The sequence below is a fragment of the Pseudomonas sp. PSB18 genome (genome assembly GCF_014596565.1).
Classification (GTDB): Bacteria; Pseudomonadota; Gammaproteobacteria; order Pseudomonadales; family Pseudomonadaceae; genus Aquipseudomonas.
Genome location: NZ_NOIN01000008.1, coordinates 170,269 through 226,650, shown reverse-complemented (window position 1 = coordinate 226,650; position 56,382 = coordinate 170,269). Strand labels below are relative to the sequence as shown.

Sequence of the window (56,382 nt, the reverse complement as noted above, 5' to 3'; positions counted from 1 at the left end):
GATCATAGATGTAGCCCAGCAGACGGGCATCGGCGAGGTTGAAACGCTCGTCGGGCAACTGTGCCGGCATCTTCAGGCGATTGTTTTCCACCCGGGCGGCGGAAATCAGCGTGGTCACGTCCGAGGCCAGGCGTTGCTGGATGGATTCCTGCAACGCCAGGCTGAACGCGCCTTGCATGGCGGGCAGCAGCGCCAGCATGAACAACACCGCCAGGATCGTGGCGGCCAGCATCAACCGCAGCCGCAGGGAACGAATCACTGGCAGCGCTCGTTGAACAGGTACCCCAGGCCACGCACGGTGTCGATCGGCTTGAAGCCGGAGGGGGCTTCGAGTTTACGGCGCAGGCGCCCGACCAGGACTTCGATGACATTGGGGTCGCGCTCGTCGTCATCGGGATACAACTGCTCCATCAGGCGGTCCTTGGGCACCACCTGTTGGTGATGGCGCATCAGGTACTCGAGGATGCGGTATTCATAGGCCGTCAGCGCCAGCGGTTCCTCGTCGAGGGAGGCTTGCTTGCGGTTGAGGTCCAACAGCAACGGGCCGGCGACGATGGTCGACTGGGTAAAGCCACTGGAGCGGCGCAACAGGGCATTCAGCCGGGCCTCCAGCTCTTCGAACTGAAACGGCTTGACCACATAGTCATCGGCCCCGGCGGCCAGGCCTTCGACCTTGTCCTGCCAGTTGCCACGGGCAGTGAGGATCAGGATCGGAAAGGTCTTGTCCTGGGCACGCAGCCGGCGGATCAGCTCCAGGCCGCTGATCCCGGGCAGGCCAAGGTCGATCACCGCCAGGTCATGGTTGAATTCCGCAACCTGGTACAGGGCCTCCTCGGCATTGGCGACGGCCTGCACCACATGGCCGCTGTCGGTAAGACGGGTTTGCAGGTGATGGCGCAGCAGCGCTTCGTCTTCGACGACCAGTAACTTCATGGAGCCTCTCTCCAGGCAAATCAGACAATCCGATGCTGTGCAGCGCAACGAAAGCCGCCGGATCGTCTCGGGCCGATCCGGCGGGATACGCTCACCCTCGCCCGCTTAGAATGTGTAGTTGGCGGACAGGTAGGTCTGGGCACTGCTGGTCAGGTCCAGCGAACCCACCTTGTCGCCACCGTGGGGGCTCATCTCGGTGCTGGCGTTGCTGCGCAGGTAACGGTAACCCAGTTCCACCGAGGTGTTCTGCGAAATTTGTTGCAGGACGCCGCCCTGCAGGCCCGCCGTGAAACCGATGTCGCTGTCGCGACTGAAGCCTGGGGAGTCCTGGGTCACCTTGGTCAGGCCCGCCGTCGCACCGCCGAACAGTTTGGTGCTGCCAGTGACGGGGTAGAACAGATCGTAGCTGCCCAACAGGTTTTCCTGGCGCAACTTGATGCCGTTATGGGTCCCCGAAACGTTGTCGTAGGTGGCGTAGTAGCGACCTTGGTCGTTCTGCTTGCCCAGGCGCACGCCGTAGGTGGTGTCCTTGCCGATCACGCCGTCGGCGTTCGGATTGTTCAGCGCCTGGTCCAGGGCACTGGATTTCTTGACCTTGTCGCTGGTCTGGCCGAGGGTCAGGCTGGCGAAGTTGTCATCGGCGTGGGCCAGGGCGCTGGCACCCAGCACAGTGAAAGCCAGCAGCAGTTTCTTCATGTGTGTCATGTTCAGGTTCCTTTGAAACGTGGGTGGTGTGTGAAGTCGTGGTCACGTTAACCAGCGGTCCCTGAACACCCCTTGAACGTTCTCTGAACCTGCGCTGAATGAATCGGCTAGAGTGTTCTGTCTCGAGCGAACCCATTCTTTCAAGGAGATTTCCCCATGCGCAGGTTGCTTGCCGTTGTACTTCTGGCCTTGAGCGGCGCGGGCCACGCCGCCGTCCAGACCCAGGAAATTCCTTACACCAGTGCCGACGGCACGAAGCTGATCGGCTATTACGCCTACGACGATGCGATCAAGGGTCCACGCCCGGGCGTGGTGGTGGTGCATGAATGGTGGGGGCTGAACGACTACGCCAAGCGCCGCGCCCGCGACCTCGCCGGCCTCGGCTACAGCGCCCTGGCCATCGACATGTACGGCGATGGCAAGAACACCGAGCACCCCGCGGACGCCATGGCGTTCATGCAGGCGGCACTCAAGGACAGCAAGGCCGCCAGCGCGCGATTCCAGGCCGGGCTCGACCTGCTGAGGAAACAGCCCCAGACCGATCCGGACAAACTCGCCGCCATCGGCTACTGCTTCGGCGGCAAAGTGGTGCTGGATGCCGCTCGCCAGGGCGTTCCGCTGGCCGGCGTGGTGAGCTTCCACGGCGCCCTGGTGACCAACACCCCGGCCACGCCCGGCAGCGTCAAGGCGAAGATACTGGTCGAGCATGGCGCGCTGGACAGCATGGTCACCGAGGATAACGTCACCGCGTTCAAGAGCGAGATGGACAAGGCCGGCGCCGACTATAAGTTCGTCAGCCTGAAAGGCGCCAAGCACGGCTTCAGCAACCCCGATGCCGATCGCCTGAGCCACGGCGAACATGGCGGGCCGGACATTGGCTACAACAAGACGGCCGATGAGCAGTCGTGGGCGGATATGCAGAAGTTCTTCAAGAAGATCTTTGGTTGACCCCCCCCTGTGGCGAGGGGATTTATCCCCGCTGGGCTGCGAAGCAGCCCTCAATCAGGCAGCTCGGTGTGACTGACTTACCGCATCGCTGCATTTGGGGCTGCTTCGCAGCCCAGCGGGGATAAATCCCCTCGCCACAAAAACCCCTTCTTCCCAGCAGAATTTCAGTCCAACCGCTCACATCACTACCCAGCACCCAGCCAACCCGGCAAAATGCCCGGCATGAACCGACTCCCTGCCTTGCCCGCCTGCTGCTCGCCCCTGGATGAACATTGGCTGTTGCCCGATGCCCTGCCGGAGACAATCCTGCTGAGCACTCGCTTCGATCCGCTGTTGCTGACCGGTGAAGACTTCCCGAACAGTGCCATCGAGCCACCCGCGAGCATTCAGCGTTCGGTACCCAAACGTCAGGCCGAATTCCTTGCGGGGCGAATCTGTGCCCGGGCAGCCCTTTATCAATTGGACGGCCAGCACTGCGTACCGGCGATCGGCGAGGACCGAGCCCCCGTCTGGCCGGCCCATGTCAGCGGGTCGATCACCCATGGCACCGGCCGGGCGGCGGCCATTGTCGCCAGCAAGGACCACTGGCAAGGGTTGGGCATGGATCTGGAGAACCTGCTCGACCCGGAGCGCGCCGAGCGGCTGGCGAGTGAAATCCTGACCCCACCGGAACTGCAACGCATGGCCACCACCCGGCGAGATGAACGGGCCTTGCTGGTGACGTTGACCTTTTCGGTGAAGGAAAGCCTTTTCAAGGCGTTGTACCCGATCGTCGGGCAGCGCTTCTACTTCGAACATGCCGAGGTGCTGGAATGGACCCGCGACGGGCAGGTGCGACTGCGCTTGCTGACCGACCTGTCGGCTGAATGGCGCCATGGCAGTGAATTGCAAGCGCGGTTTGGGGTGAAGGATGGGCAGTTGTTGAGTCTGGTGGGTATCAAGGCCTGAGGCTTTTGTATCGCTTTTGAAAGCCCCATCGCGAGCAGGCTCGCTCCCACAGGAGGAATGCTTTCCCATGTGGGAGCGAGCCTGCTCGCGATGAGGACAATCCAGTCGCTACATCCCTCAAGCCCTGTCCTGATGCCGCGGCCAGCTCAAGCTGAAACATGCCCCACCCAGGCTCTTGCTCTTGGCGATCAACGCCCGGCCGCCATGCCAGTAAATGATCCGCCGTACGATCGACAGCCCCAGCCCATGACCGCCCGAAGCACGGGCACGGCTGTCGTCCAGGCGCAGGAAGGGCTTGAACACCCGCTCCCAGGCCGCCTCCGGCACACCGGGCCCGTCATCCTCGACGTCCACCCGGCAACGCAGTTGTCCCACCTGATAGCTGACGGTCACCCGGGATTTGGCATGGCGCATGGCATTGCCCACCAGGTTCTGCAAGGCGCGATGCAAGAAGCGTGGTTCGGCTTCGACCCAGGCGCCGTCGCAATCGGCGGCAGACAGGCACAAACCGCGTTCGACCGTGACCCCGGCCCGCAAAGGGCCCAGTTCCTCGATCACCTGGCTGACCAGCGCATCCAGATCCACCCGCTGGAAATTCAACGCCGGTGAGCCTTGCTCCAGTCGCGCATAGGTCAGCATCTCGTCCACCAGCCGATCCAGATCTTCGATGTCATGGTCCATGCCTGCCAGGTATTTTTCCCGGGCCTGGGGGGTGGCAGCGCTGCCGAGCATTTCCAGGCCGAAGCGCAGGCGCGCCACCGGGGTACGCAGTTCGTGGGAAACCGCTCGTACCAACTCACGCTGGATCGCCAACAGTTGTTGCAGGTGCTCGGCCATGCCGTTGAACGCGGCGGCCAACCGACCGACCGAGTCGGCACCACGGGCCGGCACGCGGGTTTCCAGGCTGCCCTGGGCGATCTGGGTAGCGGCGGCCTCCAGGCCACTCAGGCGCCGCTCCAACTGACGCACCAACAGGTAGACGATCAAGCCGATCAGGCTCAAGCCCAACGCCGCGATCAGCACCAGCCATTCGGGCGGGTAAGGGTTCATCTGGTACAGCGGACCGATTTCCAGTACCCACGGCGTGCCCACCATGCCGGCGAACACGCGGATCGAATCGCCGCCCTTGCCCAAGGCCATCACCGTATCGCCCTCGGACACACGACGGCGCTGGTCTTCGTCCATGTCCGCCTGCTCGGCGGTCATCAGCCGCAGATCGAAACCGAAACCTTTTTCTTCCATGAGTTGCGCGAGCCGCCGGGGTTGCTCGCCCACCGGGTAGCGCACCAGTTCGTCCGCCAGCAGATAGATAGTCGCCCGGGCCAATTGCTCGCTGATCTGCTGGACTTCCCCCACCAGCATCAGTTGCTCGCCATCGCTGACCAGTCGATAGACCTTCGCCGCATGGGGCCCGGTCTGTTCGACCAGCGCCTGACCACGCAGCACGCGGGTACGCTGTCCCAGGTCCAGGTCGGTCTGGGCAAAGGTCTGCAGCGCCAGAGGGATGCCCAGCAGCCGCTCCCATAGCAGCAACGCCCGATGGCGCTCGGTGTCGTTCATCGGCCGCAGGTTCTCGGCCATCAGGGAAAACGTGCCGTGGGCCAGGCGCTCGCGGTACTGCTCGCTGCGAGTCTGGTTGAGCAGGTGCAGGGCCAGCACCCCAAGCACCGCCACCAGCACCAGCGCCGCACACATGCCGCCATAGATGCGCAGGAAGATCGAGTTCACGGTGCCGGGTCTACACAGGCTTCAGGCACGAACAGGTAGCCTTTGCTGCGGATGGTCTTGATCAGCCGTGGATGGTCCGGGTCATCGCCGATCTTGGGCCGGATGCGCGAGATCCTTACGTCGATAGAGCGATCCTGGCCGTCATACCCGATGCCACGCAGGGCGGTGAAGATTTCCTCCCGGGACAGGATGCGCCCGGCATTGGACACCAACAGCCATAGCAGGTCGAACTCGGCGCTGGTCAACTCGATTCCGTTGCCCTGCAACCAGGCCTCGCGCAGAGCGTCGTCCACCACCAAGGGGCCGAATTGCAGGCGCCGCGATTTTTGCGGGGAGGATGGCTCCGGTTCACTACGCCGCAGCAGCGCTTGGATGCGCGCCAATAACAAACGCGGGCGGACCGGCTTGCAGACATAATCGTCGGCGCCCAGGTCCAGGCCCTGGATCTGGTCGGCGTCGTCGGTGCGGGCCGTGAGCATCAGGATTGGCCCATCGTACTGCGCGCGGACCTTGCGGCAGATGCTCAGGCCATCTTCGCCGGGCAGCATCAGGTCGAGGATCACCAGGTCCGGCTGCTCGACAATGATCCGCTGCGCCGCCACCGCGCCGTTGCCTTCGATGGCGACACGCAGCCCATTGCTTTCCAGGTAGTCACGGGTCAGCTCGGCCAGACGCTGGTCATCCTCGACGATCAATATCTGCCAGGCTTCTTGTTCCACTGGGGGCCTCGTATTGCTGTGAATATGGAAGAAGGATTGACGCACTCATCTGTGGCGAGGGGATTTATCCCCGCTGGGCTGCGAAGCAGCCCCAAATCAGTCGCTTAGCTGTGTCAGGTAGAACACAGGGGGTCGCTTCGCGACCCAACGGGGATAAATCCCCTCGCCACAAGGATACGCGCGCTCGCCCCCCTCGCTCTTTTGTCATGTCAAAAGAGGATAACCCTGTCCGACACACCGGCCGATTGTATAAACGGCGCCCCGGTAGAAAACAAGCGGACAAATGCGTTCGGTCGAGCGAGATTTGTGTGGTAACGTCCGCGCCCGCAAAAATCGACAGGCTGTTTTCGGCGCCTCAAAAACGATGAAAAAAGGCCCGCTCCAGCAGGGTCGCGGCCTACAGCGCAGTTCCATGTTTCGCACACAAATTACGCACAGGTTTATCCACAGGCAGTACGTTGCATTCGGTCCCCAAAACGCATTATCTTGTAGCCCGCTGCAAAAAAAACCCTACATGTAGGGGTTGAAGCCAAAAACCAAACACAAGTCGGACAGAGAATTCAAGCGCTTTTAGTACCTCTTTCCACTTGAAACATCGAGTTTTTCCAAGACCAGACCGCCCCTGCGGATGGCCACTGTTTCAAAGGTCGAAAATGACCGAAACGGTACGGGTGTTGCAGCCCATTGCTGCCACCCCAGGTTTCGAGCCCCGGCTCGCAACCCATGAACTTCGGATGGAAGCAGCCCCACAGGCCTGCTTCCTACTGTCCCGAAGTTGTTATACCCGGCGCCAGTCGGTTGTAGTGCTTCAGGACGGAACGGTGGGCACCGTGATGGTGCCCAAACAAACATAGAGAACGTGGAGACACCCATGCACACCGACACAACTCGCGAGAACCCGCAGGGCACCGCGCCGCTGGCCGCCGATTCGACCCCGGATCTGGCCGCCACCGCGCCTGGTCAACTGCGTGTGATCAAGCGTAACGGCACTGTCGTTCCTTACACCGATGACAAGATCACCGTCGCCATCACCAAAGCGTTCCTCGCAGTTGAAGGTGGCACCGCAGCCGCTTCGTCGCGCATCCACGACACCGTGGCCCGCCTGACCGAACAGGTCACCGCGACCTTCAAGCGCCGCATGCCGTCGGGCGGCACCATCCACATCGAAGAAATCCAGGACCAGGTCGAACTGGCCCTGATGCGTGCCGGCGAACAAAAGGTAGCCCGTGACTACGTGATCTACCGTGACTCCCGTGCCAAGGAACGCGCCACCCGCAACCCGGCCGACGCACCGGTCCAGGCCCACCCGTCGATCCGCATCGCCCGCGCCGATGGCAGCCTGGCACCGCTGGACATGGGCCGCCTGAACACCATCGTCACCGAAGCCTGCGAAGGCCTGGCAGAAGTCGATGGCGAGCTGATCCAGCGCGAGACCCTGAAGAACCTCTATGACGGCGTCGCACTCAAGGACGTCAACACCGCCCTGGTGATGACCGCGCGGACCCTGGTGGAACGCGAGCCGAACTACTCCTTCGTGACCGCCCGCCTGCTGATGGACACCCTGCGCGCCGAAGGCCTGGGCTTCCTGGAAGTTGCCGAGAGCGCGACCCACCACGAAATGGCCGACCTGTACGCCAAGGCCCTGCCGGCCTATGTAGCCAAGGGTATCGAATTCGAATTGCTGAACCCGGTCCTGGCTTCTTTCGACCTGGAGAAACTCGGCAAGGCGATCAACCACGAGCGCGACCAGCAGTTCACCTACCTGGGCCTGCAAACCCTGTACGACCGTTACTTCATCCACAAGGACGGTATCCGCTTCGAACTGCCGCAGATCTTCTTCATGCGCGTGGCCATGGGCCTGGCCATCGAAGAGAAGCAGAAAGAAGACCGTGCCATCGAGTTCTACAACCTGCTGTCGTCCTTCGACTACATGGCGTCGACCCCGACCCTGTTCAACGCCGGTACCCTGCGTCCACAGTTGTCGAGCTGCTACCTGACCACCGTGCCGGACGACCTGTCGGGCATCTACGGCGCAATCCACGACAACGCCATGCTGTCGAAATTCGCCGGCGGCCTGGGCAACGACTGGACGCCGGTTCGTGCGCTGGGCTCGTACATCAAGGGCACCAACGGTAAATCCCAGGGTGTTGTGCCGTTCCTCAAAGTGGTCAACGACACCGCTGTCGCGGTCAACCAGGGCGGCAAGCGCAAAGGCGCGGTCTGTGCCTACCTGGAAACCTGGCACATGGACATTGAAGAGTTCATCGAGCTGCGCAAGAACACCGGTGATGATCGTCGTCGTACCCACGACATGAACACCGCCAACTGGATCCCTGACCTGTTCATGAAGCGTGTCTTCGACGACGGCAAGTGGACCCTGTTCTCGCCATCCGAAGTGCCGGACCTGCATGACCTGACCGGCAAGGCCTTCGAAGAGCGCTACGAGTACTACGAAGCCCTGACCGAGTACAACAAGATCAAGCTGTTCAAGGTCGTCCAGGCCAAGGACCTGTGGCGCAAGATGCTGTCGATGCTGTTCGAAACCGGCCACCCATGGCTGACCTTCAAGGACCCATGCAACCTGCGCAGCCCGCAGCAGCACGTAGGCGTGGTCCACAGCTCGAACCTGTGCACCGAGATCACCCTGAACACCAACAAGGACGAGATCGCCGTCTGCAACCTGGGCTCGATCAACCTGCCGAACCACATCGTCGACGGCAAGCTGGACACCGCCAAGCTGCAACGCACCGTGAACACCGCCGTGCGCATGCTCGATAACGTGATCGACATCAACTACTACTCGGTGCCACAGGCGAAGAACTCCAACTTCAAGCACCGTCCGGTCGGCCTCGGCATCATGGGCTTCCAGGACGCGCTGTACCTGCAGCACATCCCGTACGGTTCCGACGCCGCGGTCGAGTTCGCCGACAAGTCCATGGAAGCGGTCAGCTACTACGCGATCCAGGCTTCCTGCGACCTGGCCGACGAGCGTGGCGCCTATGAGACGTTCCAGGGCTCGCTGTGGTCCAAGGGCATCCTGCCGCTGGACTCGCAACAGATCCTGATCGCGTCCCGTGGCGAGAAGTACATCGACGTCGACCTGACCGAGTCCCTGGACTGGGCACCGGTTCGCGCCCGTGTACAGAAAGGCATCCGTAACTCCAACATCATGGCCATCGCACCGACCGCCACCATCGCCAACATCACTGGCGTGTCGCAGTCGATCGAACCGACCTACCAGAACCTGTACGTGAAATCGAACCTGTCGGGCGAATTCACCGTGATCAACCCGTACCTGGTCCGCGACCTCAAGGCCCGCGGCCTGTGGGACTCGGTCATGATCAACGACCTGAAGTACTACGACGGTTCGGTACAGCAGATCGAGCGCATTCCGCAGGAGCTCAAGGAGCTCTACGCGACCGCGTTCGAAGTGGACACCCGTTGGATCGTCGACGCTGCCAGCCGTCGCCAGAAGTGGATCGACCAGGCTCAGTCGCTGAACCTGTACATCGCCGGCGCCTCGGGCAAGAAGCTGGACGTGACCTACCGCATGGCCTGGTACCGTGGCCTGAAAACCACTTACTACCTCCGTGCCCTGGCCGCCACCAGCACCGAGAAATCGACCATCAACACCGGCAAGCTGAACGCTGTTTCCAGCGGCGGCAACCACGGTGACGACTCGGTCCTGGCTGCCCCAGCCGGCCCGGCGCCAGTGCCAAAGGCCTGCGCGATCGACGAGCCGGATTGCGAAGCTTGCCAATAAGCTGAGCGGGTGGGCGCTGCGAGGCGCCGACCTTTAAAGAAAGCCCCCGATAGACCGCTGGTTTATCGGGGGTTTTCTTTTGTCTGGAGGAAAGTGGCTGGCCGGGCTGACCTCATCGCGAGCAGGCTCGCTCCCACAGGGGAACGCATTCCAATGTGGGAGCGAGCCTGCTCGCGATGAGGCAAGTCCAGGCAGCACAAAACACTCGCCCAAAAAGAAGCCCCTCTGGTGAGGGGCTCCTTGTGCAACCTTCATGCAACCATCGACATCAAGCCATCTGAATGATGGTCTGCATGATGGTGCTCTGGGTGGAAATGGTCTTGGCGTTTGCCTGGTAGTTGCTCTGGGCCTTGATCAGCTCGACCAGTTCGTTGGTCAGGTTGACGTTGGACTCTTCCAAGGCATTGGAAACGATGGAACCCAAGGTACCGGTGGTTGGAGCATCGTAGCCCGGGATACCCGACGAGAAGGTTTCCTTCCAGCTGGTGCCGCCTACCGGTTGCAGGCCTTGTTCGTTGGTGAAGCTGGCGAGGGCGAGCTGACCGATCGGCTTGGTCTGGTTGTTGCTGAAGTTGGCCAGCAGTACACCAGAACCATCGATGGTCAGGTTGGTGATCTGACCCGTGGCGTAGCCATTCTGGACCGGTAGTGAACGCGCGGTGTCGGCGTTGAATTGGGTGGTGTTGGCCATTGAGATCGTAATAGTAGACGAGCCCGCGCCGTTGGCGGCCCACGTACCATTAGTCACCGTACCCGGGACCCAGCCGACGAGGTTCAGATCATTACTGATAACTGGCGGGGGGGCTGGAATCGTAGGCGGAACGGTCGGTGGAACCGGCGTGCTGACCTGGGTTAACTTGCCGTTCGCGTCGAACGTCATCGTCGAAGGAATAGGTGCGTTCGGAGCAACTGGCGCGCTGCCGTTCAGGTTACGACCATCGATGAGCGTGTAGACATTCCAGGTGTTCCCGGCAGTCTTGACCATGTACTGGTCCATGGAATGCTGGTTGCCCTGGGTATCGTAGACCGGCGTAGTGAACTGCTTGGTGAAGGTCGAAGTATCGGTCGGATTGAACGCTGTAGCGATCGCTGTGGCCGTCGAGTTCAGGTTGATAGTCGACGAAACCAGGCTGGTAGCTTGCGGCGGCAGGTTGGAGGTGTCGATACGCAGGTCGGTCAGGATCCCGTTCTGGATCTTGCCGTTCGCATCCACGCCATAGCCCTGCAGCCTCGAAGTGCCGTCACTGTTGGTGATATAGCCTTCCTTGTCGGTCTTGAACGTACCGGCACGGGTGTAGCTCAGGGAACCGTCGTTGCTCAGGACGAAGAAGCCCTGGCCCTGGATACCCATGTCCAGAACGTTGCCGGTATTGTTCACGTCACCCTGGCCGAACTGCTGGGAAACGTTGGCCAGACGCACGCCGTTACCGACGGTCTTGCTGCCCGAACCCAGCTTGGTAGCCGAGTAGACGTCTTCGAATTCCGCGCGGGACGATTTGAAGCCGGTGGTTGCCACGTTGGCGATGTTGTTACCGGTGACGTCCAGCTGTTTGTTGGCAGCATAGAGACCGCTAAGGCCGATATTGAAAGACATATTCCACTCCTTTGCCGGGTTAGTCGGCTCTACATACCAATAGTTTGTACTTTGGACAGGGCGACGCTGCCCAGCCCGGCGAGGTTGAGCATCAGCTCTCCCCCTGTCTGGCTGATCGTCACGCTGCTGACGGTCGCCGGCAGGTTGGTGATCAGCGACGTGGCCTGGCCGTCGATGGTGGTCGAAGCCGTGAAGGTGTAAGTGCCCGACTCGACCGTGGTGCCCGCGTCGTTCTTGCCATCCCAGATAAAGGCGGAGTTACCGGCCTTCTGGCTGCCCAGGTCGATGGTGCGGACAGTCTTGCCGTCCTTGTCCACGATCTTGACCGCGACGGACGATACCGCCGAGGGCACCACCACTGTACCGTTGAGGCTCTTGGAGGTATCGACCACAGCTTTGTCGCTGGGCGCGATGACCGAGCGACCGACCAGCGATGAAGCCTGCAGGGCCTGGGATGAGTTGTAATTGCCGGCGATGCCGCTCACGGTCTGGTTGAGGGTGGTGATCCCCTCCAGGCTGCTGAACTGTGCCAGTTGGGCAACGAACGCGCCGTTGTCCTGCGGCTCCAGCGGGTTCTGGTTTTTCAGCTGGGTGACCAGCAGCTGCAGGAACGCATCCTTGCCCAGTTCCTTCTTGCCGGTCGCCGCACCTGTCAGCGAGCCCAGGCCGTCGGAGGTGTTGTTGGTCTTGACCGAGGAGTTGGCCAGAATCTCGTTGAGGCTCAAACCGCTGGTGGTGTTGGTAACGCTCATGTGACTCGCCCCTTATCACTGACCCAGGGTCAGGACCTTCTGCATCATGGTTTTGGCGGTGTTCATCATTTCGGCGTTGGTCTGGAACGAACGACTGGCGGAAATCATGTCGGCCATCTCTTCGACCACATTGACGTTCGGGTAATAGACATAGCCCTTGGCGTCGGCAGCCGGATGGTTCGGCTCATAGCGCGCTTCGAGGTTGCTCTGGTCTTCGACCACACCCATTACCTGCACGCCCTGCCCAGCCGCGTCATGCTCCTGGAACAGCGAGCCGCTGCCATTCGACTGACCACCTTGAAACATGGTGGCGAACACCGGGTGACGGGCCCGGTAGGTCTGGTCGATGCTCGACGAAACGGTCTCGGCGTTGGCTATGTTACTGGCGACAGTGTTAAGGCGAGTGGTCTGGGCACTCATGGCACTGCCGGCGATGTTGAATACGCTCGCAATCGACATGGCTTACTCTCCGCGAAGGGCCGAGATCAGCCCTTTGAATTTGCTGTTGAGCAGGGTGAAGCTGGCCTGGAAGTTCACGGAGTTCTCCGCGTAGTTGGACTGTTCCAGTTGAGCGTCCACGGTGTTCTGGTCGATCGAAGGTTGCATCGGCGTGCGATACATCAGCGACTCGTCGCCGTTGCCCAGGCCTTCGGCCTCGATATGACGGCTGTTGGTCATGTTCAGGGCGAAGGAGCCGTTCTTGGTTTTCTCGTTCTGCTCGGCGAGCACTTTGGAGAAGTCCAGGTCCCGAGCCTTGTAGTTCGGGGTGTCGGCGTTGGCGATGTTGTTGGCCAGGACTTCGGCACGCTGGGCGCGGAAGCTCAGGGCCTGTTCGTGGATACCGAGCGCTTTATCGAAGCTGATGCTCATGTCGGAAACCTTTGGGTGACCAGAATGTACGTGCGATGGATATAGCAAGCGTCGTGCCACTTTCCAAAAGCCCATAAACCGGGGCTTTGCGGGCATGGGCAAGGCGGCAATGCCAGAAAAGCGGCAACCGTTTTCCGCCGGCTGCCGCTTTTCTGCCGCTTGCATGAGGAAAATGACATTTTCATTGCGGAAGCAACTGTCTTGCCTTTGCCGCCCACCAGCCCCTGTGGGAGCGAGCCTGCTCGCGATGACGGCCGCACATGCAACATCAATGCAGGCTGATCCTCCGCTATCGCGAGCAGGCTCGCTCCCACAGGGGTTGTCGATACCAGGGAAGTAAGCAGGACACATAAAAAAACGGGAGCCTTTCAGGGACTCCCGTTTTTTTGACGATCCGGACGCATCACTTCGCCTGGTAGATAATCCCAGGGCTGCACTGGATCATCTGGTAATGATCCGGCAATCCGTTCAGCGCTTCAGAGGCGCCTAGGAACAGGTAGCCGCCCGGCTTCAGAGTGCCGTGGATGCGCAACAGGATGTCCTTTTTCACTTCGGCGGAGAAGTAGATCAGTACGTTGCGGCAGAACACGATGTCGAATTTACCCAAGCTGGCATAGCTGTCCAGCAGGTTGAACGAGCGGAATTCCACCCGGCTCTTGATCGGCGCCTTGACCATCCAGCGCCCCGGCCCTTTCGGATCGAAGTAGCGTTGCAGGCGATCAGGCGACAGGCCGCGACCAATGGCCAGGCTGTCGTACTCGCCGGTCTTGCAGTTGTTGAGCATGGTCCCGGACAGGTCCGTGGCGACGATCTGCACGCCACCTTTCAACTGACCGATGTTGGTCCGCTCGAACTCGTCGATGGACATCGACAGCGAATAAGGTTCCTGGCCCGACGAACAGGCGGCCGACCAGATCCGCAGGCGCTGGCCCGGGCTGGCCTTGATGGCCGCCGGCAGCACTTTGTTCTTCAACACTTCGAACGGATAGGTATCGCGAAACCACAGGGTTTCATTGGTGGTCATGGCATCCACCACCATTTCGCGCAAACCACTGCGCGGCTGGGTCTGGATACGCTGCACCAGCTCGCCCAACGATTTGAGGCCCTGCTGCTCCATCAATTTGTTGAGACGGCTCGACACCAGATATTGCTTGTTTTCACCAAGCAATATGCCACAGGCTTTTTCCAGGAAGACCCGGAACTGTTCGAAATCCAAATTACCCGTAGACAAGTTACCGCCTCTTTCCATTGTATTGATTTGCCGGGCGCACAACGCGCCCGACCTTTATTCCGCTGTCTTGATCCGCTCGACCACCCGGGAAGCCAGGTCATCAGGGCGGAACTTGGCGAGAAAATCGTCGGCACCGACCTTCTTGACCATCGCCTGGTTGAAGACACCAGACAGGGACGTGTGCAGGATGATGTGCAGCTTTTGCATCCGCGGATCGCTGCGGATTTCCGACGTCAGGGTGTACCCGTCCATCTCCGGCATCTCGATGTCGGAGATCATCATCAGGAACTCTTCCTCCGGCTTCTTGCCCTCGTCGACCATGTTGCGCAGGTAGTCCAGCGCCTGCCGCCCATCGTTCAACGCAACCACTTCGACACCGATCGTCTGCAGGCAACGGGTCACCTGCTTACGTGCCACCGACGAATCATCAACCGTGAGCACCCGCAGCGAAACCGCTTTGTGCTGGGTTTCGGCATCCACCACACCGTGGGAGATGGTTTCCGTGGTCGGCGCCACTTCGGCGAGGATTTTCTCCACGTCGATGATTTCCACCAACTGGCCGTCGACCCGCGTCACTGCCGTCAGATAGTGATCGCGGCCGGTCCCCTTGGGCGGTGGATGGATCTCTTCCCAGTTCATGTTGACGATGCGCTCCACCGAGCGCACCAGGAATCCCTGGGTCTTGGTGTTGTACTCGGTGATGATCACAAACGGATTGCTCTGATCCAGCAGCCGACCGGAACCGGTGGCCATCGCCAGATCGAGAATCGGGATGGTCGCTCCCCGAATGTTCGCTACACCGCACACGACGGGACTGGACTTGGGCATCAAGGTCAGCTTGGGGCATTGCAGCACCTCGCGGACCTTGAATACGTTGATCCCATATAACTGCTGGCCATCGAGACGGAACAACAACAGCTCCAGGCGATTCTGACCGACCAGCTGCGTGCGCTGGTTTACCGAATCCATCACTCCCGCCATGCCCTGACTCCTACCTAACGCTAATGTGTCCGACGCGCATTCATCACTAAACGGCACGGGGCTTGCTATTCAACCGGCATGAACGCACAAACGACATTTTCTCGACGCCTGACCACTCATTGCCGCCTCTGGCTCGGTGTGCTGCTGGCTGCCTGCCTGTTCGCCTCGGGGGGACGCGCCCTAGCCGATGCTCCGGTTACCTTGCCTGATCTCCTTATCGGCGTCACTCAGGGCTTTCTTGAATTCACCGTAGAAGACTATCTGGCTTCCAGTCAAACCGAAGGTCGCTACGAAATCGAAGTCAACCAGATCGACCCACGCTTGCGCATGCCAATGTGCGACAAGGAATTGACTGCCTCGCTGGAAAGTCCCGCCAGGCCCCTGGGACGGGTCACGGTAAAGGTCCGCTGCGACAGCGCGGCGCCCTGGACAGTATTCGTGCCAGCCCAGGTGCGGCTGTTCCGCGAAATCGTCACCACCACCCGTCCCTTGAAACGGGCCGGAATCGTCGAACCCCAGGACGTGACGTTGCGCGAACGGGATGTCAGCCAGATCACCCAGGGGTTCCTGACCTCCGTCGATCAGGCCATCGGACAGAAACTTGTCCGACCAATGGTAGCCGATCAGATCGTGACCCTCGTGCATCTGGAGCAGGCCGAAGTCGTTCGTAAAGGTGACCAGGTGGTGATTACCGCCCGCAGTGGCACCCTGGCCGTGCGAATGCCCGGCGAAGCCCTGTCCAATGGCGGCATGAATGAACAGATTCGGGTGAAAAACCTCAATTCCCAACGCGTCATCAAGGCGCAGGTGATAGCCCCTGGCCAGGTGGAAGTGGCTATGTAACGATCTGGTAGAAACGGGTAGAAAGCTGGCGCTTGACCCTGCTGTTCCCTAGACTGTGCCTTACGCAAGGCAAGCGCAGACGTGCGCACGCTCATTGAACAAATGAGCCTAAAGTTTTTTTGGGGATGGCCGAAAACATGGCAAGCGTCCAAATACCCAGAGGTTTTTTACCATGGTCATCGATTTCAACCGTTTAAACAGCTCTTCACCACTGACAGGCACCACGCGCACCAGCGCCAGCAAGGAAACCGAAAAATCCTCGCCGGCCGAGCAAGCGACAGTCGTCAAGAATGGGGAGTCGGTACACCTCAGTGATGAGGCTCAACAGTTGCAGAAGGTCACTGACAAGCTGCGCGATCAACCTGTCGTCAACAACGCCCGCGTGGCCGAGTTGAAAGCAGCCATCGCCGATGGCAGCTATAAAGTCGACAGCAACCGCGTAGCCAGCAAACTGCTCAACTTCGAAGCCCAGCGCTAGGCCGCCGCCTGCGCAGGCTTTTGGACGCAAAGACCCAAGGCCAGCCATGCACGACACCAATTTATTGCAACTGATCATCGACGACTTTGTTCCAGCGCAACAATTGCTGGAGCTGCTGCAGACCGAATCCCTGGCACTGCACGGTCGCGACATGCCCTTGCTGGAAAACATCCTGGCACAGAAACAGGCATTGATCATTCTGCTCGATCAGCATGGCCGCAAACGCAGCGAGATTCTCGCCAGCCTCAACCTGCCCGCCAACAACGATGGCCTCGAGCAACTGGCGAGCCAGTCGACGATCGGCGATCAGTTGTTGTCCCAAAGCGCAGTGCTCAATGACCTGCTTGCCCAGTGCCAGGCCGCCAATGCCCGCAATGGCCAGTCGATCCAACTCCAGCAGGCCGCTACCGCCAACCAGTTGCGCATCCTCAACGGCGGTGAAATCCCGACGCTTTACGATGCTCGCGGCTCGACCGCCAAAATGGTCAAGCACCGCCCGCTCAGCCAGGCATGAAACGAACCATGCCCGCGCTCTATCAACCCGCGATAGATGCTGGCAAAATGCTGGCTATTCGTAGTCGTATTTTGCCTGGAGATTGACCCACCGTGTTCAATGCCTCAAACGCGGATGATGCTCCGCAACCGCCCAAGGTCCTTACCACGCCCCTGGAAATCTCCGGCAATTTGCGGATGCTGCAAGATAGCCACGACCCGCTGATCATTACCTTCCACGAACGCACCCAGCGCTTCCAGAGTTACCTGGTCGACGTCGATCGCGAGAAAAACACCATGGCCCTGGATGAAATGATCCCTCGCGACGGGGAACGTTTCCTGCTCGCCGGCGAGCCGTTTCGGGTCGAGGGTTTCCATGATGGCGTGCGCATCGCTTGGGAAGGCAATGGTCCGCTGACGATCGATGAGTCCAGCGATGGCCGCTGCTATCGCGGCGCCTTGCCCGACGAGGTGGTTTATCACCAACGTCGCAATGCCTTCCGCGCCGCACTGAAGCTGGCGCAACTGGTGAGCATCGAATTGGGCGGCGACAAGCTCAAGTCACCGGTGAATGGCAAACTGCTGGATATCTCCGCCACCGGCTGCAAGCTGCGCTTCGACGGCGACATCACCGAGCGCCTGCAACTGGGTCAGGTTTACGAGCGCTTCATCGCCGCCCTGCCCTTTGGCAACATGACGGCGCCGGTCGAATTGCGTTACCTGCATTTCGAAGAGCGCATCAACACCACCTTCGCCGGCGTGCGCTTCCACAATATCAGTGGCCTGGTGCAGCGGCAGGTCGAGCGTTTCGTTTATCAGTTGCAGCGTGAAGCTCGCCGCTTCGATAAAGACGACCTCTGATCTTCAGTCCTCACGCATTGCTGCGCCTGGACTGACCTCATCGCGAGCAGGCTCGCTCCCACATGGGTTACTCAAGTCCCTGTGGGAGCGAGCCTGCTCGCGATGGGCGCGCCGCTACTTACCTGGCTTGAGGCTCCTCAGCCTCAGCCTCAGCCGTCTCTGCCACCGGCTCGACCTCCGGATTCGGCGTTACCTGCATCTGCTCCTGCACCACCTGCTCATCGACCCTCGGATCGAGGCACGCCACCAGCGGCGAACTGGACATGCTGTCGGGCATCGCCACGTGATGCAGCGGAGCGTCATCGACCTGATGCAGGTTGGTCACCGCTTTCGGCCGTATGCGCCACACCAGTACCAATGCAAAGAAGGTGAAGAAGGCATACAGCATGTGGCTGCCGAAGGACTTCATCAGCACCCCGGCCACCAACGGGCCGATACTCGCGCCCACGCCGTAAGTCACCAGCAGCATGGCCGTCAGCGACACCCGGCGATCGGCTTCGACGTGGTCGTTGGAAAACGCCACCGCCAGCGGGTACAAGCAGAACTGCATCAGCGAACAGAAGAACCCCGCGACGAACAGCACCTCCAGCGGCACCGTCGACAGGATTGCCAATGGCGACGCAAAGACCGCCAGGCACAATGCAAAGCAACGGATCAGCAGCGCCCGATCGTAACGGTCGGACAGCCAGCCCAGCGGCCACTGCACCAGCAGGCCGGCAAAAATGCAGCTACCCATGAACAGGCCAACCTGTTCGGTCGACAACCCTTGCTGGGAGGCATAAAGCGGCGCCAGGCCATAGAACGAGCCAACGATCAGTCCGGAGCCCAGCACCGTGCTCAACGACTGTGGCACGCGCTTGATGAAAAATCGCGGCTCCATCGGTGCCGGACGCAACGGCGCCGGGTGGATCCGGCGAGTCAATGCCACCGGCACCAGGCACAGGGCAAAGCACAGCGCCACCAGCATCAGCAGTTCCAACCCCAGGGCCGGGTGGATCACCAGGATCAGTTGACCCAGCACCATCCCCAGGTACGAGGCGATCATGTAGCCGCTGAACACCACCCCGCGTTGCTTGGCATCGGCCTGCTCGTTGAGCCAGCTCTCGATGACCATGTATTGGCACATCATGCCGAGGCCGACAATTATCCGCAGCACCACCCAGGCCGGTAGCCAGCTCACCAGGCCATGGCCCAGCACCGCCGCACCGACGATCCCGGCACAGGCCGAATAGGCGCGAATATGCCCGACGCGGGCAATCAGCCGATGGCCGATCTTGCCGCCCAGCACCAGGCCGAAATAGTTGGCGGCCATCAGCGCGCCGACCCAAAGGCTGTCCACATGCTCGGCAGCCAGGCGCAAGGCCAGATAGGTACTCAACAGCCCCGAGCCGATCAGCATCATCAGCGAGGCGAAATAAAGCGCTCGAAAAGGTTTCCAGACTTGGCGCATCGGCGTTCCGAGCGGCTCCTTGAGATAAGTAGGGGCTGCCTGTGAAGACAGCCCGAATGCGACGTTTCGTTAGGCCTGGGCTGCCAGCACACGCCGTTCCCAGGGCGTGATTTCATCAAAGAAGCTGGTCAGTTCCAGGGTTTTGGTCGCGATGTAGCCTTCGATGAACTCCGTACCGAACAGTTCCTTCGCCAGAAGGCTACGTTTCAGACGCTCCAGGGCAGCGTGCAAGGTACATGGCAACGATAGATTATCCGGCACCTGGAATTCACCCTGGATCGCAGCGCTCGGCTCCAGGCGATTTTCAATCCCATGAAGACCGGCCGCCAGGCTGGCAGCGATAGCCAGGTAAGGGTTGGCATCGGCGCCGGGCAAGCGATTTTCGACCCGTCGGGCCACTGGCGAACTGGCCGGAATCCGTAACCCGGCCGAGCGATTGTCGTGGGACCAACAGGCATTGTTCGGCGACGCGAACGGATGACACAGGCGCTGGTAGGAGTTGACGTTCGGCGCGAACAGCGCCGTGAAATCCGCCATGCCCGCCTGTTGCCCACCGATGAAGTGCCTGAACGCCGCCGTCGGCTCGCCGGCCTCGTCGCTGAACACATTACGGCCGCTGTCCAGCTCGACGAGACTCTGGTGAATGTGCATCGAACTGCCTGGCGTATGGGCCAGCGGCTTGGCCATGCATACCACGGTCAGGCCGTGCTTGAGAGCGACTTCCTTGAGCAGGTGCTTGAACAAAAAGGTCTGGTCGGCCAGCAGCAGCGCATCGCCATGCAGCAGATTGATCTCGAACTGGCTCACGCCCATTTCATGCATGAAGGTATCGCGCGGCAACCCCAGGGCGGCCATGCATTCATAGACCTCGTTGAAGAATGGGCGCAGGCCGTTGTTGGAGCTGACACTGAATGCCGAGTGGCCGTCTTCACGACGCCCATCCAAGCCCACCGGTGGCTGGAATGGTTGGGTCGGATCCGGGTTGGGTGCGAAGACGAAGAATTCCAGTTCGGTCGCCACCACCGGCGCCAAGCCCCGGGCGGCATACCGGGCGATCACCGTCTTGAGTTGGCCGCGTGTCGAGAGCCGGGAGCTTTCACCGGTCAGTTCATCGGCATCGCAGATTGCCAGGGCGCGGGGGTGCGAGCTCCAAGGCAGGCGGTGGATCTGCTTCGGGTCGGCCACCAATGCCAGGTCACCATCGTCGCTGCCGTAGAAACGCGACGGCGGATAACCGCCCATGATGCATTGCAGCAGCACGCCACGGGCCATCTGCAACCGCCGCCCTTCCAGGAAACCCGCAGCGGTCATCACCTTGCCCCGCGGTACGCCATTGAGGTCCGGCGTGACACATTCAATCTCATCAATGCCCGTCAGTCGCTGCGCGAGTGAACCCTGGCCATCGGTTGTCATGACGCATTCCTTGTTATGTGCGAGCCGCGAACGGCAACCCGTACAAAATAGGCTTCAGCTGTTCGGAATATCAAGCAGTCGGGGACAATAAACATCAAGCCTGGGAACCCCCCTGTGGGAGCGAGCCTGCTCGCGATGGCGGTGTAGCAGACAACCCGGCATGAACCGACCCGGCGCCATCGCGAGCAGGCTCGCTCCCACAAGTATTTGTACTGCCAGGGACCCCTGCGCGGGACAGGCTCAGGGCAGATAAATCCTGAACACGCCACCCCCCAGCACACCGCCGTTGGCAATTTCGGTCCGCCCGCACACGCCGCCGCGCTGGTGCAACCCGGCGATCCGCGCGGCGAAGTACAGGCCCAGCCCGGTGCTGCCGCTGCTGTGGTTGATGCCTTGCACATAGTCGGCCTGACGCTCGATCATTTCGGGCGGGTAGCCTTCGCCATCGTCATTGATGGTGAGCACCAACTGCCCGGCTTCATCGCTCGCACTGATCAACAGCGTCTGCCGGGCGTGGCGAATGGCATTGTTGATGCAGTTATCGAGCACTGAAGCGATCAGCTCACGGTCGAAAAAGCCCAGAGGGCTCAACGGGTCGACCTCATAGGTGACCATGATCCCACGACTGCGGAACACCTCCTGATGGCCGGCCAACTGCGCCTCGATGAAATCGTCCAACTCATGGTAGGCCGGGTGCAGCGGCAACTGGTTGACACCCAGCTTGTACAGCCCCAGCAGTTGCACCATCAAGCCATTGAGGTGGGCGAATTCAAACTCCATCACACCCTGCTCGGGGGTCTGCTGCGCCGCTTCGGGCAAGCGCTCGAGCCACTGCGTATGAGCCTGCATGAGCAAGGTCAGGGAGTTTTTCATGTCGTGCACGGTCGACGCGATCACCGTGGAAAAATCGAGTGCCTGTTCGCTGTCATTCATCGCCAAATGCCTTGCTTCGCAGTTTCTGATAGCGCGCAAAACGCGCATCGGTGTCGGGCATCATGCCCACCAGTTTCAGGCAGGCGCGACATTCCTCCAGCAGCTCCGATTCCACACTGGTATCGGTGCCATGCAGCAGGGATTGCGCCATGTTCAGGGCAATACTGATGTTCTTCGGTTGCATCTTCAGCGCACGGCGGAACAGATCCCGCGCCTCGGGCAACGCGCCGGTCTTGTAGACACGCACGCCTTCGCGGTTCAGCTCGGCGGCGGCATTGCCCTGATTGAGAATGTTCGGGTCGTCAGTGAGCTTGGCAATGCCTTGCATCACCGTCGGGTCATCACCGTAGATTTCCGCGCAGTTCTTGAGCATCGACTCGCCGGCACTGGTCTGGCCGAGCATCTGCAACTGCTTGGCCACCAGCAGGGCGGCCTCGGCACTCATGAATTGCTCCATGCCGTCGAGGCGCTGCAAGGCCTGCTCGGTGAGTTTTTCCGCGGTTTCGGCATCGTTCAACAACAGGCTCGTGGCTTTCATCAGTCGCGCCCGAACCTGCAGTCCCGGATCGTTGAGATTTTCCTTCGCCACCGCGCTGAGGGTCGTGTTGATCTCCAGCCGGGTCCGGGTGTCGAGGCCCTTCTCGCTGCCTTTGCTGATCAGCGCATGGGCCAGGCCCAGGTTGCTTTCCGGATCCTTGAAACGCGACTGCGCGCCCTGCCCGACCGCCTGGCGGTAGGCCCTGGAGGCGGTGTCGTAGTCTTCGTTGGTCATCGCCAACTTGCCCAGCAGCGATTGTCGACGTACCGCCAGGGGCGACAGGCGAACCGCTTCTTCCAGCACCTCCTGCGCCTGTTTCGTGTCGCCTTCGGCCACCAGGACATCGGCCATGCCGTCGTACAAGGCAGGCATCATCGGAAATGTCTTGAGGGCCTTTTCATAAACCGCCTTGGCCTGCGCCACCTGACCGCGCTTGAACATCAATTTGCCCAGGCCCGCATAGGCCCAAGGCAACGGACGATCGGCCAGGATGGTGTTGTACAGGCGCTCCAGGGCTTCGTTCTGGTTCAGATCCCGCAGCGCATCGGCCCGATAACGCAGGCACAACGGCCCGTAGCGCGGATCCTGCTTGCACAGGGCGATGCAGGCATTGAGCACTTCCAGCGGCTTGCCACGATCCAGCGCCTGGAGAATCGGCTTGAGCAGGGTCTTGCGCTGCTCCAGCCGCTCCAACCGCTGGGCCAGGCCGGAGCGGTTGAAAGGCTTGGTCAGGTACGCATCCGGCTCATGCTCCAAAGCACTGAGCACCATGGCCTGGCTGGTTTCGGCAGTCACCATGAGAAACACACTTTCATGGCTGATGAGCTTCTCGATCATCAGGTCTTCCAGCACCTGTTGACCGTTCTTGCGGCCGTCGCCCAGGTGATAATCCTGCAGGATGAAGTCATAGCGCTTCTGCGAACACATGCGCAGCGCCACTTCGCCGGTATCGGCGGTGTCCACGTCCTTGACGCCCAGCTCACGCAACATGGAACGGATCGAGCTGCGGAAATCCGAGAAATCATCGACGATCAGAAAACTTTTTTGGTGGTACGCCAGCATCGAGGATGTCCAGGCAAGTAAAAAGGTGCACCCAATGGCAAACAACGAAAATGCCGTCCTGCAACCCGGGGCGCGCAGATGATAGCCACCAGCCATTAACGGGCAAGAGATTTCCGAACCTCTTGTCCAGGCTGTGCCACGGCGCACATTGCGAACCGTTCCGGCACGCACAAGTGCAGGAGAAAACCGGACTCATCAGGCTATCGGCTGAAATTGGCTTTCCGTTAAGCGGATCATAGGGAAGAGATTAGGAGATCGTTACCCGGAGGCGTATGTCCAGGACAGGAAGCTCATTTGAAGATGTCGGAAGCCGGGACCGAGTCGGCGCTCTGCACCAGATCGATCAACCAGGTTCGGAATGCCACGACTTTTTTCGAGTTGGCCATTTCCAGCGGCGTCACCAGATAAAAGCCCAGATCGGACTTCAACTTAAGGTTGAACGGCGCCACCAATCTTCCGGCTTTCAAATCGTCATCGACGTAGGTAGAACGACCGATGCACACCCCCAATCCGTCGACGGCAGCCTGCAACGCCATCATTGCCAGATCGAACGTCAGCCGCGTGCCTTCGGCGAGCTTCTTCGGCTGCCCTGCCGCGCTCAGCCACATATTCCAGTCGTTACTGGTCATGCCGCTGACCTGCAATAGCGTGTGATTGATCAGATCGACCGGGCTTTTCAAGGCCTTGGGCCCCGTCAGCAGCTTGGGGCTGCAGACAGGAAAGATCTCGTCGGACATGAGCCAGTCCGCCCGCACGCCCTTCCAGTCGCCGAAACCGTAGCGGATCGCGGCGTCGATGCCGCCCTTGCGGAAGTCGACCAGCTCGGTTGATGCGGTCACCCGCACGTCAATATTGGGAAATGCATCCTGAAAGGATGCCAAGCGTGGCAACAGCCATTTGGACGCCAGGGAAACCAGCGTGCTGATGGTCAATACACTGCTGCCGGTCGACTCGAGCAACATCTGCGTGGAATAGCGCAACTCATGAAATGCCGAGCGAATGCCCGGCAGATAGGCATGGCCTTCGGTGGTCAGCGCCAGACCATCCTTGAGCCGCAGAAACAGGCGAACCCCCAGCTCATCTTCAAGTCGACGGATCTGATGGCTGATGGCCGTCTGCGTGACATTGAGCTCTTCGCCGGCCTTGGTAAAACTCATGTGGCGGGCAGCAGATTCAAACGCTTTCAATCCATTGAGAGAAGGAATTCTGGCGACCATAAGGCTGCGTATTGCTCATGAGATTTTGTCATAAGGTAGCGCCAAAGAAGTCCTTTGCAAAATGTTCCGGCGGTCGCGGATCCTTATGGCGTACGCATTCAGGCATACGTTACTCGCTTATAGGGAACCCCATGAAACTGTACTTTGCCCCCATGACCTGCTCACTTTCGCCGCACATCGTGCTGCGTGAACTGGGCTTGTCGTTCGAATTGATCCGAGTCAACAACAAGACCAAAGCCACCGCCGACGGTCGTGATTTTCGCGACATCAATCCAAAGGGTTACGTCGCCGCGCTAGTACTGGAGAACGGTGAAGTGCTGACTGAAGGTCCGGCCATCGTTCAATATCTGGCAGATCAGGTCCCGGGCAATTCCCTGGCGCCGGCCAATGGCACCTGGGAGCGTACCCGCCTGCAGGAGCTGCTGAACTTCATCGCCTCGGAAATCCATGGTGGCAGCGCGCCTTTGTTCAATGCCGATATTCCTGGGTCCACCCAAGAGATTTTCCGGCAGAAGCTGTTCAAGCGCCTGGACTACCTGAACAAAGGCCTGGAGAACAAAGACTACCTGCAGGGTGACTTTGGCCTGGCCGATGCGTACCTGTTCACCGTGCTCAAGTGGCTCCCTTTCTTCAATATCGATATCAAGAACTGGTTGGAACTGGCGTCATTCATGAATCGCATCGAAGCACGTCCAAGCGTACGCGCCGCCATTGCCGCGGAAGAGGCAACGCAGCCGGTTTAACCATAAAGGGTAGGAAGCCGGTGGATGCTGGCTTCTGCTGATTTCTTTCGAGAGTGGGATTGGCGCTGTACCGCGATTGACGAACGGTACGAGGGGTTGCGCCAACTTTCGATCATATGGTGTCCCAGGGCAGGTTCGAACTGCCAACCTTCCCCTTAGGAGGGGGATGCTCTATCCAATTGAGCTACTGAGACACAGGTCGACCACGAGAAACGCGGTGCGATGGACGGCGTGCATGTTAACGGCCAGCCTGGCGTTTGTCATGTCGTCCGTAGGCTTTTTAAGTGTAGGCAAATGCTGCAGTTCACCGTCCCTCAGCGCGATGTCACGGATAAACGGGACGCCGCTCATCAACCCCGGTTTGTTCCTGCTAGTAAATCGGCAAATTGCCACTATCCTATACAATACAAGGACAGCATCGGCCTTTGCTGCCGCTCCGGTTATCCGCCGGACGGTATGGCACATAGACACGATGCGATGGTCACAACATGCGGACCTGTTGATTTTTCAAACCAGTCCGCATTTTTGATGAAGGGTAATGGCAGAACGCCTTTACGCGGATCAATATTTGTCACAGAATTGGCGCCAATGATCTGGCAATTTTGAGGCATGATGCGGGCCTCTTAACAATTCAGGTTGAACATTTGGCCACGGTGCTTGTCCTATGCGACATCCTGCGGCCATTCCCGAGAACCGCTCCCCTGAACTAACCGGTTAAATAAATATGCGCCCAATGACAAAGGCAATTTATTCCAGCCGTACGGCTGACAAGTTCGTCGTACGTCTGCCAGACGGAATGCGGGAACGCATTGCCGAGGTGGCTCGCAATCATCACCGCAGCATGAACTCTGAAATCATCGCGCGCTTAGAGCAAAGCCTTATCCAGGAAGGCGCGTTGGGTGAAGAACTGAGTATGCGCCTGGACAGCCCGGAGCTGTCACTGCATGAGCGCGAACTGCTTCAACGCTTCCGACAACTCTCCCACCGCCAGCAGAACGCCCTCGTTTCGCTGATTGCCCACGATGTAGAGATGGCCGCAGACGCGTCCTGATCGCACCGCAATACCCAAGCCAGCCTTGCGCTGGCTTTTTTTTGCTTGGGATTAATTCAAGGACTGAAGACTTCTATGGTGAGGGAGCTTAGCCCCGCTCGCCATAATGAATCAGCCAGGCCTCAGAGCAGGAAGATGGTCGCCAGCCCCAGGAAAATAAAGAACCCACCACTGTCGGTCATGGCGGTAATCATCACACTCGCGCCCATGGCCGGGTCACGCCCCAACCGGGCGAGAGTCATGGGGATCAATACGCCCATCAAGGCCGCCAATAGCAAGTTGAGTGTCATCGCGGCAGTCATGACTACGCCCAGGGACCAACTGCCATAGAGCAGATATGCCACCACACCGATCACACCACCCCACAGCACGCCGTTGATCAGGGCCACCGCCAACTCCTTGCGCATCAATCGGGAAGTATTGCCGGTACTGACCTGGTCCAGCGCCATGGCGCGAACAATCATGGTAATGGTCTGGTTGCCAGAGTTGCCGCCAATACCGGCAACGATAGGCATCAGCGCCGCAAGCGCCACCAACCGCTCAATGGAGCCCTCGAACAAACCGATAACCCGGGAGGCGACAAACGCCGTGATCAGATTGATCGCCAGCCAGGCCCAACGGTTGCGCAGGGATTTCCAGACCGAGGCGAAGATATCTTCCTCTTCACGCAAACCGGCCATGTTGAGGACTTCGCTCTCGCTTTCCTCACGAATCAAGTCGACCATTTCATCGATGGTCAGACGGCCGATCAGCTTGCCGTTCTTGTCGACCACCGGGGCAGAAATCAAGTCATAACGCTCGAACGCCTGGGCCGCATCATAGGCGTCTTCGTCCGGGTGAAAACTCACCGGATCGCTGGCCATGACCTCGGCGACCTGCTTCTCCGGATCGTTGACCAGCAATCGCTTGATCGGCAGCACACCCTTGAGCACGCCGTCGTAATCGACCACAAAGAGCTTGTCGGTATGCCCCGGCAGTTCCTTGAGGCGACGCAGGTAGCGCAACACCACTTCAAGGCTGACATCCTCACGGATCGTCACCATCTCGAAGTCCATCAACGCACCGACCTGCTCCTCGTCATAGGACAACGCCGAGCGCACGCGCTCACGCTGCTGGCCGTCGAGGGTTTCCATCAGTTCGTGGACAACGTCCCGGGGCAGTTCGGGCGCAAGGTCGGCGAGTTCGTCGGCGTCCATTTCCTTGGCCGCTGCCAGCAACTCGTGATCGTCCATGTCGGCGATCAGGGTTTCACGAACCGAGTCGGACACTTCGAGCAGGATGTCGCCGTCGCGATCAGCCTTGACCAGTTGCCAGACCGTCAGGCGCTCTTCCAGTGGCAAGGCTTCAAGGATGTAGGCGACGTCGGCGGAGTGCAGATCATCGAGCTTGCGCTGCAACTCGACGAGGTTCTGCCGATGGACCAGGTTCTCGACCCGATCATGATGCGGGCCTTCCTGGCGATGCGTCAGGTCCTCCACGACCCGCTGGCGATGCAGCAGCTCAACGACTTGCGCGAGACGGTCCTGAAGGCTTTCCTGCGTTTTCTTTACTTCAACTTCGGTCATAGGCGAACTCCACTCCCAGCAGTGGGGCACGCCGGAAGGATCAATCAGTCAGTTCATGATTGGTGAAACGAGGTTTTGAGTAACTACTGGGTAAGTCCATGGAAATATTCCAAAGCCCCGGCGGGGCTGACGGGCGCAATCATACACCGCTTGGCGTTTTAAAACGTTAAAAAATCATGGCAAGAACAAGCGCTTGCGAGACAAACCTGAACGCAGGCTGAACCTGTGGATTTACGACGATTTATCCTGAAAAGAAAACATACCACCCGGCAAAAATGGAGCGGCTACCCTTCCCTTTCCATCGTCAAGGAAGACGCCCAAATGCCGGACCATCGTTATCTGCCTCTCCTCATCAGCCTGTGCTGCCTGTCTTCATGGGCCGCCGAACACACCGTTCATCGCTGCGAAGACAGCGCAGGGCATGTCACCTTCACCACCCTGAGCTGCGGACCGGAAGAGGCGCTGTCCTTGCAGCGAATCCATCCGTACAGCCCGGGCACAACCGAGCCAACCCGCGAATCGATGCTGCCCGAAGCAGAGCAAACATCCAGCAACAAAACCAGACGCAGGGAACCGACTGTTGTAGGCCAGCTCGAAGATCGCTGCGGGAATCTGCTGAGCCCCGGCCAGCGTCGCGAAGCAATCATGGACCGGCGAATCGTTACCGGCATGAACCAGCAGGACGTGGAAAGCGCCCTCGGCAAACCCGATTCAATCAGGATCAGGAATTCGAGCACCCGCTACACCTACAAAGCGAAAAACGGTCGCAGCGCAGAGGTCGTGTTCGATGAGGAAGGCTGTGTGAAAGGCAAATCGTAGGCAACAAAAAGCCCGCGTTAAACGCGGGCTTCTTGATATATGGTGCACTCGACAGGATTCGAACCTGTGACCGCTCGGTTCGTAGCCGAGTACTCTATCCAGCTGAGCTACGAGTGCAGGTTGTGGTTTTATACCAGATCACAACTGGTTGAAGCCAAGTTATTTGCATTGCTGCAAACGACTCTTAAATGGTGCACTCGACAGGATTCGAACCTGTGACCGCTCGGTTCGTAGCCGAGTACTCTATCCAGCTGAGCTACGAGTGCATGTGTTGCCGCGCATTATAGGTCGTCGAATCTTTTTGTAAAGCGCTTTTTTTCTAGTAATTTCAACAACTTACCGAACAAGCCAGATTACAACGCACTACATGAATAATGGCGGAGAACGGGGGATTCGAACCCCCGACACCCTTTTGAGGTGTACTCCCTTAGCAGGGGAGCGCCTTCGGCCACTCGGCCAGCTCTCCGCAACACGGGGCGTATATTAACCACCTTCATCCCCGTTTGCAAACATAAAAATCGATAAAAATTAATGGCTTGGTTCGTCGTCCTTCTCTTTCTTGATGCGCAGGTAAATTTCCTCCCGGTGCACCGCGACCTCTTTCGGGGCGTTGACGCCAATCCGCACTTGGTTTCCTTTGACGCCGAGCACGGTCACGGTGATTTCGCCATCGCCAATAATCAGGCTCTCTGCGCACCGACGAGTCAGAATCAGCATACCTTTCTCCTCACGCAATTCAGTTCAGGGACTACAAGTCTGCAAAACAAGGGCGTCGGACCTGCGACCGCAACGGTCGCAGCCTACAGGCCTCAGTATTGACCAGCGCGAGCAAAAGAACAGTTTTGAGACGCGCCATTCAAAAAAACAAAGGGCGCGGTAAAACCGCGCCCTCGGGACAACGCCTTACTCGCCCTGTCGGGCGGCTGCGTCGAGTTCGAAAGCCGTGTGCAGGGCGCGCACGGCCAGCTCCAGGTATTTCTCTTCGATCACCACGGAAACCTTGATTTCCGAAGTCGAGATCATCTGGATGTTGATGCTTTCCTTGGCCAGGGATTCGAACATGCGGCTGGCCACGCCTGCGTGGGAGCGCATGCCGACGCCGACGATCGAAACCTTGGCGATCTTCGTGTCCCCCACCACTTCCCGGGCACCGATCTCGGCTGCGGTCTTCTTCAGTACGGATTCGGCGGCCTGATAGTCGTTGCGGTGCACGGTGAAGGTGAAGTCGGTGGTGTTATCGTGCGCGACGTTCTGCACGATCATGTCGACTTCGATGTTCGCGGCACTGATCGGGCCGAGAATCTTGAAGGCCACGCCGGGGGTGTCTGGCACGCCACGGATGGTCAGCTTGGCTTCATCGCGGTTGAAGGCGATGCCGGAAATGATCGGCTGTTCCATGGATTCCTCTTCATCAATAGTAATGAGGGTGCCCGGACCCTCTTTGAAGCTGTGCAGGACGCGCAGCGGAACATTGTACTTGCCAGCGAATTCGACCGCCCGGATCTGCAGCACCTTCGAGCCGAGACTGGCCATTTCCAGCATCTCTTCAAAGGTGATCTTGTCCAGGCGCTGAGCCACGGGAACCACTCGCGGATCGGTGGTGTAGACGCCATCCACATCGGTGTAGATCTGGCATTCGTCAGCCTTGAGAGCTGCCGCCAGCGCAACACCGGTGGTGTCGGAGCCGCCACGACCGAGGGTGGTGATGTTGCCGTGCTCGTCCACGCCCTGGAAACCGGCGACCACCACGACACGGCCGGCCTTCAGGTCACCGCGAATCTTCTGATCATCGATCTGCAGAATACGCGCCTTGTTGTGCGCGCTGTCCGTCAGGATACGCACCTGGTTGCCGGTGTAGGACACCGCCGGCACGCCACGCTTCATCAGCGCCATGGCCAGCAAGGCGATAGTCACCTGCTCGCCAGTGGACACGATCACATCCAGTTCACGAGGAACCGGCTGCTGCTCGCCGCTGATTTGCTTGGCCAGATCGATCAGACGGTTGGTTTCGCCGCTCATTGCCGACAGCACAACCACCAGGTCATCGCCCGCATCACGGAATTTCTTAACCTTGTCGGCGACTTGTTCGATTCTCTCGACAGTGCCGACCGAGGTGCCTCCAAATTTCTGTACGATCAAAGCCATTTCAAAGCCGCCTCTGCCCATGAAGGGCGCCCAATAGTTACTACGGCGGTCGGGCCCGCGACTAGACCGCGAGCCCGAAGCACCGCCTTAAATACCCTGCTCTACAAATGCAACGGTCTGGGCCAGTGCCGCGTCCAGTGCGCCAACGTCGGTACCGCCGCCTTGCGCCATGTCCGGACGACCACCGCCCTTGCCGCCCACTGCCGCAGCGGCCTGCTTCATCAAATCACCGGCTTTGAGTTGGCCGGTCAGGTCCTTGGTCACGCCTGCGACGAGAACGACCTTTTCCTCATGGACACTGCCGAGCAGGATCACTGCGCGGCCGAGTTTGTTTTTCAGCTGATCGACCAGCCCCAACAGGGCCTTGCCGTCCTGACCGTCCAGACGCACGGCCAGCACTTTCACACCCTTGACATCCACGGCCTGGGCCGACAGATCGTCGCCCGCGGCGCTGGCAGCCTTGGCCTGCAACTGCTCGAGTTGCTTCTCCAGCAGGCGGTTGCGTTCCAGCACTGCCGACAGCTTGTCGATCAGGTTGTCACGGCTGCCCTTGATCAGGCTCGCCGCTTCCTTGAGTTGTTCTTCGGCAGCGTTGAGGTACGCCAGTGCCGCGGCACCGGTGACCGCTTCGATACGCCGCACGCCGGAGGCCACACCGCCTTCACTGATGATCTTCAGCAGGCCGATGTCGCCGGTCCGGTTGGCGTGGATGCCACCGCACAGCTCCACCGAGAAATCACCCATGCTCAGCACGCGCACGCTGTCGCCGTACTTCTCGCCGAACAACGCCATCGCGCCCTTCTTCTTGGCGGTGTCGATGTCGGTTTCTTCGGTTTCTACCGGGGAGTTCTTGCGAATCTCGGCGTTGACGATGTCTTCCAAGGCCTTGAGCTGCTCCGGCTTGATGGCTTCGAAGTGGCTGAAGTCAAAGCGCAGGCGCTGGCTATCGACCAACGAACCCTTCTGCTGGATATGCTCACCCAACACTTGGCGCAACGCTGCGTGCAGCAAGTGCGTGGCAGAGTGGTTCAGCGAGGTGGCGTGGCGCACCTCGGCGTCGACATGAGCGGACACCGGGGCGGCGACCATCAGGCTGCCCGAAGCCAGCACGCCGTGGTGCAGGAACGCACCGCCGGTCTTGGTGGTGTCGCGCACGTCGAAGCGCGAGCTGCCGGCTTGCAGGTACCCGCAGTCACCGATCTGGCCACCGGACTCGGCGTAGAACGGGGTCGTGTCGAGCACGATCACGCCTTCCTGGCCTTCGCTCAGGATGTCGACCGATTGGCCGTCCTTATAGATAGCCACGATCTTGGCCGAGCCGGTGGTGCCGGCGTAACCGGTGAATTCGGTGGCCACGTCAACCTTGACCAGGCTGTTGTAGTCCATGCCGAAGGAGCTGGCGGAGCGCGCGCGCACCCGCTGGGCTTCCATCTCGCGCTCGAACCCTTCTTCGTCGAGGGTCAGGTTGCGTTCACGGGCGATGTCGCCGGTCAGGTCCATCGGGAAACCGTAGGTGTCATACAGCTTGAACACCACGTCGCCCGGCACCACGTTGCCCTTCAACTCGGCCAGGTCCTGCTCGAGGATCTTCAGGCCCTGCTCCAGGGTCTTGGCGAACTGTTCTTCTTCGGCCTTGAGCACGCGCTCGATATGCGCCTGCTGAGTTTTCAGTTCCGGGAAAGCCTCGCCCATCTCGGCCGCCAGGGCCGCGACGATCTGATAGAAGAAACTGCCCTTGGCGCCCAGCTTGTTGCCGTGACGGCAGGCGCGACGGATGATCCGGCGCAGCACGTAGCCACGGCCTTCATTGGATGGCAGCACGCCGTCGGCAATCAGGAAGCCGCAGGAACGGATATGGTCGGCCACCACTTTCAGCGAAGCCTGGTTGTCGTTGGTGCAACCGATGGCCTTGGCCGAAGCGTCCAGCAGGCTCTGGAACAGGTCGATTTCGTAGTTGGAGTGAACGTGCTGCAGCACCGCACTGATCCGCTCCAGGCCCATGCCGGTGTCGACCGACGGTGCCGGCAGCGGATGCAACACGCCGTCGGCGGTGCGGTTGAACTGCATGAAGACGTTGTTCCAGATCTCGATGTAACGGTCGCCGTCTTCTTCCGGCGAGCCGGGTGGGCCGCCCCAGATGTCGGCGCCGTGATCGTAGAAAATCTCGGTGCAAGGGCCGCACGGGCCGGTGTCACCCATGGTCCAGAAGTTGTCGGAGGCGTAAGGCGCGCCCTTGTTGTCGCCGATGCGCACCATGCGCTCGGCCGGGACACCGACCTCTTTGGTCCAGATGTCATAGGCCTCGTCATCGGTGGCGTAGACCGTTACCCAGAGTTTCTCCTTGGGCAGGTTCAGCCACTTGTCGGAGGTCAGGAAGGTCCAGGCGAAGGTGATGGCGTCGCGCTTGAAATAGTCGCCGAAGCTGAAGTTACCCAGCATTTCGAAGAACGTGTGGTGACGAGCGGTATAACCGACGTTTTCCAGGTCGTTGTGCTTACCGCCGGCCCGCACGCATTTCTGGCTGCTCACCGCACGGGTGTAGGCACGTTTCTCCTGGCCCAGGAAGCAGTCCTTGAACTGGTTCATCCCCGCGTTGGTGAACAGCAGGGTCGGGTCATTGCCCGGGATCAAAGAGCTGGAGGCTACTCGGGTGTGGCCTTGCTCTTCGAAGAAGCGAAGGAAGGCTTCACGGATTTCTGCGCTTTTCATTAGGTTCTTCCACGGAGGCTGCGGCCAAAGGCCTGTGCAAAACGTCAACAGACGAAGCAACGGCAAAGGGCCGCATTATATCGGCCCTGCGCTTGGGGTACAGCGTGTTATGCGATAGAAACTGTCAATTGGGCTGCTTGGGCGATCAGTTGCCGGAAAATTCGACGAAAGTGGCGATCACCCGGTCGATTTGCGCAGCGCTGACGTCCAGGTGGGTCACCATCCGCAGGCGCGGTGCGGCAACGAGCTTGATGCCCCGCTCAGCGGCAAATGCCTTGATCGCCTCGGCCCGTTCGCCCATCTGCACGTAGACCATGTTGGTCTGCACCGGCTCGACCTCATAACCCGCCGCCTGCAGACCTTCGGCAAGACGCCGGGCATTGGCGTGGTCGTCGGCCAGGCGCTGGACCTGATGATCGAGGGCATACAGCCCCGCTGCCGCCAGGATCCCGGCCTGGCGCATGCCGCCGCCGACCATCTTGCGCAACCGGCGCGCCTTGTCGATCAACCCGACGCTGCCGCACAGGACCGAACCGATCGGCGCGCCCAAACCTTTGGACAGGCACACCGACACCGAATCGAAATGCTGCGTGATCTCCCGCGCATCGACGTTGAGCTTGACTACCGCGTTGTACAAACGCGCCCCGTCCAGGTGCAGCGCGAGGCCGTGTTCCCGGGTGAAACGCCGGGCCTGGGCCAGATACGCCAGCGGCAGCACCTTGCCCTGCATGGTGTTTTCCAAGGCCAGCAGGCGGGTGCGGGCAAAGTGGAAGTCATCCGGCTTGATCGCCGCGGCGACCTGCGCCAGGTCCAAGGAGCCGTCCGCCTGCACCTCAAGAGGCTGGGGCTGGATCGAACCGAGCACCGCCGCGCCGCCACCTTCGTATTTGTAGGTGTGGGCCTGCTGGCCGACGATGTATTCATCGCCACGCTCGCAGTGAGCCATCAACCCCAGCAGGTTGCTCATGGTGCCACTGGGCACGAACAGCCCCGCCGCGAACCCCAGGCGCCCGGCGAGCTCGGCTTCGAGACGATTGACCGTCGGGTCCTCGCCATACACATCGTCGCCGGTCGGCGCACTGGCCATGGCATCCAGCATGGCGGCGGAAGGTTGGGTGACCGTGTCGCTGCGAAGATCGATAACGCTCATGAATCTGGCCTCGGGTGTGGGTGGGGAGAATTCCCTTTCGAAGGGTACTTACTGCGGTCATGGCGACGAATAATCAAGACTGATCGAAGGAAAGGACAATAAAACCCTTGTGTGCAGTGGGAGCAAAGCTTGCTCGCGATAGCTGTGGGTCAATCAACATCAATACAGCCTGACCCGGCGCCATCGCGAGCAAGCATTGCTCCCACCGCTCGCTCCCACAGGGGGTTATGTGTTAAAAATCCTGCGCCGCCACACAGCGTAGCGGCAAAACGTTCTCAGGGCGGGGTGTAATTCCCCACCGGCGGTAATTGCATGCAAGGTGCATAGCCCGCGAGCGCTTGGCGAGGCACGGCTTTTTGCGGTGCGGCGGCAAGGTCAGCAGACCCGGTGTGATCCCGGGGCCGACGGTCATAGTCCGGATGAAGAGAGAACGGGATCGGCACCCAAGGACCGCTTGCGGCTATCTGTACGCAGCGCATCCTCGACTCCCCTTCGATTCATGACGCCCTGTTTTTCACACAAACAGGAACCAGAACATGCAACCCACTGCAATCGACAGCAAAATCAAACATCCGGGCGAGCGCGTTGCGTTCATCCAGGCCTGCTGGCACAAGGAAATTGTCGACCAGAGCCGTCACGGCTTCGTCGCGGAAATGATCAACCAGGGGTATCAGGAAAGTGATATCGACTTCTTCGAAGTCGGTGGCGCCTTCGAAATCCCGCTGCACGCCAAGCTGCTGGCCAAGTCCGGCCGCTACGCCGGCATCGTCGCCGCGGGCCTGGTGGTGGATGGCGGCATCTACCGGCATGAGTTCGTTGCCCAATCGGTGATCAGCGGCCTGATGCAGGTGCAGCTGGAAACCGAGGTGCCGGTGTTCTCGGTGGTGCTCACGCCGCATCACTTCCATGCAGGGGAAGAACACCAGAAGTTTTTCTTCGAGCATTTCGTGCACAAGGGCCAGGAAGCGGCCAAGACCTGCGCTGACACCTTGCACAAGACCCGGGCACTGCGCCGTAGCGAACAGCGCGCCTTAGCCGTCTAAACACCGAACCTAATGTGGGAGCGAGCCTGCTCGCGATGACGGAGTGTCAGTCGCTATCAATGCCGACTGATGCACCGCTATCGCGAGCAGGCTCGCTCCCACAAGGGTTCGGCGTTGGATTCAGGCCAGGTTTTCGCCGGTGGCCGGCACAATCAGGATGCCCGCCCGCAAACCATTCTTCACCTTGGGATTCGGGAAGATGATCCGCGCGCCCTCTTCTTCGATCACCCAACGGGTCTGGGCGATGTCTTCGGCCAGCACATAGCCTTTTCCCAGTTCCGAAAAGTTCTCGATGTCCGCTGGCAGGTTCAGGCGGAAGCTGTCACTGTGTTTGATGATTTCCCGGGCCACGCTGAACAGCTGGAGGCCATCCAGCCCTTCGTCCAGTTCAGGCTCGTTGCCTTCGATGATCTGCTTCAAGCGGGTTTCCAGCAGGCTAACATTGACGCCTTCGTTCTCCCCGAACGGCCGCGCCTTGCCCAGTTCCAGGGTAAAGGATTCGGCCCCGAGCTGGTCGTAGGTGTAGGCACTGAAGACGATGGACGGCTTGTTCTGCAGCAGCACCGCTTCCATACCCGCCGCACGCAGGCGGGCCAGTTCACGACGTGAATGCTGGCGACCTTCCTTCCAGGGGTACAGGGCGAACTGCTCGATCTTCGAGCCGCGGATGGCCGTGTGCAGGTCGTAATGCAAGCGACTGCGCTCTGGCCGGTTGAAGAAGCTGGCGGCCAACCGCTCCAACTCGCAAGCCCGCAGCGCCTCCGGACCGCCGCTCAGTTCATGACGGCCATTGAACAGCCGATTGACGTCCTGCTCGACGAAACGCTCACCGCGGCGGATAGCTTCGGGATTGCCGAACAGGAACAGAATGCGTGCCCGAGGCTTCACGTCTCCACGGGCGATGTCATGCAGCAGGCGGTCGAGCAATTCGATGGGCGCGGTTTCGTTACCGTGGATCCCCGCCGACAACAGCAGGTCCAGGCCATTATCCCGGGCTTCGGGCGGCTTGACCTCCAGCGCGCCCTCGCTCAACCAGCGCATCCGTACGCCCTCGACAGTCAGTTGAGTCTTCTCCGCCGGTTCACGGCCGGCGAGGGTCAGTTCAAGCAGTTTGCCGAGGGCGAGCATAGCGCGGTTTCCTTAATGGTCGTGGCCGCAATCCGGGCCATGGACATGGTCGTCGTCGCCGAGGTCGGCCGGTTCCATTTCCAGCTGCAGGCTGACCAGATTGGTTGCCAACGGGCGCAACAACAGGTTGGCGTATTCCTCATCCCCTTCCTCGACGTCCACGCCGATCAGCAGCTGACCGCGGCCGTCCTGCTGGATCCACAGCTCCTTGCCCTGCCACATCACCGCCACGCGGGTGCAAGAGGTTTCCAGTTGGGTGCCGTCGGTGTCTTCAAGAATCAGCTGCAGTGCATCACTCATGTTTTTACGTTCTCGTCTGGAGATAAGGCCACGCGCCCTGCTTTGACTGTAGTCAGGTCGCGCGCGCTTTCAATTGATCTGGAAAGGATAGACCGCGCCAAGTTTAAGGATTTGTGTCAATTCATCCAGTGCCGACCGGCATTCGAGGAGCAATTGCGGGTCAGCCAGGTCGCTTTCGGTCATACGGTCGCGGTAATGCCGCTCGACCCACTGGGTCAGCGAATCGTACAGCGGCGCCGTCATGATAACCCCTGGATTGACGGCCGCCAGTTCGGTTTCATTGAGGGCCACGCGCAGCCTCAGGCAAGCCGGGCCGCCACCGTTCTGCATGCTCTGCTTGAGGTCGAAGACCTTCACTTCGCGAATCACCCCGCCAGAACCCGTCAGGCCTTGCAGGTATTGCCAGACGCGCGGGTTGCTGCGGCACTCTTCCGGCACGATCAACAGCATCGAGCCGTCGGGACGCGACAGCAGCTGGCTATTGAACAGGTAGGAACGTACCGCGTCATCGACGCTGACTGCCGAACGCGGCACACACACAGACTGAAATGTCCCACCGACCTTGGCGAGTTTGTTGCTCAGTTCGGCCAGCATCCTGTCGGTCTCGAGAAACGCGTCCTCGTGATAGAACAACACCTCGCCATTGCCGACCGCGATCACGTCGTTGTGAAACACGCCCTGGTCGATCACCGACGGGTTCTGCTGGGCGTACACCACGCCCTCCTCCCGCAGGCCATGCAAACGGGCGACCGCGCGGGACGCTTCGAGGGTCTGGCGTGCCGGGTATTTCTGCGGCGCCGGGTAACGGGTGTCGAAAGCGCTGCGGCCGAACACAAAGAATTCAACGCCCGCCTCACCGTAGGTCCGGCAGAAACGAGTGTGGTTGGCCGCCCCTTCGTCACCGAACTGCGCCACCGCCGGCAACGCGGCGTGATGGGCAAAGTGCTGCTGATCGGCAAACATCGCCCCCAGTACGCGACTGGTGGTCGGGTGCTCGATGCTGCGATGGTATTTGCAGTTCAGGTTGGCGGCGGTGAAATGCACGCGGCCATCCGCGGTGTCGGCGCTTGGGCTGACGGTGGCGGCGTTGGCCACCCACATGCTGGAGGCCGAGCAACTGGCGACCAGCAGCGGCATCGCTTCTTTCGCGGCCTGCTGGATGACCTCGGCGTCGCTGCCGGCAAAGCCCAACCGGCGCAGGGCCGCCACGTCAGGACGCTCCTGTGGCGCCAGCACGCCTTGCTGGAAGCCCATGTCCATCAGCGCTTTCATTTTCGCCAGGCCCTGCAACGCCGCTTCCTTGGGGTTGGAGCACGCCTGGCTGTTGCTCTGGGACGCGACGTTGCCGTACGAGAGCCCGCCGTAGTTATGGGTCGGCCCCACTAGACCGTCAAAGTTGACTTCAAAGGATTTCATCAGCGAGGCTCCACGAGGATCTGTTTTTTATAGGCATCAAGTAGCAACTGCGGCGCGGCCATCGCGGGCAAACCTTGCTCCCACAGGGGATTGCATAAAGCCTGTGGAGGCAAGGTTAGTTCCCACAGGGACTGCATGGAACCTGTGGGAGCAAGGCTTGCCCGCGATTGGTTCACGCCATTCGCACGCCCGGCGTCAGACTGGCCGGCAGCACCAGGCTCGGCGTCTCCAGGGACGCCACCGGGTACGCGCAATAGTCGGCCGCGTAATAGGCACTGGCGCGATGGTTGCCCGAAGCGCCGACGCCACCGAACGGCGCGCTGCTGGCGGCACCGGTCAACTGCTTGTTCCAATTGACGATACCGGCACGGCTTTGCAGCCAGAACTGCTGGTAGCGCTCCTGGGAATCGGACAGCAAGCCGGCGGCCAGGCCGTATTGGGTGTTGTTGGCCTCGGCGATGGCCGCTGGGAAATCCGCGTAACGGATCACTTGCAGCAGTGGTCCGAACAGCTCTTCGTCAGGACGTTCGGGCACCGCCGTCACATCGAGAATCCCTGGCGTCAGCAACGCAGCCTGGGGCTGTGGCTGAGTCATCGCCAGCAGCGCCACGGCGCCGAGGCCCAGCAAATGATTCTGCGCGTCCATCAAGGCTTTCGCCGCGCCCAGGGAAACCACCGAACCCATGAACGGCGCCGGTTGCTGGTCGAACGCGCCGACTTCAATCGCAGAGCTGACCGCCACCAGGCGCGCCAGCAGGGCATCGCCCCACGCCCCTTCCGGCACCAGCAATCGACGGGCGCAGGTGCAGCGCTGGCCGGCGGAAATGAATGCCGATTGGATGATGGTGTAGACCGCCGCATCGACGTCCGCCACCTCGTCCACCACCAGCGGATTGTTACCGCCCATTTCCAGCGCAAGGATCTTGTCCGGACGACCGGAGAATTGTTGGTGCAACAGATTGCCGGTGCGACTGGAGCCGGTGAAGAACAGCCCGTCGATGCCCGGATTGGCCGCCAGGGCGATACCGGTTTCCCGTGCACCTTGCAGCAGGTTCAGCACACCCGCCGGCAAACCGGCTTCGACCCAGCACTTGACCGTCAGCTCAGCGACTTTCGGGGTCAGCTCGCTCGGCTTGAACAACACGCTGTTACCCGCCAGCAGCGCCGGCACGATGTGGCCGTTGGGCAAGTGGCCGGGGAAGTTGTAAGGGCCGAATACCGCCACCACACCGTGGGGCTTGTGCCGCAGCACGGCAGTGGCGTCGCCCAGGGGGCCGCTCTTCTCGCCGGTCCGCTCGCGATAGCTCTGCACCGAGATGGCGACCTTGTTGATCATGCTGGTGACTTCGGTGGCCGCTTCCCACAACGGCTTACCAGTTTCCTCGCCGATGCAGTGGGCCAGTTCGTCAGCGTGGCTCTTCAGCGCCGCGGCGAAGGCTTCCAACACCTGGATGCGTTCATCCAGGGAACGCCGGGCCCAGTCCGGGAACGCCTGGCGCGCAGCCTGCACCGCCGACTCGACCTGCGCCGCCGTGGCGCCCTTGCCCGACCACAGCACTTGCTGGGTCACTGGGTTCAACGACTCAAACATGTCGCCCTGGCCTTCCAGCCAGCTTCCCGCGATATACAGCGAGTTCATCATTTCGACTCCCGAGCAGCAGACAACGCAACGGCGCGCACTTGATCGCCGGCGTTGAGTTGAAGACGTTTGGCGGTCAGCGGATCCACCACCAGGGTGCCCGAGGCGAAGCGCGCCGGTGCCGCCGTAATGCGGCAATCCAGGCACTTGCGGTTATGGATGAGGAACGGCGTGGCGTCGTCGCCAGGCGTGCCGATGGCCAACACCAGAGCCTGGCTGTCACGAACCGCACGGATCTTGGCGGTTTCGCACTCCACGGCCGGGCCGGCATCGAAGATGTCGACGTAGCCTTGATAGTTGAAGCCTTCACTCTTGAGCATCGACAAGGCCGGCTCGGTGTCCGGATGCACCTGGGCGATCACGGCGCGGGCATCCTCGGACAGGAAACAGGTGTACAGCGGGAACTTGGGCATCAGTTCGGCGATAAACGCCTTGTTGCCGACCCCGGTCAGGTAATCGGCCTGGCTGAACTCCATTTTGAAGAAGTGCCGGCCCAGGCTCTCCCAGAAAGGCGAACGGCCGGTGTCGTCGGACATGCCGCGCATCTCGGCGATGATCTTGTTGCCGAACAGCTGCGGGTATTCGGCAATGAACAGCAATCGCGCCTTGGCCAGCATGCGACCGTTGAGGCCATTGCGATAATCGGCATGCAGGAACAGCGAACACAGCTCGGAATTGCCGGTCAGGTCGTTGGCCAGGAACAGCGTCGGGATTTCCCGGTAGATGTTCAGCTCCTGGGAAGCGCTCACCGTCAGGCCGACGCGAAAGTTGTACCAGGGCTCACGCAGGCCCACGGCACCGGCGATGGCGGAGATGCCCACCACTTGGCCGTCATCGTTTTCGAGCACGAACAGGTAATCCGCATCGCCACGCCCGGCTTCGCCGCGAAAGGTCTTCTCGGCCCAGCCGACCCGATGGGCCAGACGCTCTTCGTTGGCCGGCAAGGTGGTCAGGCCGGTGCCGGTGCTGCGGGCCAGGGCGATCAGAGCGGGTAAATCGCTGCTGCGTACGGGACGAACGATCATGCTATCTCCTCAGACGGGCCGCTCATGCCACCCGCGAAACTCAGACTTAAACCGCCACCAGGCGCACGCTGGCGCCTTCGCCGACGCCCAGGGCCTCGGCCGCTTCCATGTCCAGGGTCACTGGTTTACCGGGCGCGTAATCGAGCTCGAGCAACACGGCGCGGTAATCCTGCAATTGGGCATTGGCCACCAGGTATTGCCGGCCGGCACCCTTGACCGGTTCGCCGAGCTTGACCGGCACCACGCGACTCTGGGCAATCGAGCGGATCCCCGAGACGCGGGCATGCAGGGTCGGGCCGCCATCGAAGATGTCGATGTAATGATCAGTCTCGAAGCCTTCGCGCATCAGGATGTCGAAGGTGATCTGCGCACGCGGATGGACCTGCCCCATGGCTTCTTGGGCGGCGTCCGGCAGCAGTGGCACGTAGATCGGGTAATGGGGCATCAGCTCGGCGAGGAAGGTGCGGCTTTTCAGCCCGCACAAGCGCTCGGCGGCGGCGTAGTTGAGGTCGAAGAAGTTGCGACCGATGGCGTCCCAGAACGGCGAATCGCCATTTTCATCGCTGTAGCCGACGATCTCGGTCACCACCGAATCGGCGAACCGTTCCGGATGGCTGGCGACGAACAGCAGGCGCCCGCGGGAATTGAGCTCCGCCCACGGCGTTCCCACCAGGTCCCGGACCACATAGAAACTGGTCAACAGGCTGTTGCCGGTCAGGTCGTGGCACTGGGAGAGTACGTGGATCTTGTTGTGGATCTTCAGCTCACGGGAGGCATGGACGAACGTCTCGTTGCGAAAACTGTAGAACGGTTCGGAATAACCGGCCGACGCAACGATGGCCGAACAGCCCACCAGCTTGCCGGTAGCCGTGTCTTCAAGGACGAAGAAATAGCTTTCCTCACCGTTGAAACTGACTTCGGCGGCAAACGAGGCTTCGCTCGCAGCGATCTTGTCGCTCAAGCGTTCCACGTCATCCGGCAAGGAAGTGACACCGATCGGACTGTCCGCAGCCAGACGCTGTACCTCGCCCAGATCCGCCATTTGCGCGGGGCGCATCACCAGCATGGTGTCACTCCTTAACTTGAAATAAAGGGTTCGACCAAAAGGGTCGACACAAAGAAAAAAAACGGCTTCATGTGGGAGCAAAGCTTGCTCGCGATGCAGGCACTGACTTTCACCTGTCACAACGAGGCGATCCCATCGCGAGCAAGCTCGGCTCCCACAGAAACCTGGCTCCCATGGAGCCAGTTTTCAGGATCAGGCTTGGGTCAGCTTCGCCGCGGCCTTCTCGAAACGGTCCAGGCCGGCGTCGATGTCGGCGTCTTCCACCACCAGGCTCGGGGCGAAACGGATCACGTCCGGGCCAGCTTGCAGGATCATCAGGCCTTCCTGTTCGGCGGCGTTGAAGATGTCCTTGGCCTTGCCTTTCCAGGCGTCGTTCAGCACGCAGCCGATCAACAGGCCCAGACCGCGCACCTGGGTAAACAGGCCGTACTTCTCGCCGATCTGCTCCAGGCGGGTCTTGAATTTGTCATGCTTGGCCTTGACCCCGCCGAGCACTTCAGGGGTGTTGACCACATCGATCACCGCCTCGGCCACCGCGCACGCCAGCGGGTTGCCGCCGTAAGTGGTGCCGTGGGTACCGACGACCAGGTGCTTGGCCAGCGCTTCGGTGGTGAGCATCGCCGCGATCGGGAAACCACCGCCCAGGCTCTTGGCGCTGGTGAGGATGTCCGGGACCACGCCGTAATGCATGTAGGCGAACAGTTCGCCGCTGCGGCCCATGCCGGTCTGCACTTCGTCGAACACCAGCAGCGCATTGTGCGCATCGCACAGGTCGCGAGCGCCTTGCAGGTAGGCTTGCTCGGCCGGCAGCACGCCGCCTTCACCCTGGATCGGTTCCAGCACCACGGCGCAGGTCTTGTCCGAAATGGCCGCTTTCAAGGCTGCCAGGTCGTTATAGGGCACGTGGGTGATGCCGGTGATTTTCGGACCGAAGCCATCGGAATATTTCGACTGCCCGCCGACGTTGACGGTGAACAGCGTGCGACCGTGGAAGCTGTTGAGCGCGGCGATGATTTCGTACTTTTCGGTGCCGAAACGATCGAATGCAACACGACGGGCCAGCTTGAAGGCGGCCTCGTTGGCTTCGGCGCCGGAGTTGCAGAAGAACGCACGCTCGGCGAATGTCGCGTCGACCAATTTATGGGCCAGGCGCAGGGCCGGCTCGTTGGTGAATACGTTGGAGACATGCCACAGCTTATTGGCCTGCTCGGTGAGCGCACCCACCAACGCCGGATGGGCGTGGCCCAACACGTTGACTGCAATGCCGCCGGCGAAATCGATCAACTCGCGGCCGGACTGGTCCCACACGCGGGAACCGGCGCCACGCACAGGAATGAAGGCAGCAGGCGCATAGTTGGGAACCATTACCTGGTCGAAATCGGCGCGTTGTACCGCGGCTTGCTCAACGGACATCGGAGTCTCCTGAAGAGAAACACTCGCCTGGAAATGGCGAGCTTGGTGAGGATTGTAAGGACAGTTTTCAGCCCGGCCTTGTCGCCAAGCGACAACTTCTTATAGCGCCAAACCCCGTTTTCATTGGGTTTATGGCAATGCGACAAATAGCGTCGCAAAGGCGCAGTTTAAACGTTGTCGGGGGACTTTAGGCGTCGACGTCCACATTTCCATTGCCAGCCACAGATCACCTGTGGGAGCGAGCCTGCTCGCGATAGCGCAATGTCAGTCGACATCGATGCCAACTGATCCGACGCCATCGCGAGCAGGCTCGCTCCCACAGTTATTTTGTGTAGACCGCCTTATTCGCGCCCTGCCCTCTGACGGGAGCCGCCTAACCCCGCTCGGCCGGCACCGACGACAATTCGAACGGGCTGCTGCTGCGTCGCTGGTTGCGATCTTCCCGCGGCGTGGCGCCGAAGAAGTTGCGGTAGGCACTGGAGAAGTGTGGTCCCGAGGAGAAGCCACAGGACAAGCCGATCTGGATGATGGATTTGCTGGTCTGCATCAGCATCTGCCGGGCCTTGTTCAGGCGCAGTTCCAGGTAATACTGGCTCGGCACACGGTTGAGGTACTGCTTGAAGATTCGCTCCAGTTGCCGGCGGGATACGCACACGTGCTGGGCGATTTCATCGGTAGTCAACGGCTCTTCGATGTTGGCCTCCATCAACAGCACCGCCTGGGTGAGCTTCGGATGGCTGGAGCCGAGGCGATTCTGCAGCGGAATGCGTTGGCGTTCGCCGCCCTCACGAATGCGTTCGACCACCAGCTCTTCCGACACTGCCCCGGCCAGTTCCGCGCCGTGATCGCGCGACAGCACCGCCAGCAGCAGGTCGAGCACCGACATGCCACCGCAGGCCGTCAGGCGGTCACGATCCCAGTCGAACAAATGGCTGGTGGCGATGACCTTGGGGAAACGTTCGGAGAAATCGTCCTGCCAGCGCCAGTGCACGGCGGCGCGATAACCATCGAGCAATCCCAATTGAGCCAGGGGATAGACACCGGCCGACAAGCCACCAATCACGCAACCGGCACGCACCAATTGCTTGAGTGCGCTGCTCAGGTTGGAGGCCAGCGCAGTCGGTGGCTCATCGGCCAGCAGGAACAGCTTCTGGAGGCCTTCGAGCTTGCCCGCCCAGGGTTCGCCGGGTAACTGCCAGGCGCCCTCGCCCGCCGGTTCGGCCTGCAGGAACGACAGTTCGTAGACCACCTCCGGGTGCACCCGCTGAGCGACACGCAAGGCCTCCTCTGCCAGCGCCAGCGTCAGGGCTTTGGTGCTGGGCCAAATCAGGAAACCAATTCGATGGGCAGTCATGGCGGGCGATCCGAAACGAAAACAGTGTTAAAGCCAAAAGCGGCTGCAACCAAATTAGACCATCTGGCACGTGGTGCGCAGCATGACCCAAATCAGGTGCGTAACGGGAGCAATTACTTGAGGCTGCCCGAAAGAAATTGCTGCAGGCGCTCCGATTGCGGATTGACCAGCACTTCACGCGGGTTGCCGCTCTCTTCGACGATGCCTTTGTGCAGGAACACCAGCTGGTTCGACACTTCGCGGGCAAAGCCCATTTCGTGGGTCACCACCACCATGGTCCGACCTTCCAGGGCCAGGGCCTGCATTACCTTGAGCACATCGCCCACCAGCTCCGGGTCGAGGGCCGACGTCGGTTCGTCGAACAACATGACTTCCGGCTCCATCGCCAGCGCCCGGGCAATCGCCACGCGCTGCTGCTCGCCGCCGGACATATGACCCGGATAGGCGTCCTTGCGATGGGCCACGCCCACTTTGTTGAGGTAATGCTCGGCCTTCTCGCGGGCCTCGGCCTTGGCGACGCCCAGGACATGCACCGGCGCTTCCATGATGTTTTCCAGCGCGGTCATGTGGGACCACAGGTTGAAATGCTGGAACACCATCGACAACCGCGAACGCATGCGCTGCAGTTGCTTGGGGTCCGCGGCCTTCAACGCGCCATCCTTGTTGGCCAGCAGCTTCAGCTCTTCGTTATTGAGCAGAATCTTGCCGGCATGGGGTTGCTCAAGCAGGTTGATGCAACGCAGGAAGGTACTTTTACCGGAGCCACTGGAGCCGATGATGCTGATCACATCGCCGGCGGCGGCCTTCAGGGACACGCCCTTGAGCACTTCGTGACTGCCATAGCGTTTATGCAGGTCTTGGACTTCGAGCTTGTACATGCGGTCGGTTCTCACAAAACGTCAGTCGTTGGGCAGTCGATCGGGTCGATGCGTTATCAATGCTTGCGCGGGGCCAGGTAACTCAGCCAGCGACGCTCGGCCAGCTTGAACAGGCGCACCAGGATGAAAGTCAGGCACAGGTAGAACACGCCGGCCGTGATGTAAGCCTCGAACGGCAGGTAATACTGGGCGTTTACCGTGCGCGCGGCACCGGTGATGTCGATCAGGGTCACGATGGAGGCCAGGCTGGTGGTCTGCAGCATCATGATCACTTCGTTGCTGTACTGCGGCAGCGCCCGGCGCAGGGCCGACGGCAACAGGATCCGGCGATACAACGTGAAGCGCGACATACCCATGGCCTTGGCCGCCTCGATCTCACCATTGGGCGTGGCCCGCAGGCTGCCGGCGATGATTTCAGCGGTGTAGGCGCTGGTGTTGATGGCGAACGCGAGACACGCACAGAACGTCGCGCTGGACAACCACGGCCAGAGGAAGCTCTCGCGCACGAACTCGAACTGCGCCAGCCCGTAGTAGATCAGGAACAGCTGAACCAGCATCGGCGTGCCGCGAATCACGTAGGTGTAGAGCCAGGCCGTCATGTTCACGACTGGCTGCTTGGAGACCCGCATCAGCCCCAGGGGCAGCGCCGCCAGCAGACCGAAGAACAGCGACAGTGCCAGCAACTTCAAGGTGGTCAGCAGGCCGCCGAAGTACAGCGGCAAGGCTTCATAGATGACGTTGTAGTCGAAGATCATAGATCAGCCGCCCTTACGCCTACCGAGTAGCGCTTCTCAAGGTGACGCAATGCCAGCAACGAGACGCTGGTGATCACCAGGTACATCGCCGCCACTGCCAGGAAGAAGGTGAAAGGCTCGCGGGTGGCATCCGCCGCCTGCTTGGCCTTGAACATCATGTCTTGCAGGCCCACCACCGAAATCAACGCGGTCGCCTTGGTCAACACCAGCCAGTTGTTGGTGAAGCCCGGAATCGCCAGACGAATCATCTGTGGCACCAGCACCCGGAAGAACACCTGGAAGCCGCTCATGCCATACGCCATGCCCGCCTCGGCCTGCCCCTTGGGGATCGCCATGAATGCGCCGCGAAAGGTTTCCGACAGGTAGGCGCCGAAGATGAAGCCCAGGGTGCCGATACCGGCCGCCAGCGGATTGAGGTCGATGTAGTCGTCATAACCGAGCATCGGCGCCACGCGGTTGAGCAGGTCCTGGCCGCCATAGAAAATCAGCAGGATCAGCACCAGGTCGGGAATACCGCGGATGACCGTGGAATACAGATCACCCAGCCACGCCAGCCAGCGCACCGGCGAGAGGCGCAACGCGACACCGATCAGTCCCAGGACGATGGCCAGGGCCATGGACGACAAGGCGAGCTGAAGCGTCAACCATGCGCCATCGAGGATGACAGCCCCGTAGCCTTTCAACATGATTCAGGTCCTCGAAAGTGGGATGTAAAAATGGCGCAAACCGCAGGGAGCCTGTTGCTTGCGCCATTTCGCACGAGTGGCGGGACGGTGTTACTTGCCGTAGATGTCGAAGGCGAAGTACTTGTCCTGAATGTCCTTGTATTTGCCGTTCTGGCGAATAGCGGCGATAGCGCCATTGATCTTGTCTTTCAGGGCGTCGCCCTTGCGAACCGCGATCCCTACGCCGTCGCCGAAGTATTTGACGTCGGTGAAGGCCGGCCCGACGAATGCAAAGCCTTTGCCGGCATCGGTCTTCAGGAAACCGTCATCCAACAGGGTAGCGTCTGCCACGGTACCGTCGAGGCGACCGGCGGAGACATCCAGGTAGATTTCGTTCTGCGAACCGTATGGTTTGATCTCGGCACCCAGCGGAGCGAGGACTTCACGGGCAAAACGCTCGTGGATCGAACCGCGCTGCACACCGATGTTCTTGCCCTTGAGTTCGGTCAGGCCATCGCTGACCTGGGTACCGGCCTTCATCACCAGACGGGCCGGGGTGTTGTAGTACTTGTTGGTAAAGTCCACGGACTTCTTGCGATCCTCAGTGATCGACATGGAGGACAGGATCGCGTCGATCTTGCGCACCTTGAGCGCCGGAATCAGACCGTCGAACTCCTGCTCGACCCACACGCACTTGACCTTCATTTCTTCGCACAGCGCATTGCCGATGTCGTAGTCGAAACCGACGATGCTGCCGTCCGGGGCTTTCGAGGCAAACGGAGGGTAAGCCGCTTCGATACCGATCTTCAGGGGCTTTTCATCGGCGAATGTCGGCAGGGACAGCACGGACAGTGCCAGGGCGCCAAGCAGCACAAGTTTCTTCATCTTGGGACTCCATCGGTAAAGGGCAAAACGGCAGAGTGAGCAACAGCCCAATATGCGAATGGGTGAAAACGAACGTAGGTGCTGCGTCCTAGGAGGCGGACGTTTTTATCAACGCAGGCCACGACGAGCGAGTGATCGGCATTCTAACGACAGGCCCGAAGCCGATATTTCTTCAATGCGACAACAAATTACAGAAGCATCGAGAAAGCGGTTCAAGCACATTGACAGCTCAGCAAATTCATGCAGGAGCGAAAGAAAGGAAACCAATACACATTGCAAATTGCGGGCCCATTATTCGCAAACCCTTCTAATCCGGCAAGCACAGCGTGTCGGCTTATTTTAACGAGAAGCTGCGAACGCCCTGATCCAGGGCTCGACGTTTCCCATCGCCTCGGTACGGTGCCTTTGGTTACACATTTCGAAACATCGGTAACGCTGCGAAAGGTCTGACGCTGAACGTCGATATTTATTCGTAGACCTTTCCACACTGATCATTCCCACGCTCCGCGTGGGAATGCAGCCAAGGACGCTCTGCGTCCCTGAGAGCCGAACGCGGAGCGTCCGTAGAGGCGTTCCCACGCGGAGCGTGGGAACGATCAGTCAGCTCCCAAGAAAAAGCCCCGCCCGGCAATTACCGGGCGGGGCTTTCAGGGATCACAAACCGTCGTCAGGCGACGTTCATGGTCTTGTGCGTCTCGATCAGATGCGCCACCACACCCGGATCGGCCAACGTGGAGATATCACCCAACCCGTCGTATTCCGCCGTGGCGATCTTGCGCAGGATGCGGCGCATGATCTTGCCGGAGCGGGTCTTCGGCAAGCCGGGTGCCCACTGGATGACATCCGGCGAAGCAATCGGACCGATCTCCTTGCGAACCCAGTTCTTCAGCTCCAGGCGCAAGGCTTCGCTGGTTTCTTCGCCGGCGTTGAGGGTGACGTAGACATAGATGCCCTGCCCCTTGATGTCGTGCGGCACACCCACCACCGCCGCTTCGGCGACTTTCGGGTGGGCGACCATGGCACTTTCGATCTCGGCCGTGCCCATGCGGTGGCCGGACACGTTGAGCACGTCATCCACCCGACCGGTGATCCAGTAATAGCCATCGGCATCGCGGCGCGCGCCGTCGCCGGTGAAATACATGCCGCTGAAGGTCTTGAAGTAGGTGTCGACGAAACGGTCATGGTCGCCGTACAGCGTCCGCGCCTGGCCTGGCCACGAATCGAGGATCACCAGGTTGCCTTCGGCCGCGCCTTCGATCAGGTTGCCGAGGTTGTCCACCAGCGCCGGCACCACGCCGAAGAACGGACGCGTGGCCGAACCCGGCTTCAACGCCGTGGCACCTGGCAGCGGGCTGATCAGCACGCCACCGGTCTCGGTCTGCCACCAGGTATCGACGATCGGGCAACGCTCCTTGCCGACGTTCTTGTAGTACCAATCCCAGGCTTCCGGGTTGATCGGCTCACCCACCGAACCCAAGAGACGCAGGCTGCTGCCATCGGCGCCTTCGACGGCGGCGGTACCCGAGGCCATCATCGCGCGGATAGCGGTCGGCGCGGTGTACAGGATATTGACCTTGTGCTTGTCGATGACCTGGGCCACCCGGGTGATGTCCGGGTAGTTCGGCACGCCTTCGAACAGCAGCGTGGTCGCGCCGTTCGCCAGCGGACCATAGACGATGTAGCTGTGGCCCGTGACCCAGCCAACGTCGGCGGTGCACCAGTAGACCTCGCCCGGCTTGTAGTCGAACACGCGCTCATGGGTCATGGCCGCATACAGCAAGTAGCCGGCCGTGGTGTGCTGCACGCCCTTTGGCTTGCCGGTGGAACCGGAGGTATAGAGGATGAACAGCGCTTCTTCAGCGCCCATTTCCTTCGGCGCGCAAACGGTACCGGCGACTTTCATCAGGTCTTCGTACCAGATGTCGCGGTGCTGGTTCCACTTGATGTTGCCCGCCGTGCGCTTGCACACGATGACTTTCTGGATGCTGCTGGTTTCCGGGTTGGTCAGCGCGTCGTCGACGTTGGCCTTGAGGGGGATCTTTTTACCGGCGCGAATGCCTTCGTCGGCGGTGATCACCACTTTGGATTTGCAGTCGATGATGCGACCGGCCAGCGCTTCAGGCGAGAAACCACCGAACACCACCGAATGAATCGCGCCGATCCGGGTACAGGCCAGCATGGCGACCACGGCCTCGGGGATCATCGGCATATAGATCGTCACCACGTCACCGCGATGCACGTCCTGGCCGCGCAGGGCGTTGGCGAACTTGCAGACTTCTTCGTGCAGCTCACGGTAAGTGATCTTGCGACTCTCGGCCGGGTCATCGCCCTCCCAGATAATCGCGACCTGATCGCCACGTTCAGCCAGGTGACGGTCGAGGCAGTTGTAGGAAACGTTCAAGGTGCCGTCGGCAAACCACTTGATATCGACATGGTGATCGTCGAAGGACGTCTGCTTCACCGTGGTGAACGGCTTGATCCAGTCGAGGCGCTTGGCCTGCTCGCGCCAGAAACCATCCGGGTTGACCACCGACTGTTGGTACATGGCCTTGTAGGTCGCCTCGTCAGTCAGCGTACTGGCTGCTACCTCGGGACGAACGGGATACAGAGAAGCCGCACTCATGTTTCTTACCTCGGTGACATAGTTGTTTTTGTATGGTCCCGTTGTAGCCCGGGGCGGGCCTATAGAACCATTCGACGATGGTAGTAACAAGTCCCTACAAAATGTCGGTACTAACGTGCAAGCCCCCTATCACAACAACTCCCCTGTGGGAGCGGGCCTGCTCGCGATGACGCCAGCCAATCCAAAACAGATCCAACAGGAAGTCTTCGACTCCTCGCGATTATTACCAAATCAACCAAAAGTCTTTATCAAAACCCGGTCTGTTTGCATCCACCCCCACTCCCTAGAATTCACTCCGCCAACCGGCAAACACGATTGACGCAACACAGCCCCCACGAAGGCCGTTAATCAAACTTCCCAAACCTGCTCCACACGCAACCCCAAAAAGGTTGCGTGACCCCACTCGACCTCAAAAAAGGTGAAATCAGATGAAAGCTTTATGGGTTCTGGTCCTCGGCAGCCTCTGCGCAACGGCGATGGCTGACGAGGCCCCGACCGATGTCGCCCAGCAGAAACCTGCCATTGAGGAGTACACCTACTCCACCCACCTGGACATCGCCAGAATCATCTCCATGAGCGCCGTCCCGAACGTCTGCGAAGTGGTCCCGGCAAAGATGGAATACGAAGACTCCAAGGGCCAGCGCCACATCCTGCGCTACAGCCTCATGGGCAACGGCTGCTCCAACGGCTGATCATTACCGCTATTTTCCAGGGCCCGATTTTGATCGGGCCTGGTTGTGTCTGGCGACGTCGAAAACCCTCCCCAAACACAACATGTAGTGTAAAAACGCAAAAACAGCTCGTTTTTTGATCAAAAAAACACGCTATCCGATTCATGCAAAAAAAATCTATAACCGCCAAAGCCTTGTAAACCCTCGCTCCAACGCGAATACGCCCCCCACCGCGCCCTCCGTGGGCTATTTCGCCGCAGCACGTAGGCAAAAAAGTCCTTATAATGCCGCCTTAAACGGGCCTGCAATATTCCCTTACAGGGGATCAAGCCAGCCTGAAGCCCACGCAAAGGCCTATCGCCTCTTCGCGTTCACCGCCGCTTCAGCATGACCCGTACATTTTTCTGTTTATTGCCTGCGTCAGCTGCAAGAAACGATTTTCCAAGATCCACCGCCGCCAGCAGGCCTTCACCAGGCTTCTGGCCCTCACGCAGGAGACGACACGTCATGCTGAGCTGGGACGAATTCGACAAAGAAGACGGCGAAGTCGCTGTAAAAGGCGCCAACGCCGGCCACGCTTCTGAAGCCAACATGGACCGCCTCGACAGCGCCGGCGGTGCCGCCGCGCTCGAAGCCCGCGCCGTGACGGCCAGCGACTCGGCCGCGATCATTCGCGCCAAGGCCGCCCTCGACAAACTCGACGTCGCCGAAGGCCTCGCTGAACTCGAAGGCGCCTCCGCCCGTGTCGCCGTCGATGAAAAGCGCATGATCAACTGCCGCGCCGACCTCAACCAGCTCGTGCCATTCAAATACGACTGGGCCTGGCAGAAGTACCTGGACGGCTGCGCAAACCACTGGATGCCGCAAGAAGTCAACATGACCGCCGACATCGCCCTCTGGAAAAACCCGGAAGGCCTGACCGACGACGAACGCCGCATCGTGATGCGCAACCTGGGCTTCTTCTCCACCGCCGACTCCCTGGTCGCCAACAACCTGGTTCTGGCCGTATACCGCCTGATCACCAACCCGGAATGCCGCCAGTACATCCTGCGCCAGGCCTTCGAAGAGGCGATCCACACCCACGCCTACCAGTACTGCATCGAATCGCTGGCCATGGATGAAGGCGAAATCTTCAACATGTACCACGAGATCCCATCGGTCGCGAAAAAAGCCGCCTGGGGCCTGAAATACACCCGCTCGATCTCCGATCCGAAGTTCGAAACCGGCACCCCGGAAACCGACAAAGAGTTGCTGCGCAACCTGATCGCCTACTACTGCGTCCTGGAAGGCATCTTCTTCTATTGCGGCTTCACCCAGATCCTCTCCATGGGCCGCCGCAACAAGATGACCGGCGTCGCTGAGCAGTTCCAATACATCCTGCGCGACGAATCCATGCACCTGAACTTCGGCATCGACGTGATCAACCAGATCAAGATCGAAAACCCACACCTGTGGGATGCCGAAATGAAGGAAGAAGCGACCCAGATGATCCTGCAGGGTACGCAGCTGGAAATCGAATACGCCCGCGACACCATGCCTCGCGGCGTGTTGGGCATGAACGCGGCGATGATGGAAGACTATCTGAAGTTCATCGCTAACCGTCGTCTGTCGCAGATTGGTCTTAAGGAAGAGTATCCAGGGACTACGAACCCGTTCCCTTGGATGAGCGAGATCATGGACTTGAAGAAAGAGAAGAACTTCTTTGAGACGCGAGTGATTGAGTATCAGACGGGTGGTGCGCTTAGCTGGGATTGATGTCGAGAGAAAAATCCCAAGCTGACCTATCAGCTAACGCTTAACTAAAAACCCCGTGAAAACGGGGTTTTTTGCATTCTGCCCTACACACCCTGGCCACTGTCGGGTGAATAGCTGTGATTTTGAATTGGGTTGAAAACATTCAGTGCAACCCGCCCCATCACCCGCTATTAATACCCTCCCCTTCAAGGATCCGAGCCCCTCATGAAATTCGACCTCGCCTACTGCCGCAGCCTCGACGACAAGTTGTCGATCTATGACGTGCGCGACTTGAATTTTGACGAAACGGTGGATTTCGATTCGGCGAAGGAGCAATTCCAGTGCCCCAACGATGCCTGTCGGGCGGCGTTCGATGCGGCGAATGTGTTGGGTACGTTCAACGCCAAGAATGTGAATTATGTGCGCACGCCGCATTTCAAGAACATCCCCAGCACGCGGCATGTCGAGGGTTGTCCTTATGCCAGCTTGAAAACCCCGACAACCGGTCTGGAGGCGGACGCATCGGAAGCGGATGACGGTCGGGAGGAACACTTTCCTTCGGAGCTGTTACTGACCCGGCGTGAATATGTGCGCAAGCCTTCCAGCCCGGCGGTGGCGGCGGACGTGATGCGCGATGAGCGAGTGCCTTCAGCCGCCAGCCATCGCGAGCACACCAGCCGTGATTCGGCGCCGGACAAGACCAGTGTCTTCGCCCATCCGGTGGAGTGCTTTGTATCGAACTTCGCGGACAAGGACCTGCTCAAGCGCATGCCGCTGAAGATTGGCGAGCACACGGCGCCCTATGCATCGTTCTTCAAGAAGATCGAATACCTGTTGGACAACAAGGGGCTGATCTACTGGGGCAAGATCAAGAAGATCGAGGATTATCACAGCGCCAGTTTTCGCGTCGACTTCGAGCAAAAGGTCTGGGTCAAGTTACCGGGCGAGGCGAAGAAGCGGCCCTATTCGGTCAACGTTTACCTGAGCAAGAAGCTGATTGATCAGTACCGTAAGCGCAAAGCGTTCCTGGAAGAGATCAAGCATGCCGCCGAGAGCGAGCGGGATCTGTATTGCTTCTTCTATGGCGTGACGCCGGAGCTGAAACAGGTGCCGAGCAAGAAAAACCCCGAGCAGACGTTCGGGGTGTTCAGTGCCCAGATTGAGAACCTGGATCACTTCATTATTCGTGAAGCGCCGGGGTTGGCTGAGGGCTAGCGGCCAGCCTCACGCCCATGCTGAAGACCGCCGGTCATTGATCAAAAAAATGAGATTGATCCGGCTTCAAAACAACTGTACAAAAACACAGTATTTTTGAATTCACTGCTTTGGAGAATCCCATGGCCTCTCTCGCAATCAAAACCACCCTGGAACGCATCGCTGTCTATCAATTCACCCCTGCCCACAGCGCACAGGCCCGAGCCATGCTCGGCTGGAGCGTCGAGGAGCTGTCCCGGCAGTCCGGGGTTTCGGTCAAGGCTATCCGGCGCTTCGAAGCGGGAGGCGAGTTGCTAGATGTGACACGCCTGGCGCTGGCGTTCTGCCTTGAAGCCGAAGGCTTGGTGTTCTTCCCCGGCTTTGCACCGGGGCGAGGCATGAACATCAAGGGCGCCACACCGGACCCGGCGGGGCGACCCGACTACGCGATGATCGAATAGCGGGGTCGTTGCATCAGGCCGCGCCTGTCTGGTTCTGATAGGCCGAGGCCTCCACATCCAGCCACCAGGCATGGCCACGATGTGGATGGGTCAGGGTGAAGGCCTCACCCATTTGCGGCGTGGTGATGGGCACGTTGCGCTCCCAGGCCAGGGCCAGGATGCGGTCGAAGGGTTCAAACCAGGCATGCATCGCCAGGTCGAACGTGCCATTGTGAATCGGCAGCAGCCAACGGCCCCTGAGGTCGATATGCGCCTGGAGGGTCTGCTCCGGCTGCATGTGGACATGGGGCCAATCGACGTTATAGGCGCCGGTTTCCATCAGCGTCAGGTCAAAGGGGCCGTATCGCTCGCCGATGCGTTTGAAACCGTCGAAGTAGCCGGTGTCGCCGCTGAAGAAGATCCGCGTGCCGCCGTCGATCATCACCCATGACGCCCATAGCGTGCTGTTGCCATCGAACAGACCGCGACCGGAAAAATGCTGCGACGGCGTGGCTATGAACTCGATGCCATCCACTTCGGTACCTTGCCACCAATCCAGCTGACGTACCTTGCTGGCCTCGATACCCCATTTGACCAGGGTGTCACCCACGCCGAGGGGCGTCAGGAAGTGCCGGGTCTTGGCGGCAAGCTTGAGGATCGCCTGGTGGTCGAGGTGGTCGTAATGGTCATGGGAAAGGATCACCGCCTCGATCGGCGGCAGATCCTCCAGGCTGATGGGCGGTTGATGGAAACGCTTGGGACCGGCCCATTGCACGGGCGATGCACGGTCGGAGAAAACCGGGTCGGTGATCCAGAATTTATCGCGCAGCTTGAGCAGAACCGTTGAATGGCCAAGACGGAACACACTCTGGTTCGGTGCTGCCAGCAACTCGGCGCGTGTCAGCGGTTGAACGTTGATGGCGCCCGCCGGCCGGGTGGTGCGCGGTTTGTGAAGCAGCATGTTCCAGATGATGCGCAGCATCTGGCCGAACCCTTCTCGTGGGGTATGGGCGTGATTGCGATACTTCCCTTGTTCGTGTCGGGAGGCAGGGCTGGCAGCCGTGCTGTCGGTCGAGGAAGCTGGAATGCTCATGGTGCGATAACTCCAAGGACGTCGCCGAAAATGCGCTTCGCCGTTGCGGGACATGAGTGGCTGCGAGCGTTCACGCTCAATCGCTCACGCTAAATCTACACCATTCGGTGTAGTTTCTAGATTGCATGAATCCTGGGAGTAAGTAAACTGCCGAGTGTAACCCCACCCTTCTCAACCGACGAATGCCCATGACCGCACCGCAACGCCTTACCGAACGAAAACGCGAAGCCATTCTCCAGGCCGCGATTGCCGAGTTTCGCAGCAGCGGTTTCGAGATCACCAGCATGGACAAGATCGCGGCGACCGCCGGTGTGTCGAAGCGTACGGTGTACAACCATTTTCCCAGCAAGGAAGAATTGTTTGCTGAAATCCTGAATCGGCTGTGGAACAGCATCACCGCTGAACAGGAGATGGCCTAT

52 protein-coding genes, 4 tRNA genes and 1 riboswitch (2 of these 57 cut by a window edge) are annotated in these 56,382 nt (G+C 60.1%); of the genes, 17 read left to right on the top strand and 39 right to left on the bottom strand.

All coding sequences use genetic code 11. The annotated features are described in order from the left end of the window. From CGA22_RS19905 to CGA22_RS19895, 3 genes are all read right to left on the bottom strand, one after another. On the bottom strand, positions 1–259 hold the start of the coding sequence (locus CGA22_RS19905) for an ATP-binding protein (protein ID WP_041020660.1). The gene continues 1,088 nt to the left of window position 1, outside the view; only the first 259 of its 1,347 coding nucleotides appear in the window; it begins with the start codon at positions 257–259; its stop codon lies beyond the left edge, outside the window. Further along, positions 256–933, bottom strand: a complete 678-nt coding sequence (locus CGA22_RS19900; RefSeq protein WP_041020661.1) for a response regulator — start codon at positions 931–933, stop codon at positions 256–258. Before CGA22_RS19900 ends, CGA22_RS19905 begins: the two co-directional genes overlap by 4 nt. A 105-nt stretch (positions 934–1,038) precedes the next feature. After that, the gene (locus CGA22_RS19895; protein WP_041020662.1) at positions 1,039–1,638 is read right to left on the bottom strand and encodes an outer membrane beta-barrel protein; all 600 of its coding nucleotides are present in this window, start codon (positions 1,636–1,638) and stop codon (positions 1,039–1,041) included. Between the two features lie 156 nt (positions 1,639–1,794). Here CGA22_RS19895 and CGA22_RS19890 point away from each other — a divergent pair, with 156 nt between their 5' ends. Together CGA22_RS19890 and CGA22_RS19885 are read left to right on the top strand one after the other, a co-directional pair. Further along, the gene (locus tag CGA22_RS19890) at positions 1,795–2,586 is read left to right on the top strand and encodes a dienelactone hydrolase family protein (RefSeq protein ID WP_041020663.1); all 792 of its coding nucleotides are present in this window, start codon (positions 1,795–1,797) and stop codon (positions 2,584–2,586) included. Positions 2,587–2,808: 222 nt separating this feature from the next. Beyond that, positions 2,809–3,534 (top strand): 4'-phosphopantetheinyl transferase, encoded by a 726-nt coding sequence (locus CGA22_RS19885; RefSeq protein WP_218187517.1) that lies wholly within the window; start codon positions 2,809–2,811, stop codon positions 3,532–3,534. 117 nt (positions 3,535–3,651) lie between these two features. On the opposite strand, the gene CGA22_RS19880 is transcribed toward CGA22_RS19885, so the two are convergent. Together CGA22_RS19880 and CGA22_RS19875 are read right to left on the bottom strand one after the other, a co-directional pair. Continuing rightward, a complete protein-coding gene (locus CGA22_RS19880) occupies positions 3,652–5,262 on the bottom strand; it encodes an ATP-binding protein (protein ID WP_041020665.1) in 1,611 nt (536 codons plus the stop codon). Next, a complete protein-coding gene (locus tag CGA22_RS19875; RefSeq protein WP_188258682.1) occupies positions 5,259–5,981 on the bottom strand; it encodes a response regulator in 723 nt (240 codons plus the stop codon). Before CGA22_RS19875 ends, CGA22_RS19880 begins: the two co-directional genes overlap by 4 nt. Before the next feature lie 871 nt (positions 5,982–6,852). On the opposite strand from CGA22_RS19875, the gene CGA22_RS19870 reads away from it, so the two are divergent. Then, the gene (locus CGA22_RS19870) at positions 6,853–9,744 is read left to right on the top strand and encodes a ribonucleoside-diphosphate reductase subunit alpha (RefSeq protein WP_041022694.1); all 2,892 of its coding nucleotides are present in this window, start codon (positions 6,853–6,855) and stop codon (positions 9,742–9,744) included. A gap of 268 nt (positions 9,745–10,012) precedes the next feature. Here CGA22_RS19870 and flgE read toward each other — a convergent pair whose 3' ends face one another. From flgE to CGA22_RS19840, 6 genes are all read right to left on the bottom strand, one after another. After that, entirely contained in the window at positions 10,013–11,338 is a 1,326-nt protein-coding gene (gene flgE, locus CGA22_RS19865) for a flagellar hook protein FlgE (RefSeq protein WP_041024265.1), read from the bottom strand. 29 nt (positions 11,339–11,367) lie between these two features. Then, positions 11,368–12,090 carry a flagellar hook assembly protein FlgD gene (gene flgD / locus CGA22_RS19860; RefSeq protein ID WP_041024266.1) on the bottom strand — a complete coding sequence of 241 codons (723 nt, stop codon included), beginning with the start codon at positions 12,088–12,090 and terminating at the stop codon, positions 11,368–11,370. Positions 12,091–12,105: 15 nt separating this feature from the next. Next, positions 12,106–12,549: a flagellar basal body rod protein FlgC gene (gene flgC / locus CGA22_RS19855; RefSeq protein ID WP_041024267.1), complete on the bottom strand. Its 444-nt coding sequence runs from the start codon at positions 12,547–12,549 to the stop codon at positions 12,106–12,108. Between the two features lie 3 nt (positions 12,550–12,552). After that, positions 12,553–12,960, bottom strand: a complete 408-nt coding sequence (flgB, locus tag CGA22_RS19850) for a flagellar basal body rod protein FlgB (RefSeq protein WP_024779770.1) — start codon at positions 12,958–12,960, stop codon at positions 12,553–12,555. Between the two features lie 403 nt (positions 12,961–13,363). Then, a complete protein-coding gene (cheR, locus tag CGA22_RS19845; protein ID WP_041024268.1) occupies positions 13,364–14,191 on the bottom strand; it encodes a protein-glutamate O-methyltransferase CheR in 828 nt (275 codons plus the stop codon). A 54-nt stretch (positions 14,192–14,245) separates the two neighbouring features. Then, on the bottom strand, positions 14,246–15,172 hold the full coding sequence (locus tag CGA22_RS19840; protein WP_041024269.1) for a chemotaxis protein CheV: 927 nt from the start codon (positions 15,170–15,172) through the stop codon (positions 14,246–14,248). 78 nt (positions 15,173–15,250) lie between these two features. Here CGA22_RS19840 and flgA point away from each other — a divergent pair, with 78 nt between their 5' ends. The 4 genes from flgA to CGA22_RS19820 all read left to right on the top strand — a co-directional run bounded on the left by flgA (position 15,251) and on the right by CGA22_RS19820 (position 17,846). After that, entirely contained in the window at positions 15,251–16,015 is a 765-nt protein-coding gene (gene flgA, locus CGA22_RS19835) for a flagellar basal body P-ring formation chaperone FlgA (protein WP_041024270.1), read from the top strand. Between the two features lie 172 nt (positions 16,016–16,187). Beyond that, positions 16,188–16,493 carry a flagellar biosynthesis anti-sigma factor FlgM gene (flgM, locus tag CGA22_RS19830; RefSeq protein ID WP_041024271.1) on the top strand — a complete coding sequence of 102 codons (306 nt, stop codon included), beginning with the start codon at positions 16,188–16,190 and terminating at the stop codon, positions 16,491–16,493. Positions 16,494–16,539: 46 nt separating this feature from the next. Then, a complete protein-coding gene (locus CGA22_RS19825) occupies positions 16,540–17,007 on the top strand; it encodes a flagella synthesis protein FlgN (protein WP_041024272.1) in 468 nt (155 codons plus the stop codon). Between the two features lie 92 nt (positions 17,008–17,099). Further along, the gene (locus CGA22_RS19820) at positions 17,100–17,846 is read left to right on the top strand and encodes a flagellar brake protein (RefSeq protein WP_041024273.1); all 747 of its coding nucleotides are present in this window, start codon (positions 17,100–17,102) and stop codon (positions 17,844–17,846) included. A gap of 118 nt (positions 17,847–17,964) precedes the next feature. Here the strand turns inward: CGA22_RS19820 and CGA22_RS19815 are convergent, their stop codons facing one another. From CGA22_RS19815 to CGA22_RS19795, 5 genes are all read right to left on the bottom strand, one after another. Beyond that, the gene (locus CGA22_RS19815) at positions 17,965–19,296 is read right to left on the bottom strand and encodes an MFS transporter (RefSeq protein ID WP_052435190.1); all 1,332 of its coding nucleotides are present in this window, start codon (positions 19,294–19,296) and stop codon (positions 17,965–17,967) included. 69 nt (positions 19,297–19,365) lie between these two features. Next, entirely contained in the window at positions 19,366–20,607 is a 1,242-nt protein-coding gene (locus CGA22_RS19810) for a glutamine synthetase family protein (protein ID WP_177329288.1), read from the bottom strand. A gap of 342 nt (positions 20,608–20,949) precedes the next feature. Then, positions 20,950–21,642, bottom strand: a complete 693-nt coding sequence (locus CGA22_RS19805; protein ID WP_041024275.1) for a sensor histidine kinase — start codon at positions 21,640–21,642, stop codon at positions 20,950–20,952. Then, entirely contained in the window at positions 21,635–23,242 is a 1,608-nt protein-coding gene (locus CGA22_RS19800; protein WP_041024276.1) for a tetratricopeptide repeat-containing response regulator, read from the bottom strand. The genes CGA22_RS19805 and CGA22_RS19800 overlap by 8 nt, the downstream gene beginning before the upstream one ends. A gap of 290 nt (positions 23,243–23,532) precedes the next feature. Beyond that, positions 23,533–24,459: a transcriptional regulator GcvA gene (locus CGA22_RS19795; RefSeq protein WP_041024277.1), complete on the bottom strand. Its 927-nt coding sequence runs from the start codon at positions 24,457–24,459 to the stop codon at positions 23,533–23,535. A gap of 131 nt (positions 24,460–24,590) precedes the next feature. On the opposite strand from CGA22_RS19795, the gene gstA reads away from it, so the two are divergent. Then, on the top strand, positions 24,591–25,202 hold the full coding sequence (gene gstA / locus CGA22_RS19790) for a glutathione transferase GstA (RefSeq protein WP_041024278.1): 612 nt from the start codon (positions 24,591–24,593) through the stop codon (positions 25,200–25,202). Between the two features lie 117 nt (positions 25,203–25,319). Here gstA and CGA22_RS19785 read toward each other — a convergent pair. Then, a tRNA-Arg gene (locus CGA22_RS19785) sits at positions 25,320–25,396 on the bottom strand. A 100-nt stretch (positions 25,397–25,496) separates the two neighbouring features. Here CGA22_RS19785 and CGA22_RS19780 point away from each other — a divergent pair. Together CGA22_RS19780 and CGA22_RS19775 are read left to right on the top strand one after the other, a co-directional pair. Continuing rightward, positions 25,497–25,808, top strand: coding sequence for a hypothetical protein (locus tag CGA22_RS19780; protein WP_156996951.1), 312 nt, complete (start codon positions 25,497–25,499; stop codon positions 25,806–25,808). A 118-nt stretch (positions 25,809–25,926) separates the two neighbouring features. Further along, entirely contained in the window at positions 25,927–26,253 is a 327-nt protein-coding gene (locus CGA22_RS19775) for an Arc family DNA-binding protein (RefSeq protein WP_041023495.1), read from the top strand. Positions 26,254–26,375: 122 nt separating this feature from the next. Here CGA22_RS19775 and mgtE read toward each other — a convergent pair whose 3' ends face one another. After that, entirely contained in the window at positions 26,376–27,818 is a 1,443-nt protein-coding gene (gene mgtE / locus CGA22_RS19770) for a magnesium transporter (protein ID WP_041023496.1), read from the bottom strand. A gap of 321 nt (positions 27,819–28,139) precedes the next feature. On the opposite strand from mgtE, the gene CGA22_RS19765 reads away from it, so the two are divergent. Next, positions 28,140–28,637 carry a SmpA/OmlA family hypothetical protein gene (locus CGA22_RS19765; RefSeq protein ID WP_041023497.1) on the top strand — a complete coding sequence of 166 codons (498 nt, stop codon included), beginning with the start codon at positions 28,140–28,142 and terminating at the stop codon, positions 28,635–28,637. Between the two features lie 40 nt (positions 28,638–28,677). Here CGA22_RS19765 and CGA22_RS19760 read toward each other — a convergent pair. From CGA22_RS19760 to ltaE, 7 genes are all read right to left on the bottom strand, one after another. Further along, positions 28,678–28,754, bottom strand: a tRNA-Arg gene (locus CGA22_RS19760). Between the two features lie 72 nt (positions 28,755–28,826). After that, positions 28,827–28,903: transfer RNA gene (locus tag CGA22_RS19755), tRNA-Arg, on the bottom strand. Between the two features lie 109 nt (positions 28,904–29,012). Continuing rightward, positions 29,013–29,103: transfer RNA gene (locus CGA22_RS19750), tRNA-Ser, on the bottom strand. 62 nt (positions 29,104–29,165) lie between these two features. Further along, the gene (gene csrA / locus CGA22_RS19745; RefSeq protein ID WP_003178872.1) at positions 29,166–29,354 is read right to left on the bottom strand and encodes a carbon storage regulator CsrA; all 189 of its coding nucleotides are present in this window, start codon (positions 29,352–29,354) and stop codon (positions 29,166–29,168) included. 186 nt (positions 29,355–29,540) lie between these two features. Beyond that, on the bottom strand, positions 29,541–30,782 hold the full coding sequence (locus CGA22_RS19740) for an aspartate kinase (RefSeq protein WP_041023498.1): 1,242 nt from the start codon (positions 30,780–30,782) through the stop codon (positions 29,541–29,543). 87 nt (positions 30,783–30,869) lie between these two features. Next, positions 30,870–33,491, bottom strand: coding sequence for an alanine--tRNA ligase (gene alaS, locus CGA22_RS19735; protein WP_041023499.1), 2,622 nt, complete (start codon positions 33,489–33,491; stop codon positions 30,870–30,872). A 145-nt stretch (positions 33,492–33,636) separates the two neighbouring features. Then, complete coding sequence (gene ltaE, locus CGA22_RS19730) at positions 33,637–34,641, bottom strand: low-specificity L-threonine aldolase (protein WP_041023500.1); 1,005 nt, start codon at positions 34,639–34,641, stop codon at positions 33,637–33,639. 267 nt (positions 34,642–34,908) lie between these two features. Further along, a riboswitch (FMN riboswitch) is annotated at positions 34,909–35,077 on the top strand. Between the two features lie 100 nt (positions 35,078–35,177). On the opposite strand from ltaE, the gene CGA22_RS19725 reads away from it, so the two are divergent. Beyond that, positions 35,178–35,684, top strand: coding sequence for a 6,7-dimethyl-8-ribityllumazine synthase (locus CGA22_RS19725; protein WP_041023501.1), 507 nt, complete (start codon positions 35,178–35,180; stop codon positions 35,682–35,684). 120 nt (positions 35,685–35,804) lie between these two features. Here CGA22_RS19725 and astE read toward each other — a convergent pair whose 3' ends face one another. From astE to acs, 13 genes are all read right to left on the bottom strand, one after another. After that, positions 35,805–36,812 carry a succinylglutamate desuccinylase gene (gene astE, locus CGA22_RS19720; RefSeq protein WP_041023502.1) on the bottom strand — a complete coding sequence of 336 codons (1,008 nt, stop codon included), beginning with the start codon at positions 36,810–36,812 and terminating at the stop codon, positions 35,805–35,807. 12 nt (positions 36,813–36,824) lie between these two features. Next, positions 36,825–37,112: a hypothetical protein gene (locus tag CGA22_RS19715; RefSeq protein ID WP_024776525.1), complete on the bottom strand. Its 288-nt coding sequence runs from the start codon at positions 37,110–37,112 to the stop codon at positions 36,825–36,827. 69 nt (positions 37,113–37,181) lie between these two features. Beyond that, positions 37,182–38,528 (bottom strand): N-succinylarginine dihydrolase, encoded by a 1,347-nt coding sequence (astB, locus tag CGA22_RS19710; RefSeq protein WP_041023503.1) that lies wholly within the window; start codon positions 38,526–38,528, stop codon positions 37,182–37,184. A gap of 172 nt (positions 38,529–38,700) precedes the next feature. Further along, the gene (gene astD / locus CGA22_RS19705; protein ID WP_177329267.1) at positions 38,701–40,170 is read right to left on the bottom strand and encodes a succinylglutamate-semialdehyde dehydrogenase; all 1,470 of its coding nucleotides are present in this window, start codon (positions 40,168–40,170) and stop codon (positions 38,701–38,703) included. After that, positions 40,167–41,192, bottom strand: a complete 1,026-nt coding sequence (astA, locus tag CGA22_RS19700) for an arginine N-succinyltransferase (RefSeq protein ID WP_041023505.1) — start codon at positions 41,190–41,192, stop codon at positions 40,167–40,169. The genes astD and astA overlap by 4 nt, the downstream gene beginning before the upstream one ends. A gap of 46 nt (positions 41,193–41,238) precedes the next feature. Further along, positions 41,239–42,258 carry an arginine/ornithine succinyltransferase subunit alpha gene (gene aruF, locus CGA22_RS19695; RefSeq protein WP_041023506.1) on the bottom strand — a complete coding sequence of 340 codons (1,020 nt, stop codon included), beginning with the start codon at positions 42,256–42,258 and terminating at the stop codon, positions 41,239–41,241. A gap of 192 nt (positions 42,259–42,450) precedes the next feature. Next, positions 42,451–43,671 (bottom strand): aspartate aminotransferase family protein, encoded by a 1,221-nt coding sequence (locus tag CGA22_RS19690; RefSeq protein ID WP_041023507.1) that lies wholly within the window; start codon positions 43,669–43,671, stop codon positions 42,451–42,453. Positions 43,672–44,044: 373 nt separating this feature from the next. After that, on the bottom strand, positions 44,045–45,025 hold the full coding sequence (argR, locus tag CGA22_RS19685; protein WP_041023508.1) for a transcriptional regulator ArgR: 981 nt from the start codon (positions 45,023–45,025) through the stop codon (positions 44,045–44,047). A gap of 113 nt (positions 45,026–45,138) precedes the next feature. Then, a complete protein-coding gene (locus tag CGA22_RS19680) occupies positions 45,139–45,903 on the bottom strand; it encodes an ABC transporter ATP-binding protein (protein WP_041023509.1) in 765 nt (254 codons plus the stop codon). A 56-nt stretch (positions 45,904–45,959) separates the two neighbouring features. After that, positions 45,960–46,658, bottom strand: a complete 699-nt coding sequence (locus CGA22_RS19675; RefSeq protein ID WP_041023510.1) for an ABC transporter permease — start codon at positions 46,656–46,658, stop codon at positions 45,960–45,962. Next, on the bottom strand, positions 46,655–47,344 hold the full coding sequence (locus CGA22_RS19670) for an ABC transporter permease (protein ID WP_025215109.1): 690 nt from the start codon (positions 47,342–47,344) through the stop codon (positions 46,655–46,657). The genes CGA22_RS19675 and CGA22_RS19670 overlap by 4 nt, the downstream gene beginning before the upstream one ends. A gap of 90 nt (positions 47,345–47,434) precedes the next feature. Next, positions 47,435–48,208, bottom strand: coding sequence for an ABC transporter substrate-binding protein (locus CGA22_RS19665; RefSeq protein ID WP_041023511.1), 774 nt, complete (start codon positions 48,206–48,208; stop codon positions 47,435–47,437). Positions 48,209–48,875: 667 nt separating this feature from the next. Beyond that, positions 48,876–50,831, bottom strand: coding sequence for an acetate--CoA ligase (gene acs, locus CGA22_RS19660; protein WP_041023370.1), 1,956 nt, complete (start codon positions 50,829–50,831; stop codon positions 48,876–48,878). A gap of 428 nt (positions 50,832–51,259) precedes the next feature. On the opposite strand from acs, the gene CGA22_RS19655 reads away from it, so the two are divergent. The 4 genes from CGA22_RS19655 (at position 51,260) to CGA22_RS19640 (ending at position 54,891) form a co-directional block, all read left to right on the top strand. Next, complete coding sequence (locus CGA22_RS19655; protein WP_041023371.1) at positions 51,260–51,523, top strand: DUF2790 domain-containing protein; 264 nt, start codon at positions 51,260–51,262, stop codon at positions 51,521–51,523. A 486-nt stretch (positions 51,524–52,009) separates the two neighbouring features. Beyond that, positions 52,010–53,257 carry a ribonucleotide-diphosphate reductase subunit beta gene (locus CGA22_RS19650; RefSeq protein ID WP_024776511.1) on the top strand — a complete coding sequence of 416 codons (1,248 nt, stop codon included), beginning with the start codon at positions 52,010–52,012 and terminating at the stop codon, positions 53,255–53,257. 204 nt (positions 53,258–53,461) lie between these two features. Then, entirely contained in the window at positions 53,462–54,451 is a 990-nt protein-coding gene (locus CGA22_RS19645; RefSeq protein ID WP_041023372.1) for a hypothetical protein, read from the top strand. Between the two features lie 122 nt (positions 54,452–54,573). Continuing rightward, positions 54,574–54,891 (top strand): multiprotein-bridging factor 1 family protein, encoded by a 318-nt coding sequence (locus tag CGA22_RS19640; RefSeq protein WP_024779566.1) that lies wholly within the window; start codon positions 54,574–54,576, stop codon positions 54,889–54,891. A 13-nt stretch (positions 54,892–54,904) separates the two neighbouring features. Here CGA22_RS19640 and CGA22_RS19635 read toward each other — a convergent pair whose 3' ends face one another. Continuing rightward, the gene (locus CGA22_RS19635) at positions 54,905–55,963 is read right to left on the bottom strand and encodes an MBL fold metallo-hydrolase (protein ID WP_041023373.1); all 1,059 of its coding nucleotides are present in this window, start codon (positions 55,961–55,963) and stop codon (positions 54,905–54,907) included. A 188-nt stretch (positions 55,964–56,151) separates the two neighbouring features. Between CGA22_RS19635 and CGA22_RS19630 the strand changes: the two genes are divergently transcribed. Further along, on the top strand, positions 56,152–56,382 hold the 5' end (the start) of the coding sequence (locus tag CGA22_RS19630; RefSeq protein WP_041023374.1) for a TetR/AcrR family transcriptional regulator. Its footprint extends 378 nt past the window's final position; 231 of the gene's 609 nt are visible here — the first part of the coding sequence; its start codon is at positions 56,152–56,154; the stop codon falls past the right edge of the window.

What these genes read in the sequence shown, in the direction of transcription:
- flgC (WP_041024267.1), bottom strand. Translation starts at nt 12,549, where the DNA reads ATGTCGATTGCGAGCGTATTCAACATCGCCGGCAGTGCCATGAGTGCC.
- CGA22_RS19645 (WP_041023372.1), top strand. Translation starts at nt 53,462, where the DNA reads ATGAAATTCGACCTCGCCTACTGCCGCAGCCTCGACGACAAGTTGTCG.
- CGA22_RS19740 (WP_041023498.1), bottom strand. Translation starts at nt 30,782, where the DNA reads ATGGCTTTGATCGTACAGAAATTTGGAGGCACCTCGGTCGGCACTGTC.
- ltaE (WP_041023500.1), bottom strand. Translation starts at nt 34,641, where the DNA reads ATGAGCGTTATCGATCTTCGCAGCGACACGGTCACCCAACCTTCCGCC.
- mgtE (WP_041023496.1), bottom strand. Translation starts at nt 27,818, where the DNA reads ATGACCGAAGTTGAAGTAAAGAAAACGCAGGAAAGCCTTCAGGACCGT.
- acs (WP_041023370.1), bottom strand. Translation starts at nt 50,831, where the DNA reads ATGAGTGCGGCTTCTCTGTATCCCGTTCGTCCCGAGGTAGCAGCCAGT.
- csrA (WP_003178872.1), bottom strand. Translation starts at nt 29,354, where the DNA reads ATGCTGATTCTGACTCGTCGGTGCGCAGAGAGCCTGATTATTGGCGAT.
- CGA22_RS19900 (WP_041020661.1), bottom strand. Translation starts at nt 933, where the DNA reads ATGAAGTTACTGGTCGTCGAAGACGAAGCGCTGCTGCGCCATCACCTG.
- CGA22_RS19815 (WP_052435190.1), bottom strand. Translation starts at nt 19,296, where the DNA reads ATGCGCCAAGTCTGGAAACCTTTTCGAGCGCTTTATTTCGCCTCGCTG.
- astE (WP_041023502.1), bottom strand. Translation starts at nt 36,812, where the DNA reads ATGCTCGCCCTCGGCAAACTGCTTGAACTGACCCTCGCCGGCCGTGAA.
- CGA22_RS19895 (WP_041020662.1), bottom strand. Translation starts at nt 1,638, where the DNA reads ATGACACACATGAAGAAACTGCTGCTGGCTTTCACTGTGCTGGGTGCC.
- aruF (WP_041023506.1), bottom strand. Translation starts at nt 42,258, where the DNA reads ATGCTGGTGATGCGCCCCGCGCAAATGGCGGATCTGGGCGAGGTACAG.
- CGA22_RS19715 (WP_024776525.1), bottom strand. Translation starts at nt 37,112, where the DNA reads ATGAGTGATGCACTGCAGCTGATTCTTGAAGACACCGACGGCACCCAA.
- CGA22_RS19795 (WP_041024277.1), bottom strand. Translation starts at nt 24,459, where the DNA reads ATGGTCGCCAGAATTCCTTCTCTCAATGGATTGAAAGCGTTTGAATCT.
- CGA22_RS19885 (WP_218187517.1), top strand. Translation starts at nt 2,809, where the DNA reads ATGAACCGACTCCCTGCCTTGCCCGCCTGCTGCTCGCCCCTGGATGAA.
- CGA22_RS19775 (WP_041023495.1), top strand. Translation starts at nt 25,927, where the DNA reads ATGCGCCCAATGACAAAGGCAATTTATTCCAGCCGTACGGCTGACAAG.
- CGA22_RS19725 (WP_041023501.1), top strand. Translation starts at nt 35,178, where the DNA reads ATGCAACCCACTGCAATCGACAGCAAAATCAAACATCCGGGCGAGCGC.
- CGA22_RS19825 (WP_041024272.1), top strand. Translation starts at nt 16,540, where the DNA reads ATGCACGACACCAATTTATTGCAACTGATCATCGACGACTTTGTTCCA.
- CGA22_RS19675 (WP_041023510.1), bottom strand. Translation starts at nt 46,658, where the DNA reads ATGATCTTCGACTACAACGTCATCTATGAAGCCTTGCCGCTGTACTTC.
- flgA (WP_041024270.1), top strand. Translation starts at nt 15,251, where the DNA reads ATGAACGCACAAACGACATTTTCTCGACGCCTGACCACTCATTGCCGC.
- CGA22_RS19680 (WP_041023509.1), bottom strand. Translation starts at nt 45,903, where the DNA reads ATGTACAAGCTCGAAGTCCAAGACCTGCATAAACGCTATGGCAGTCAC.
- flgD (WP_041024266.1), bottom strand. Translation starts at nt 12,090, where the DNA reads ATGAGCGTTACCAACACCACCAGCGGTTTGAGCCTCAACGAGATTCTG.
- CGA22_RS19665 (WP_041023511.1), bottom strand. Translation starts at nt 48,208, where the DNA reads ATGAAGAAACTTGTGCTGCTTGGCGCCCTGGCACTGTCCGTGCTGTCC.
- CGA22_RS19840 (WP_041024269.1), bottom strand. Translation starts at nt 15,172, where the DNA reads ATGGCGGGAGTGATGGATTCGGTAAACCAGCGCACGCAGCTGGTCGGT.
- CGA22_RS19810 (WP_177329288.1), bottom strand. Translation starts at nt 20,607, where the DNA reads ATGACCGCTGCGGGTTTCCTGGAAGGGCGGCGGTTGCAGATGGCCCGT.
- astB (WP_041023503.1), bottom strand. Translation starts at nt 38,528, where the DNA reads ATGAAATCCTTTGAAGTCAACTTTGACGGTCTAGTGGGGCCGACCCAT.
- gstA (WP_041024278.1), top strand. Translation starts at nt 24,591, where the DNA reads ATGAAACTGTACTTTGCCCCCATGACCTGCTCACTTTCGCCGCACATC.
- CGA22_RS19805 (WP_041024275.1), bottom strand. Translation starts at nt 21,642, where the DNA reads ATGAATGACAGCGAACAGGCACTCGATTTTTCCACGGTGATCGCGTCG.
- CGA22_RS19890 (WP_041020663.1), top strand. Translation starts at nt 1,795, where the DNA reads ATGCGCAGGTTGCTTGCCGTTGTACTTCTGGCCTTGAGCGGCGCGGGC.
- CGA22_RS19670 (WP_025215109.1), bottom strand. Translation starts at nt 47,344, where the DNA reads ATGTTGAAAGGCTACGGGGCTGTCATCCTCGATGGCGCATGGTTGACG.
- CGA22_RS19690 (WP_041023507.1), bottom strand. Translation starts at nt 43,671, where the DNA reads ATGTCCGTTGAGCAAGCCGCGGTACAACGCGCCGATTTCGACCAGGTA.
- alaS (WP_041023499.1), bottom strand. Translation starts at nt 33,491, where the DNA reads ATGAAAAGCGCAGAAATCCGTGAAGCCTTCCTTCGCTTCTTCGAAGAG.
- CGA22_RS19870 (WP_041022694.1), top strand. Translation starts at nt 6,853, where the DNA reads ATGCACACCGACACAACTCGCGAGAACCCGCAGGGCACCGCGCCGCTG.
- flgM (WP_041024271.1), top strand. Translation starts at nt 16,188, where the DNA reads ATGGTCATCGATTTCAACCGTTTAAACAGCTCTTCACCACTGACAGGC.
- CGA22_RS19780 (WP_156996951.1), top strand. Translation starts at nt 25,497, where the DNA reads ATGCTGCAGTTCACCGTCCCTCAGCGCGATGTCACGGATAAACGGGAC.
- astD (WP_177329267.1), bottom strand. Translation starts at nt 40,170, where the DNA reads ATGATGAACTCGCTGTATATCGCGGGAAGCTGGCTGGAAGGCCAGGGC.
- argR (WP_041023508.1), bottom strand. Translation starts at nt 45,025, where the DNA reads ATGACTGCCCATCGAATTGGTTTCCTGATTTGGCCCAGCACCAAAGCC.
- CGA22_RS19640 (WP_024779566.1), top strand. Translation starts at nt 54,574, where the DNA reads ATGGCCTCTCTCGCAATCAAAACCACCCTGGAACGCATCGCTGTCTAT.
- CGA22_RS19650 (WP_024776511.1), top strand. Translation starts at nt 52,010, where the DNA reads ATGCTGAGCTGGGACGAATTCGACAAAGAAGACGGCGAAGTCGCTGTA.
- CGA22_RS19635 (WP_041023373.1), bottom strand. Translation starts at nt 55,963, where the DNA reads ATGAGCATTCCAGCTTCCTCGACCGACAGCACGGCTGCCAGCCCTGCC.
- CGA22_RS19655 (WP_041023371.1), top strand. Translation starts at nt 51,260, where the DNA reads ATGAAAGCTTTATGGGTTCTGGTCCTCGGCAGCCTCTGCGCAACGGCG.
- flgB (WP_024779770.1), bottom strand. Translation starts at nt 12,960, where the DNA reads ATGAGCATCAGCTTCGATAAAGCGCTCGGTATCCACGAACAGGCCCTG.
- CGA22_RS19765 (WP_041023497.1), top strand. Translation starts at nt 28,140, where the DNA reads ATGCCGGACCATCGTTATCTGCCTCTCCTCATCAGCCTGTGCTGCCTG.
- CGA22_RS19800 (WP_041024276.1), bottom strand. Translation starts at nt 23,242, where the DNA reads ATGCTGGCGTACCACCAAAAAAGTTTTCTGATCGTCGATGATTTCTCG.
- astA (WP_041023505.1), bottom strand. Translation starts at nt 41,192, where the DNA reads ATGATCGTTCGTCCCGTACGCAGCAGCGATTTACCCGCTCTGATCGCC.
- flgE (WP_041024265.1), bottom strand. Translation starts at nt 11,338, where the DNA reads ATGTCTTTCAATATCGGCCTTAGCGGTCTCTATGCTGCCAACAAACAG.